The organism is Mycobacterium sp. PTI7, from assembly GCF_056679845.1.
In genome coordinates this window covers 5,457,658-5,514,613 of record NZ_CM155252.1, presented here as the reverse complement: position 1 = coordinate 5,514,613, position 56,956 = coordinate 5,457,658, and the positions used below count along the sequence as shown (strand labels likewise).

Genomic DNA, 56,956 nt, shown 5'->3' with positions numbered 1-56,956 from the left:
CGAGCGCGTCGATCGTCTTCTCGAAGTCCTCGGGCGTCGTGTAGAGCTTGTCGTTGATCTCGGCCTCGACGCCGTCCTCTTCACCGCCGACCACGCCGATCTCGATCTCCAGGATGATCTTGGCCTCGGCCGCGAGCTTCAGCAGCTCCTTGGCGATCTCGAGGTTCTCGTCGATCGGGACCGCCGAGCCGTCCCACATGTGCGACTGGAACAGCGGGTTCTGGCCGTTCTTCACCCGCTCGGCGGAGATGGCCAACAGCGGGCGGACGTAGGAGTCGAGCTTGTCCTTGGGGCAGTGGTCGGTGTGCAGCGCCACCGAGATCGGGTACTTGGCCGCGACGACGTGGGCGAACTCGGCCAGCGCGACGGCGCCGGTGACCATGTCCTTCACGCCGAGGCCCGATCCGAATTCCGCACCGCCGGTGGAGAACTGGATGATCCCGTCGCTGCCGGCGTCGGCGAAGCCCTTGATCGCGGCGTTGATGGACTCCGAGCCGACGCAGTTGATGGCCGGGAACGCGTAGGAGTTCTCCTTGGCTCGACCGAGCATCTCGGCGTAGACCTCGGGCGTGGCGATGGGCATGGCGTTGCTCCTCCTGGCGTTTCCGGCTCTTCAGACGTGTCAGAGCCAGTATCGCAAGAAGCTCGTCGCGGCGGCAGGCGGATGCGTCAGCGTGCCATCTGGGCGGCGACCGCCCGCACGTCCAGCAGCGACGACACGGCGACGATCCGCCCGTCCCGGAACTCGTAGAAGGCGTGTTCGGCGAACGTGATCGTCTCGCCCGTCGGCTCGAAACCCAGGAAGGTCCGTTCGGGCCGGCACCGGAACAGCAACCGGCACGCCACGACGTCGCCCTCGGCCACCACGCGGTCCGCGACGAAGCGCAGATCGGGGATCGTCCGCACGTCGTCCTCCAGCATCGCCCGGTAGCCAGTCAGTCCGAGCGGCCGGTCGTTGTGGGTCACGTCGTCGTCCACGAACTCGGCGAGCCCGTCCCACCGACGCTCGTTGAGGCAGTCGAGGTAGCGCTGGTAGACGATTCCGAGCACTAGACGGTGAGCACCATGCGGTAGCGCGCCTTGCCGGTGTCCATCGCCTCGTACGCGGCGGCCGCCTCGGCCAGCGGACGCTCCTCGATCATCGCCCGCACGCCGGTCTGCAGCGCGAAGTGCATGGTCTCCTCGACGTCGCGCGACGTGCCGGACGGATGTCCCGTCACCGACAGGCCGGAGTTGATCAGGTCCAGCGGGCTGATGGGCAGGTTGTCCGGCGTGACGCCGATGACGACGAGTTCGCCCTCGGGACCCAGCCCACCGATCGTCGCCGCCATGGCCGCGGAGTTGGCGGCGGTCGCGAGCACCACCCGGGCGCCGCCGAGGTCCCGCAGCGCCGCGGCCGGATCGGAAGCGTTCGAGTCGACGTAGTGGTGGGCGCCCAGCTTCTTGGCGTCCTCCTCCTTGCCCGGGCCGCGGGCGATCGCGACGGTCTCGAAGCCCATCGCCCGCGCGAACTGCACGCCGAGGTGGCCCAGGCCGCCGACGCCGAGGACCGCGACGAGGTCGCCGGCCTTGGCGCGGGTGTTGCGCAGCCCGTTGAAGGTCGTCACGCCGGCGCACCCCATGGGCGCGGCCTCGCTGAACGACAGTCCCTCGGGGATGCGGGCCAGCGCGGTCGCGGGCGCGGTCACCGATTCGGCGTAGCCGCCGGGGTACTGCCAGCCGGGGACCTGCATGCGCTCGCACTGCATGATGTATCCCTGCCGACACGGGACGCAGCGGTTGCAGTTGCCACCGAACCAGCCCACGGCCACGCGGTCGCCGACGGCGAAGTCCTCGACCCCGTCGCCCACCTCGGCGATGGTGCCCGCCACCTCGTGGCCCGGCGTCACCGGCCAGGACAGGTTCGGGAAGCCGCCGTTGACGAAGGCGTGGTCGGTGCCGCACACCCCGGAGGCGACGACGGCGATGCGCACGTGGTCACGCGGCGGGGACGTGGTCTCCACGTCGGTGAGGGTCAGCGCGGCGCCGGCGGACGGGACGTGGACTGCACGATGGGTGGCCATGTTTCGACAATAAGGGTGCGGACCCGCGCATGTATGCCTGCTAGCTGGAACAGCTCACCTGTGAGGGTGCACATCGTTGCGCCGGTATCTTGGTCTGCCATGACCACCACCACGCTCGCGCTGCTGCCGGACTACATGGATCCGCTGAACCTCATCGGATACTTCGGCACCTGGGCGCTCGTCGGTCTGCTGGTGGTGGTGTTCGTCGAGTCCGGCGTGCTGTTCCCGATCCTGCCCGGCGACTCGCTGCTGTTCGTGGCGGGCATGCTGGCGGCGGGCCATGCCGCCCAGGACGTGGCGGCGTCGGCCAACTTCGAGCTGTGGCAGTTGCTGGTGTTCATCCCGCTGGCGGCGATCCTGGGTGGTCAGGTGGGCTACTGGATCGGCCGCAGCATCGGCACCTCGATGTTCAAGCCCAACGCACGGTTCCTCAAGCAGAAGTACCTCGACGAGGCGCACCTGTTCTTCGAGCAGCGCGGCCCGTTCGCGATCGTCCTGGCGCGCTTCGTGCCGATCGTCCGCACGCTGGCGCCCATCACCGCGGGTGCGGCGAAGATGAACTACGGCGCATTCGCGTTCTGGAACATCCTCGGCGCCGTCGTGTGGGGTGTCGGGCTGACGCTGCTCGGGTTCTGGCTGGGCAGCTTCGAGATCGTCCAGAAGCTCCTCGAGCCGATCTTCATCCTGATCGTGCTGCTGTCGGTGCTGCCGATCTTCATCGAGTGGTTCAAGCGCCGCCGCGAAGCCCGCCGGCGGGGTGCGCTCCCCGGCGAGCCCGCGCCCGGCGAGGTCTAGAGCAGGTCCAACTCGGAGGCGAGTTCGCGCAGGGCGGGCCGCGGGTCCATCATCGGGTCGTCGCCGAGCACCTGCAGCACCACGTGGTCGGCGCCTGCGTCCAGGTGCGCCTTCACCGACGCGGCCGCGGCGGGCACCGACCCCATGCCGACGATCGCCTTCGCCAGCTTGTCGGAGCCGCCGTGCACCAGGTCGGACTCGTCGAAGCCCTGTCGCAGCCACGAGTTCCGGTAGTTGGGCAGCCCGCTGTAGACGTTGAGGTGCTGGTGCGCCCACTGCAGCTGCTCCTCGGGCGAGCCGCCGACGGTGACGGCCTGCTCGGACACGATCCACTTGTCCGGGCCGAGGATGTCGCGGGTGACGCGGGTCTGCTCGGGCAGCACCAGGTAGGGGTGGGCGCCGTCGGCGTGCGTGCCGGACAGCTCGATCATCTTGGGTCCGAGCGCGGCCAGGAGCCGTACCGGCCGGCCGGCGCCGGGCTCGATGACCTCGGGGACCGCCGCCATCTTCTCGAGGTAGTCGCGCATCGTGGCCAGCGGCTTGGCGTAGGTCTTGCCCATGCCGTGCTCGACGAGCGGGGCGTGGCTGACGCCGAGGCCGAGCATGAACCGGCGCGGGAACAGCGAACTGATGGTGCGGGCACCGGTCTCGGCGGCCGACGGGATGCGCACGTGAATGTTGGCGATGCCGGTGCCGACCACCAGGCGCTCGGTGGCGCTCAGGAACGCCAGCGACTGCGTCAGGCACTCCTTGCCGGTGACCTCGGGGATGAAAAGCGAACCGAATCCCAGAGTTTCGATCTCGCGGGCCACCTCGATGGCGTCGGGCATCGCCCAGGTCTCACTGGCCCACCACACACCGATGCGGCTGGGGAAGTCGATTTCGGGACGGCTCGAGTCGGTCATGCCCTCGACTCTAGGCACCCTACTTCCTGAAGCGACCGGCGAATCCCCGTAACGGCACGTCGGCACTGGTCAGCAGTCCCGGCGGCGCGGCCACCACGGACCTGATGACGTTGAGCGCCGGCAGCCCCGTGACCGTCATCCCGATCGAGGCGAAGCTCGACGGATCGGACAGGTCCACACCGGGTTTCGGGAAGATCATGTGCTTGTTGTAGATGCAGGGGTCGCCCTTGATCTGCGTGATGTAGCAGCCCTTGATGTCCCAGCTGGGATCGGTGTGCGGCGTCATCTGCCATTCGAGGTGCGTCTCGATGCGCGGCACGCCGTCGACCATGCCCTGGTACTTGAGGTAGTTGCCGCCGAGCGATCCCTTGGGCAGCGTGTACCAGCCGAGGTCGACGACCTTGGTGCAGGCGCCGAGTTCGTAGCTGAACGTCACCTCGTCGAGCGCGAGGTCGAAGCAGTCGGCCATCATCAGCACGCTGTCGGCGAAGACCCGGGTGTACTTCTCCAGCTTGCCGGGGATCGACGGGTCGTCGACGGGCAGTCCGTACCCCACCTCGATCCAGGTGTCCTTGCTGTGATGGCAGGACACGTCGACCGATTCGATGGTGGTGACGTTCTCGATCTCGGCGACGTCGGCCGAGCACGCGACCCCGAGGATCTGGTTGACGCCGGGGTTCATGCCGGTGCCGTAGAACGTGGAGCCGCCCACGGCGCACGCGTCGGCCAACAGCTGGGAGACCGGCTTCCCCGACGGGTGCGGGTGGTTGGTGTCGCGATGCCACCCGGTGATCCAGTCGGCGGTGGTGACGACGTCGATGCCCGCCTCGAGGACCCGGACGTAGAGGTCCTCGTCGGGGAACACGCCGTGGAAGGTCAGGACGTCGGGCTTCGCGGCGACGATCTCCTCGACGGACCCGGTGGCGACCACCCCGATCGGGTCGATGCCGACGAGTTCGCCTGCGTCGCGGCCGATCTTGTCGGCCGTATAGCAGTGCAACCCGACCAGTTCGAGATCGGGATGCGCGCCGATGCGCTTGATCATCTCGGACCCGACGTTGCCGGTGGCGACCTGGAAGACGCGGATCGGTGTGGAAGTCACTGCTGTGGAACTCCTCTGGTGTCGAGTGCGGCCAAATCCGCAGCGCTGCCGCCGCGGCCGTCGGGATAGAACTGCATGGCCCACGTGCGGATCGCGGTGAAGCCCTCGTACTCGGACGTCGCCAGGGCGGGCGGGTCGGAGTAGCGCTGATGACTCCAGATGTGGACGTCCTGGGCGAACTGCCGGATCACCTCGTCGCCGAACTCCGCGGCCTTCGTTTCGTGCCGGGGACTGTCCTTGCCGGGCGTGCGGCCGATGTACACGGAGAAGCGGACGTCGGACGTGCGCTCGTCGACCGGCGTGATCGCCGAGATGGTCCGGTTGTCGATCATCCCCCAGCTCTTGGTGACCGCGATGCCGAGTCCGCCGTTGATCGCCTCGACGCCGCTGTCGACGTCCTCGATCCGCTGCCCGTCGTCGCCCTCGAAGGTGATCGTGAAGTCCACGTAGGACACGGGTTCGGCGAAGTCGTGCCGGGTGAAGACGGGGACGATGGGCGTCTGGTGCACGAACTTGAAGTGGGCGAAGTCGACGCCGTTCTCGAGCACGTACTGCGGATGCAGTTCCAGCGCTTCGCGATACAGCCGCTGCTGCGGGTAGTAGTCGGCCGGGCTGCTGCCGTCGGCGAAGCTCGCGAAGACGTCGGGTGCGTCGAAGAACGGCTCGCGGCCCTCGAGGTCGTGCCAGACGTAGATGGCCTCGTTGCGTTCGGCCACCGGGTAGGTACGCATCCGCCGGCCGCGGTTTGGCCGGGACTCGTAGGGGATGCACGTGTTTCGACCCTCGGCGTTCCACTGCCAGCCGTGGAACGGGCACTGGATGACCTCGCCGACGACGTGGCCGCCGAAGCCGAGGTGCGCGCCGAGGTGTTCGCAGTAGGCGTTCATCACGGTCACCCGGCCGGACTCCGAGCGCCAGGCCACCATGTCCTCGCCGAAGTACGTCATGGCGTGGACGGCACCGACCGCGACCTGCTCGGACCAGGCGACCTGGAACCAGCCCGTCGGCTTCATCGAGAGTGGCGGTTGGGCCATGTGGACAAGAATCACAGAGGGCTCTACGATTCGTCAAGTGTCCGACGCGACGAGCATCCGTCGCCCGAACCGACGCGGTCAGGCCACGCGGGACGGGATGCTCGACGCCGCACTGCGGGCGTTGGCCACCGGCGACGTCGCGGCCGCCTCGGGCAACCGGATCGCCAAGGATGCCGGCGCGACGTGGGGCGCGGTGAAGTACCAGTTCGGCGACGTCGACGGGCTGTGGGCGGCGGTGCTGCGCCGCACCGCCGAGCGCCGCGGCATGCTCCCGTCGCAGGCCACCCCCGAAGCGCCACTGCGCGAACGGGTCTCGGCCATCATCGACCTCCTCTTCGACGGTCTGGATGCACCCGACTCGCGGGCCATCGAGACGCTGCGCGCCGCACTCCCCCGCGACGGCGCCGAACTCGAGCGGCTCTACCCCCGGACGGCGGCCGAACTGCAATCGTGGGGCCGCAGCTGGATCGAGGCGTGCCAGACCGCGTTCGCCGACGTCGACGTGGACCCCGGCCGGGTCCGCGAGGTCGCCTCGTTCATCCCCGGCGCGATGCGGGGCCTGGTGTCGGAGCGCCAGCTCGGCTCGTATTACGACCTGGACTTGGCGCGCACCGGCCTCACCAACGCGATCGTCGGCTACCTGCAGCGCTCACTCTGAGGCGTCCAGCGCACGGATCAGGCTGGCGGCGTCGAACGGGCCCTGGTGCCGCCTGCCGTTGACGAAGAACGTCGGCGTCGTGTTGAGGTCCATCAGCTCGGCGTCCTGCGCGTCGTCCATCACCCGGTGCAGCACCCGCGGCGAGTGCAGGTCCTCGTCGAACTTCCCGACGTCGCAGCCCACACCGTCGGCGTAGCGGTAGATGTGCTCCCACTCCAGGAAGTCCTGGAACTCGAACATCCGGGCGCCCATCTCGAAGTACTTGCCCTGCAATCCGGCTGCCTCCGCGGCCCGTGCGGCGTCCATCGCGTGGGGGTGCACCCGCTCCATCGGGAAGTGCCGCCACACGTAACGCAGCCGGTCGCCAAAGTGGGCCCGGACCTCGTCGATCGATCCGGTGGCCCGGCTGCAGAACGGGCATTCGTAGTCGCCGTACTCGACGAGTGTCAGCGATGCGTTCGGGTTGCCGCGCACGTGGTCGCGCGCTGGATCCACCTCGCGGATCAGCGTGGCGCCCACCGCCACCGGCGGGCTCAGCCGGTCGGTCACCCGGAACCACAGCCAGCCCAGCGTGAACGCGAGGACCGAGGCGGCGAGCACGCCGACGCGGGCCTGGTCCTGCTTGACCGGGTCGGTGATGGCGATGTCGACGATGAACAGCGAGATGGTGAACCCGATGCCCGACAGCGCCGCACCGCCCGCGACGCGGCGCAGCGTCAGCCCGGGAGCCAGCCGGCCGACGCCGGTCGCCCGGACCAGCGCCGTCGCGGCGGTGATGCCCACCAGCTTGCCCACCACCAGACCCGCGATCACGCCCCACGTCAGGGGCGACCGCACCGCGTCCGACACCGTGCCGGCGTCGAGGCGCACCCCGGCGTTCGCCAGCGCGAACAACGGCAGCACCAGGAACGACACGTACGGGCCGAAGCCCGTCTGCAGCCGCTCGTTGATCGAGATCGACTCGCGCAGACTGCGGGTGGCGGCGCGGGCGTACTCGGAGTTCGGGGACTGCCGGAAGGCGCGGATCACCTCCGCGGCCTCCTCGACCCGCTCGCGCTCCGGGGTGAACACCGGGATCAGCAGCGCCACGGCCACTCCCGCGAGCGTCGGGTGCACCCCGCCGGCGAACAGTGCCAGCCACAACCCGAGGCCCAGCACGAAGTAGGCGGGGCCGCGCCCGACGGGCAGCAGCCGGACCGCAGCGATCGCGGCGAGCAGCGCCACCGCGAGCAGCAGCGGCCAGATCCGCAGCTGATCGGAGTAGAACAGCGCGATCGCGAGCAGCGCGCCGACGTCGTCGACCACGGCCAGCGTGAGCAGGAACGTCCGCAGCCGGGACGGGTACTTGGGCCCGATGATCGCGAGCGCGCCGACGAGGAACGCGGTGTCGGTGGAGATCACGACACCCCAGGCGCGGGCGTCGTCGCCGCTGGGGTTCAGCAGCAGGAACACCACGGCGGGCAGGATCAGCCCGGCGACGGCCGCGAGCACCGGCACCGCCGCGCGTGACCGGTCGGTCAGTTCCCCGATCGTGAACTGGCTCTTGACCTCCAGCCCGACGATGAAGAAGAAGAACGTCATCAGGCCGTCGTTGACGAGGTGCTTGATGGTCAACTCGGCGTGCGCGTCGCCCACGACGAGACCGACGTGCATGTCCCAGAAGTCGGTGTAGCTCTGCGACCACGGCGAGTTCGCCCATGCGATCGCGAGCACGGTGAACAGCAGCAGCAGTGCGGCCGCGGTGTTCTCGCCGCTGCGCGCCGCCGTCGGATCCCGGCCGAACCGGCTCGGCCGCGACTGCGCCTTCTCGCTCACGTCCGAGCGTGCCCCGCGAAGACGTCCAGCAGGTCGGGCCGGTCGACGGCGCTGGGGGTCAGCACGTCGGATGGTGTGGCGCCGAGCAGGATCCGCTTGATCGGGATCTCGAGCCGCTTGCCGGTCATGGTGCGCGGGATCCCCGGGACGGCGATGACGTCGTCGGGCACGTGCCGTGGCGACGCGCCCGTCTTGATGGCGGCGACGATCTTCGCCCGCAGGTCGTCGTCGAACTCGACACCGTCGGCGAGCGCCACGAACAGCGGCATCCAGTAGCCACCGTCGTCGAGTTCGCAGCCGACCACCAGGCAGTCGGTGACCTCGGCGAGACCCTCGACGGCGTTGTAGATCTCGGCGCTGCCCATCCGGACGCCCATCCGGTTCAGCGTGGCGTCCGACCGGCCGTGCACCACGACGGACCTGCGGTCGGTGATGGTGAGCCAGTCACCGTGACACCAGACGCCGTCGTACTTGTCGAAGTAGGCGTCGTGGTACTTCGCGCCACCCTCGTCGTTCCAGAAGAACACCGGCATCGACGGCATCGGCTTGGTGATGACCAGCTCGCCCGCCTCCTCGGTGACCGACGTGCCGCCGTCGGCCCAGGCCTCGATGGCCGCGCCCAGGCACAGCACGTTGAGTTCGCCCGCCCGGATCGGCACCAGCGGGCAGCCGCCGATGAAGGCGGTGACGACGTCGGTGCCGCCGCTCGCCGACACGATGGGGATGCGCCGCCCCAGGCCCTCCTGGATCCAGCGGTAACCCGATGCGGGCAGCGGAGATCCGGTGGAGCCGACGGCTCGGACCGCCTCCAGCGCGAACTCCTCGCCGGGCCGCAGGTCCTCCTTGGCGCACGCCAGCCAGTAGCCCGCACCCGCGCCCAGCACCGTGGTGCCGGTGTCGGCGGCCACCTGCCAGAGGTGGTCGGTCCGGCCGTAGGTGGGACTGCCGTCGTAGGTCACGATCGTCGACCCGACGAGCAGGCCGCCGAGCAACAGGTTCCACATCATCCAGCTGGTGCTCGACTGCCAGAAGAAGCGGTCCTCGGGACCAAGGTCGAGGTGCAGCGCGAGGTACTTGAGATGCTCGAGGACGACGCCGCCGTGCCCGTGCACGATGCCCTTCGGCGTGCCGGTGGTGCCCGAGGAGAACAGCACCCACAGCGGCTGCGCGAACGGCACCGGCGTGATCTCCAGCGGCGCATCGAGTTCCAGCACCGCCGACCACGGCGTGACGTCCTCAGTGGGCGCGGTGCCGAGCCGCGGCACCACGACCGTCGCCTTCAGCGTCGGCAGCTGGCTGCGGATCTCGGCGAGTTCGGCGCTGCGGTCGATCCGCTTGCCGTTGTAGAACGATCCGTCGCTGGCGACGAGGACGCTGGGCTCGAGCTGACTGAGCCGCGCGGTGACGCCACCGACGGCGAGGTCCTGGTTGCAGACCGCCCACGTCGCGCCGACCGCGGCCGCGCCGAGGAACGCCACGACGGCCTCGCCGACGTTGGGCATGTATCCGACGACGCGGTCACCGGGCCGCACCCCGTGCGAGCGCAGGAACGCGGCGAACGACGCCGTCTCCCGTCGCAAGCGGTCCCACGACCACTCGACGGTGGCGTCCTCGCCGGCCACCACCATCGCGGGCCGGTCGGCGGTCTCGTGCCGGAACACCTCGGTGACGTAGTTGAGCGTGACGTCCGGAAACCACTGCGCGCCCGGCATGCTCGCATCGGCCAGCGCGGTGCCGGGCTGCTGCTCGGAGCGAACGTCGAAGAAGTGCCACACCGCGTCCCAGAACCATCCCGGGTCGCGCACCGACTCCGCCCACAGCGCGTCGTAGCCGTCGAACTCGCCGCGTCCGGTCTCGGCCAGCCACCCGATGAAGCGGGTCAGATTCGCGGCGTCGATCCCGGCCTGGTCCGGTTCCCAACTACCCGTCAGCTCATCGGCGAGGGTCATCTACTCCTCTTCCTCCTTCGAGGGTTCGTCCGCAGGCTCGTCGCTCAAGGTGTGCGCGGCCTCCATCAGCATCCAGCCGGCCAACTGCACCGACAGGTCGCGTTCGGGGATCGCCGAGGAGTTCACCGCACCCTCGACGGATTCGGCGTCCTTCCCGGCGGCGGTGGGCACCACGGCGGCGCGGTCCCAGAACGCGCCGAACAGGGGCAGCCCGTCGACGGTCTGGCGGTAGTCCCACGCCGAGCGGGCGGACTTCAGCACCAGGTCCTTTGCGATCGACCGGGTCTCGGTGTCCTCGGGCGAACGCTCCGGCAGCGTCGTCGCCACCAGCGCGAGGTAGCGCGCGGTGACGCCGTTGAAGAGGCCGCCGTCACCACCGCCCGCACCCTGGATGACGCCGTCGGGCGCCATGCCGTCGCGCACCGCGGCGACGAGCCGCCGCACCCGCGGGGCGTGGCGGTCGTCGGCGGTGCGTGCGGCGAGTTCGGTCTCGAGGCCGAGGACGACGCCCTGGCAGTACGTGTACTGCGCGCGCACCAGCGAGCCCGCCTTGACGCCGTCGAACACCAGGTGCGACTCGGGGTCGATCAGCGTCTCGTCGATCCAGTCGGCCATCTGCTGGGCGCGACGCAGCCGGTCGTCGTAGCGCGCGAGGAAGATGCCCGCGGGCCCGTTGGCCGGGGCGTTGAAGAACTGGTCCTGCTTGCGCCACGGGATGCCGCCGCCATCCTCGGGCACCCAGGAGTTGAGGAACTGGTCGGCCAGCGTCGACAGCGCCTTCGGCCGCTCGACGCCCGCCAGCCGGCCCGCGCGCTCCAGCGCGAGCGCCAGCCACGCCATGTCGTCGTAGTAGTCGTTGGTCCACTTGAGCGTGTTCCGCAGGCGGTGGCCACGGATCTGGCGCTCGATGCGCTGCACCCGCTCGGCCTGGGGGTCGCGTACGTGCGCGTCGACGAGGCAGTCCAGGAGGTGCGCCTGCCACCAGTAGTGCCACGTGCCGAACGTCCGGTACTTGCGCTCCGACGGCCAGGCGACGACGCCGAGCTGCGTGCCCGGCAGCTGCCACAGTTTCCGCAGGTGCCGCGTCGTGACGGCGGTTTCCGCGCTGGCGGCGCGGTTGGCCCAGAGCTGATCCATACCCCCGATCCTGCCCTACCAGGCCTGGCCGAGGTCGGCGTGTCGGGCGATCCACGCGTGCATCGCGATGCCCGCCGCCACCGCCGCGTTGATGCTGCGGGTCGATCCGAACTGCGCGATGGACACCGTCGCCGCGGCTCCGCGGCGCGCGTCGTCGGTGATCCCGGGGCCCTCCTGCCCGAACACCAGCAGACAATCCCGCGGCAGCGTCGTGTGTTCCAGCGGTACCGCCCCGGGCACGTTGTCGACGGCGATCACGGCGAGGCCCGCGCCTGCCGCGAACTCGAGCAGGTCGGCGGTGGTCTCGTGGTGGGCGAGCCGCTGGTAGCGGTCGGTCACCATCGCGCCGCGCCGGTTCCAGCGGCGGCGGCCCACGATGTGCACGGTGTCGACGGCGAACGCGTTCGCGGTCCGCACCACGGTGCCGATGTTGGCGTCGTTGCCGAAGTTCTCGATCGCGACGTGCAGCGGGTGCCGCCGGGTGTCGATGTCGGCGACGATCGCCCGTCGGGTCCAGTACCGGTAGGCGTCCACGACGTTGCGGGTATCGCCCTCGCGCAACAGGTCCGGGTCGTAGCGCGGATCGTCGGGCAGGTCACCCGGCCGTTCCGATGTCCACGGCCCGACGCCCGGCGCGGTGCCCCACTCGGTGGGTCCGGGCTCAGACACTGGGCGTCGTCCACAGCGCCGCATGGGTGCCCATGACCGAGACCGTGGCGTAGAGCAGCGCGGAGTTGATCTCGCCCTGGGTGCACAGCGACGCGCGCACCGCGACGGCCTCGAGCGACGCCTCGGGCAGCACCAGCAGCGACGACCCGTAGATCGAGCAGGCGTACGACAGCCCCCGGCCCGGCAGCGTGGGTGCCACGGTGACCATCAGCGGGCCACCGCGGCGGGCGGAGTCCTCGCGGTAACGCGCTGCGAGGCCGTTGATTTCGAGCCCGAGCAGCATGTAGCCGTTGCCCTGGAACGCCGTCGGATCGCCGAGCGCGGTGGGGTCCAGCTTCCCGCCGTCGGCGCGGAAGGCGTCGACGGTGGAGGTCTGCAGGATCAGGCCGGTGTCGTTGTCATTGGTGGGCGTCAGCCCCACGGGGAACGACGCCGGATACGCGACGGTGGTGCCCGCGATCCGGTCCTGCGGGGAGTAGGCGTAGACGCCGCGCACCTGGGCCTGGTCGCGCATCGGGCCCAGGCACACCGTGCCGCGCAACGAGTCCGGGGTGGCCGTCGCCGGCTGGATGTCCAGTGTCGTCAAGTCGGCGCACCCGCCGACGGCGTTGGACTCGACGGGGTGGGCGAGCGCGCCGTACAGCCCGAGCCGGATGCTGTCCGGCTTCGCGCGGGGCGCGGCGGGATCCGAGGGTGCGGCGTCGACGTCGACGAGGACGTAGTCACCCTCGAAGCGCAGGTTGGCCACCGACAGGTTCCAGCCGAGCACGGCCTGGGAGGCCCCCAGCGTCGCCGACTCCGCGCCGTACGGGCCGGACTCCTCGGCGCTGCCGGAGCAGGCGGCCAGCAGGACGACCACCAGTAGAGCTGCGAGTGCGCGCCTCACGTCCGCCCGCGGCCGCGACCGACTACCTTGGTCAACGCGCGCACCGCATTTCGCGGCACCATGCGCCCGCCGGTGGTCAGCACCTTGTACTGCAGCCCCGGCACGATCACGACCTTGCCCTTGGCGACGTCGGCCAGGCAGTCGCGCACCACGTCGCCCACCTCGAGCCACAGGATGGACGGGGTGCCGTCCATGTCGATGCCCGCGCGCTCGTGGAACTCGGTGCGCACGAAGCCCGGGCACAGCGCATGGACGCCGACGCCGGTGCCGTCGAGGCCGTTGGCGAGCCCCTCGGAGAACGCGACCACCCATGCCTTGGACGCCGAGTAGGTCGAGCCGCGGCCCGGCAGCAGACCGGCCACGCTCGCGACGTTGATGACGGTGCCCTCGCCGGCGGCCAGCATGGGCGGCAGTGCGGCGTGCGTCAGCGCCATCACGGCGGTGACGTTGACGTCGAGCTGGCCCTGCAGGACGGCGAGGTCCGCGGTCCAGAACTCACCCGAGGTGCCGAAGCCGGCGTTGTTCACCAGGGTCCGCACGCCCGTCGAGAGCCGCTCCGCGACCCGTGCCCGGTCCTCGGCGACGGCGAGGTCGGCGACGAGTACCTCGACCTGGGCGCCCGCCTCGTCCCGCAGTTCGGCGGCGAGGGCCTCGAGGCGGTCGACGTCACGCGCCACGAGCACGAGGTCATGGCCGTCGAGGGCGTAGCGGCGCGCGAATCCCGCGCCCAATCCGGACGTCGGTCCGGTGATCATCGTGACGGGGCGGGACATGCCCGACAGGGTAGCGGCTAGCGCTGGTGGTGAGCCGACTGGCGGCCGTTGCGCGCGGGCGGGCGCTGCTGGGTGTAGCGACCCACGTCGGCACGTGAGGGCGGCTGGTCGGCGCGGCCCGCGGGCAGTTCGGCGGGACGGGCCGGCGCGAACGGGCGGCTGGCGGCGGCGCCGCGGCGCGCACCCGGGCCGGCGACGGGGCTCTGGCCGGGCTGCGGCACGGGCGGGAGCACGCGGAGCAGGTCGTTGAACTGGCGGACCGTGAGCAGACCCTCGTCCCACTGGGCGCGGGTGCTGCCGACCGGCATCGCGACGAGCGTCCAGTTCTGCTCGTTCCACATGATCTCGGCGCAGTCCGGTGCGGCGTGCGCGAACGTGACCATGCGCCGGTCGCAGGCGCGGCGGGCGGCGTCGAGGTTGGTGGAGTAGACCATCCGCGGGCCGATGGCGCCGAGCAGCCACACGTCGCTCTCGCGCGGTTCCTTGATGTCCTTGAGGCGCACGTCGACGACGACGTTGGTGCCGACCTTGCGGTGCAGCGCGATGACGGTCGCGACGTCCTCGAGATCGAAGATGAAGACGGCCTCGCCGCGGATCTGGCCGAGGACGACGTTCTTGGCGGTCACGTCGCCGACCGTGGACATCACGCCGCGCTTCCAGCGCTTCACGATGTCCGAGGATTCGGGCTCGTAGTCGAAGCCGTGCGACTTGGCCCAGGACTTGCGGCGACGGCCCAACCCACGACGACGGTCACTGTCGACGTACAGCAGTACGGCCGCACCCACGAAACAGAGTGCGGACAGCGTGAACCAGAGAGGAACCATTGCCACCAGACTACTTGCTCCGGCCGTCGATGCCAGAACGGATACGGGTCACAACCCCGTCACGGGCGGTGCGGCCACCCGGACGGTGCGGCCACCGATACTGAGGTGGTGAGCGATCTCGCCGAAAAGGCCTATCTCGTCGTCGGCGCCAGCGGTGCGCTCGGATCCCGGGTCGCGCGGTCGCTGGCCGACCGCGGCGCCTCGGTGACGGTCACCGGCCGGTCGGAGGACGCGCTGGCGGGGCTGGGCATCGACGGCGCGCACGTGGTGGTCGCGGACCTGCGCGAACCGGACGCCGGGCGCACGGTCGTCGAGGCCGCGGCCGAACGGCACGGCCACCTCGACGGCGTGGTGATCGCGGCCGGGGTGGTGGCGTTCGGCCCGCTCGCCGACATCGACGACGACACCATCGACGACCTCGTGCTCGTCGACTTCCTGGCGCCCGTGCGGATCATCCGGGCCGCCCTGCCCGTGCTGCCCGCCGGCGGGGTGATCCTCGGCATCAGCGCGGTGGTCGCCGAGAAGCCCATGGCCAACATGGCCGTGTACTCCGCGGCGAAGGCCGCCACCGCCGCGCTGTTCACGGCCGTGCGCGGCGAGGCGCGGCGCCGCAAGGTGCGCATCGTCGACGTCCGGCCGCCGCACACGGAGACCGGGCTCGCCGGCCGCGCGATCGCTGGCGATCCGCCGAAGCTGCCGACCGGCCTCGATCCCGACGCCGTCGCCGCGCGCATCGTCGAGGCGCTGCTCGGCGACGAGACCGACGTTCCCAGCACCGCGTTCTAGCGGCGGGTCCCGACAACGCTGGTGCAGATCTCGGCGCGGCGCTCACCGCGCAGTCCGCGAACAGACGCAAACTCCCCTCCTTCACCAGGAAGGAGGGGAGTTCACGTCTTGTCGCGGGGGGAAGGTCAGCCCAGGATCAGGCCTTCACCGTCCGGGCTCACGTTGACCGGCACGACGTCGCCGTCGTGGACCTCGCCGGCCAGCAGCAGCCGGGCCAGCTGGTCGCCGATGGCCTGCTGCACCAGCCGGCGCAGCGGGCGGGCGCCGTAGAGCGGGTCGAAACCGCGCTCGCCGAGCCACTTCTTGGCCGGTAGCGACACCTCGAGGGCCAACCGGCGCTGGGCCAGCCGCTTCTGCAGCTGGTCGAGCTGGATGTCGACGATGCGCACCAGCTCCTCGGGGTTGAGCCCGTCGAAGATCAGCACGTCGTCGAGACGGTTGATGAACTCCGGCTTGAACGCCGATCGCACCGCCGCCATCACCTGCTCCTCGCTGCCGCCCGACCCGAGGTTGGACGTCAGGATGAGGATGGTGTTGCGGAAGTCGACCGTGCGGCCCTGACCATCGGTCAGCCGGCCCTCGTCGAGCACCTGCAGCAGCACGTCGAACACGTCCGGGTGCGCCTTCTCGACCTCGTCGAACAGCACCACCGAGTACGGCCGGCGGCGTACCAGCTCGGTGAGCTGACCGCCCTGGTCATAGCCGATGTAGCCGGGAGGCGCACCGACCAGCCGTGCGACGGAGTGCTTCTCGCCGTACTCGCTCATGTCGATGCGGACCATCGCCCGCTCGTCGTCGAACAGGAAGTCCGCGAGCGCCTTGGCCAGCTCGGTCTTGCCGACGCCGGTCGGGCCGAGGAACAGGAACGAGCCCGTCGGGCGGTTCGGGTCCGCGACGCCGGCCCGGCTCCTGCGCACCGCGTCGGAGACGGCGGCGACGGCCTTGCGCTGGCCGATGACGCGCTTGCCCAGCTCCTCCTCCATGCGGAGCAGCTTGGCGGTTTCGCCCTCGAGCAGCCGTCCGGCCGGGATGCCGGTCCACGCCTGCACCACCTCGGCGATGTCGTCGGGGCCGACCTCCTCCTTCAGCATGACGTTCTCCTGCGCCTGCGCCTGGGGCAGCGCAGCGTCGAGTTGCTTCTCGATCTGCGGGATCCGGCCGTACCGGAGTTCGGCGGCCTTGGCGAGGTCGCCGTCGCGCTCGGCGCGCTCGGACTCGCCGCGCAGGTTGTCGAGCTGCTCCTTGAGGTCGCGGACGACGTCGATGGCGCTCTTCTCGTTCTGCCACCTGGTGGTCAGTTCCGAGAGCTGCTCCTTCTTGTCGGCCAGCTCGGCGCGCAGCTTCTCCAGCCGATCCTTCGACGCGGCGTCCTCCTCCTTGGCCAGGGCCATCTCCTCGATCTCGAGGCGACGGACCAGACGTTCGACCTCGTCGATCTCGACGGGGCGGGAGTCGATCTCCATGCGCAGCCGGGAGCCGGCCTCGTCGACGAGGTCGATGGCCTTGTCCGGCAGGAAGCGGCTGGTGATGTAGCGATCGGACAGCGTGGCGGCGGCGACCAGCGCGGAGTCGGTGATGCGCACGCCGTGGTGCACCTCGTAGCGGTCCTTGAGACCGCGCAGGATGCCGACGGTGTCCTCGACGGACGGCTCGCCGACCAGCACCTGCTGGAAGCGGCGCTCCAGGGCGGCGTCCTTCTCGATGTACTTGCGGTACTCCTCGAGCGTGGTGGCGCCGACCATCCGCAGTTCGCCGCGGGCCAGCATCGGCTTGATCATGTTGCCCGCGTCCATCGCGCCCTCGCCGGTGGCGCCGGCGCCCACGATGGTGTGCAGCTCGTCGATGAACGTGATGACCTGACCGGCCGAGTTCTTGATGTCGTCGAGGACGGCCTTGAGCCGCTCCTCGAATTCACCGCGGTACTTGGCGCCGGCCACCATCGAGCCCATGTCGAGCGAGACGACGGTCTTGTCGCGCAGGCTCTCCGGCACGTCGCCGGCGATGATGCGCTGGGCCAGGCCCTCGACGATCGCGGTCTTGCCGACGCCGGGTTCGCCGATCAGCACGGGGTTGTTCTTGGTGCGACGGCTCAGCACCTGGACGACGCGACGAATCTCGTTGTCGCGCCCGATGACCGGGTCGAGCTTGCCCTCGCGGGCACGTGCGGTCAGGTCGGTGGAGTACTTCTCCAGCGCCTGATAGGTGGCCTCCGGGTCGGGGCTGGTGACGCGGGCACTGCCGCGGACCTTGGTGAACGCCTCGCGCATCGCCTGCGGGGATGCGCCCGCGTTCGTCAGGAGCTTCGCGACGTCGCTGTCACCGGTGGCGAGTCCGACGAGCAGGTGCTCGGTGGAGACGTACTCGTCGTCCATCTCGGTGGCCAGGTGCTGGGCGGCGGTGATCGCGGCGAGCGATTCGCGGGACAGCTGCGGCGTCGAGTTGGCGCCGCTCGCGCTGGGCAGCCGCTCGACGAGGCGCTGGACCTCGGCGCGGACCGTTGCGGGTTCGACTCCGACCGCCTCGAGCAGCGGCGCGGCGATGCCGTCGTTCTGCGTCAGCAACGCCATCAACAAGTGGGCGGGCCGGATCTCCGGATTGCCTGCAGCGGTTGCCGCCTGCAACGCCGAGGTCAGCGCCGCCTGGGTCTTCGTGGTCGGGTTGAACGAGTCCACGACACCTCCATCTCTCAACTGGGGGAAAATGCTTCTCGCCTTGCACAACGCAGTCAAGGTTGAGTCTGTTCCGCTCAACTCTAACCAATTTCAGCGCGACGCGACGCCGACCCGTGGGATGCAGGAGGCTGAACCCGTGTACCACCCACCGCCACCTCGACGTCGTGCCCCGATCCTTGCGCTGATCGCCGGGCTGGTGGTGCTGGTCGTGGCCGCCCTCGCGGTGGTCGTCGTGGTCGCGCGGCCGGACGCCGTCACCGGCACCGCGGTGCGCGACCCCGCCGAAAGGCTCACCGACGAGGAGCAGATCACGGCGTCCGTGAACGCCTTCGAGCAGGCCTGGAACGACGGCGACTTCGCGGCGTTCCAGCCCGTCCTCTGCGCGGGCGCCCAGGCCAGCGACGAGTTCACCGAGAGCGAGTTCCTCGAGGCCCGCGATCTGGGCGGCGTGCTGGACCTGACGGTGGAGTCGGTCGACGTCGACGGTGACGCGGCCGTCGCCGACGTCGCCAACGACGGCGAGAACAACCAGGACATCGCGCTGGTCCGCGAGGGCGGCGCGTGGAAGTGGTGCGAGTTCTAGTTGTAATCCCAGTACTGCAGCCAGGTGACGAGCGCGAAGACGGCCAGCGCGGCGGCGTAGCCGGTGAGCACGATTCCGACGCCGCGCAGCGTGACGCCGAGGGCGGCACCGTCCACCGGGTCCAGCCACCGCCGCATCCGCCGCACCGCGAACGGCATGAGCACCCACTGCAGCAGCGAGACGCTGAGCACCTGACTGAGCCAGATGGTCAGCCACGGCCCGGCACCGAGGCCCTCGAACAGCGGGCCGACGAACCGGGACAGCAGCATCACCGTCGGGTAGAGCACCAGGAGGACGAGCATCGCCGACTTCCAGCCGGGGGTCAGCTTGGTCTGGCCGTCCTCGACGCGGATCGTGGTGCCGAACGGCGTGGTCTGCGTGAACGTCGCGAAGTCCTTCACCAGCGTCGACCTCAGCGTCTGCAAAGCGTCCCGCCGCTGCCCGGACTCCAGGTATGTCGACAGCTGGCGGTCGGTGCGAAAGCGGATGACGGACAGGCGTTCTCCGCTGCGATCCACGGGGAACACCGCGGTCCCCTCGTACCCGGGGAAGCCGGCGCTGATCGTCACGAGTTCCGACTGCGCGGCGACGAACTCCGCGTCGCGGCCGGGCGCGACGGAGTGCCGGAAGGCGGCCACCCCCGCTGGTGTCGACTGGCCGTCGACGAGGAGCAGGTCCGACGCGGCCCGACGGATCCCCCGCGCCGCACCGGCGTCGGCCAACGCGCGGCGCGCGGGGTCGTCCAGCCAGCCGTGCAGCTGGTCCTCCGTGGCGAAGCTGGTCGCCACCGCGTGCTGCAGGTCGCCCTCGTCGCGCAGCGATCCGACGCAGTCGACGAAGCCCGTGCGGGTCGCGGCCTCCGCGCGGACCTCGCCGATCCACGCATCCAACTCGTCGGGGTGGACGGGGCCGTGCAGCACCGTCACGGCAATCGCGACCACGTCAATCTCCCTCGTCCTGGAGTGGATTCCGGCACAGGCGCAAGCACGGTCACGCTACCTTTCACCTCGATGCTCACCGAACTGATTCCGCTCGCCCTGGTGGTGGCGCTGTCGCCGCTGTCGATCATCCCGGCGGTGCTGGTGCTGCACACACCCCGGCCGAAGCCGACGGGACTCGCGTTCCTGCTCGGCTGGGTGGTCGGACTGGCCCTCCTGGTGGCGGCGTTCATCGAGGTGTCCGGACTGATGGGCGGACTCGACGAGAAGCCCCGGTGGGCGTCCTGGGTCCGGGTGGTCGTCGGCGTCGCACTCCTCGCGTTCGGCGCGTACCGCTGGGTGACCCGCGCGCGCTCCGAGCACAGCCCGAAGTGGATGAGCAGCCTGACGGGCATCGCGCCGGGCCGCGCCGTCGTGACGGCCGCCGTCCTCACGGTGGTCAATCCGAAGGTGTTGTTCATCTGTGCCGCAGCGGGTGTGGCCATCGGCACCGAGGGATTGGGCCGGCCGGGAGTGTGGCTCGCCGCGGCGGTGTTCGTCGCGGTCGCGGCGTCGACGGTGGCGCTCCCGATCCTCGCCTACGCGGTCTCGGGCGACAGGATGCGCGAGCCGTTGACGCGGCTCAAGGAGTGGATGGAACGCCGGCATGCGGCGCTGGTCGCCGGCATCTTGATCGTGATCGGATTGATGGTGTTGTACAAGGGGATTCACGGCCTGTAGCCGTCACAGGTCGGGCAGGCCCAACTCGTCGGCGTCGGCGGTGAGGTAGCGGGTGACGGTGGGCGCCAGCAGCCGTGCGACGTCATCGGCGGGCAGTGTCGCGAGCGGCGGCACCTTGATCACGTACCGCATGAGGGCCGTGCCGACGAGGCTGGTCGCGGCCAGCATGGCGCGCAGGCGGGCCTGCTCGTCGCCGCCGATGACCCCGGACACCGCGGTCAGGACGTAGCCGCGCATGAACGTGCGGAAGGCGTCGTTGGCGTCGGGGTTGGACGTGGCGGACTGCAGGATCGCCGCCATGGTGGACGCCGTCTCGGGCGCCTCCCAGATCTGGAGGTACTGGGCGACGAGGCGCTCGCCGATGGTGCCGTCGCGGCCCGCCATCGCCGTCGCGAGCAACGTCGGGTCGATGATCAGGCGCAGCGACTCCTTGAACAGGTCGGCCTTGGACCCGAACAGGTAGAGCACCATCGACGGGTCGACGTGCGCATCCTTGGCGATCGCCCGCAGCGTCGTCTTCTCGTAACCGTCCCGGCCGAAACGCTCCTTCGCCGCTGCCAGCACCGCGTCGCGCGACACGGGTTCGCCCTGCCGCCGCCCTCGCCTGTTCGGCGTCTTCGCTGGTGGAGACACCCTGGGACCCTAACATTTCATCAACCGTTGAAAACTTGACAGTGCCGGGGTTACGCTCGCGCCATCGAATTCAACGTCCGGTGAAAAGAGGACCGATCATGACCATCGACGCACCGCACCGGCACGGCCGGCAGTCCCACGACACCCCGGCGGTCGCACGTGCCGCCGGTGTCGTCGTGGCCCTCACCCTCGCGATCGCGCTCCTGGCGGTCGCCTTCGCGCTCCCCGCGGTGAAGTCCGCGCCGCGGGACGTGCCCATCGGCGTCGCCGGGCCCGCGCCGGCGCTCACCCAGATCACCGACCGCATCGGCGGCGCCGCGCAAGGTGCGTTCGCCGTCACGGTCTACTCCGGCGAGGGCGAGTTGCGGCAGGCCATCCTCGACCGAAAGGCATACGGCGGCATCGCCGTCGGCCCACAGGGCCCCGTGCTGCTCGTCGCCACCGGCGGCAGCCCGGCCATCGCCACGACGCTCGAGCAGCTGGGCGCGGGCATGTCGAAGGCGACCGGAATGGCCCTGCGCACCGACGATCTCGCGCCGCTGCCCACCGGCGATCCGCGCGGTGTCGGCGTGGCGGCGTCCGCACTCCCGATCACGCTGGCCGGCATCGTCCCCGCCATCGTCCTGACGCTGGTGCTGGGCGGCGCCGGATGGGCACGGCTGGCCACCGCGCTGGTGTTCGCCCCCGTGGCGGGCGTCAGCATCGCGGCGCTGCTGAGATTCGTCTTCGGCTCCGTGGAGCAGGACTTCTGGGGCGTCGCGGGCGCACTGTCGCTGGGCATCGCCGCGGCACTCCTGCTGATCCTCGGCCTGGGATCGCTGTTCGGCCGCGTCGGCCTCGGCGTCGGCGCGGGCCTGGCCGTCCTGGTCGGCAACCCGCTGTCGGGGCTGGCGAGCGCGCCCGAGATGCTGCCCACCCCGTGGGGGACCGTCGGTCAGCTGCTGCCGCAGGGCGCCACCGCGACGCTGCTGCGCTCGGCGGCGTACTTCTCCGGCGCGGGCGGCACGGCGGCGATCGTGGTGCTGACCTGCTGGTCGGCGGCGGGAGCCGCGATGGTGGCCGTCGCCGCGCTGCGACACGCGAAGGCACCAGCGCACCTCACTTAGACTCGGGCGGCGTGGGACTCGACGACCGTGACGCGCTGCTGACGCTGCGTGGAGCGCTCGACCTGGACGGCCGCGCCGACGGGGTGATCGGCGACTTCTACAGCCGCTGGTTCGCCACCGACTTCTCCGCGCGCGACCTCTTCCCGCCCGATCTGCACCACCAGCGGAGGGTCTTCGCCCGGGCGCTGTCGTGGGTGCTCGGCGAGATGGCCGAGCAGCGGGCGCAGGAGCCGGTGGCGTTCCTCGCCCAGCTCGGCCGCGACCACCGCAAGTACGGCGTCACCCAGCGGCACTACGACACGCTGGGTCCAGCCCTGCTCGCCGCCTTCCGGACCCGCTTCGCCGACCGCTGGGACGGAGCACTCGGCGACACCGCACGCGACGTCGTCGACCTGATGGTCGGCGTCATGCACGGCGCGGCCGACGCGGAGAAGGGTCCGCCGTACCGGGACGCCACCGTCGTCGACCACATCCGGGCCACACGAGACGTGTCGATCATCCGGCTCCGGCTGGACCGGCCGATGTTCTACCACCCGGGCCAGTACGTGACGGTCCAGGTGCCGCAGTGGCCGCGGCGCTGGCGCTTCCTGTCCCCCTCGATCCCCGCCGACCGTGACGGCGACATCGAGTTCCACGTCCGCTCGGTGCCGGGCGGGATGGTCAGCACCGCGATCGTCGGCGAGACCGCGGTGGGCGACCGGTGGCGGATGTCGAACCCGCACGGCGGACTGCACGTCGACCGCGACGGCGGGGACGTACTGATGGTCGCGGGCAGCAGTGGGTTGACGCCGCTACGGACGATCATCATGGACCTGCAGCGCTTCGCGGAGAACCCGCGCGTGCACCTCTTCTACGGCGCCACCTACCCCTGCGATCTGTACGACCTGCACACGCTGTGGCAGGTCGTCTCGATGAACCCGTGGCTGTCGGTGACGCCGGTATCGGAGTTCGCCACGAATCCGCCCTGGGCCGCCGACTACCCCGTCGAGCCGCCGCCACGGGGACTGCACGTCCGCCAGACCGGCGTCCTCGCCGACGTCGTGACCCGCTACGGCAGCTGGAGCGACCGGCAGATCCTGATCAGTGGTGGCCCCGCGATGATCGAGGCGACGAAGGCCGCGCTCGTCGCCAAGGGCGCCGACGCGGAGCGCATCCAGCACGATCCCCCGGCCGCCTGACCGTGACAGAATTCGAGGATGCCTGAGTTCGAGTCCGTCACGCTGACCGATCCGTCGTCGTCGCTGACCGCCACGTTCGTGCCGGGCGCCGGCATGATCAGCACGTCCCTCGCCGACGACGGCGCCGAGTTCCTCGGTCAGCGTCGCGGGCTCGATGCCTACGTCACGGACGGCAAGACGATGGGCATCCCCATCCTCTACCCGTGGGCGAACCGGTTGAGCGCCAAGGACTACGAGGTCGACGGCACCCCGGTCATGCTCGTCGAGGGGATCGGCGGGGTGCGCACCGACGAGCACGACGCCCCGATCCACGGCGTGCTGGCCGCCTACCGGGGGTGGGTCGTCACCGAGCGCTCGGCCAACGGCCTGACGGCGACGCTCGACTTCGGTGCCGATCCGACGTTGCTCGCATCGTTCCCGTTCCCGCACGTGCTGACCCAGCAGGTGACGCTGGGCGGCCGCACGCTGACGATCGAGACCACCGTCGCCGCCACCACCGACGTCCCCGTGCCGCTGTGCTTCGGCTACCACCCGTACCTGACGATTCCAGGCGTGCCGCGCGACGACTGGACGATCACCACGCCGACGATGCGACACCTGCCGGTGGACGACCACGGGCTGCCGACCGGCGCCCACGAGTCGTGGTCCGGCGGTGCGCGGCCGCTTCGGGGAACCACCTACGACGACGGTTTCGACGAGGTGCCCGAGGGTGCGGTGTTCAGCCTCACCGGCGGGGACCGTCGCGTCGACGTGACGTACGAGATCGGTTATCCGGCAGCGCAATTGTTCGCACCGCCCGGTGACGCGCTCGTCGGCATCGAGCCGATGGCGGCCCCCACCGACGCACTGCGCCGGGGAGGCTACCGGTCGGCGGTCGAGGGATCGCCCGCGACGGCGCGGTTCTCGATCACCGTCACCTAGCGCGGGGACCCTTGCGGGGCTGCCACACGACCAGCGCGGTGCTCTTGGGCACCACCGCCAGGTCCCGGCGCTGCGAGGACCGCAGGCGGTCGAGTTCGTCGGCCATCTCCGACATCCGGGACTGCAGCGCCTCGACCTGATTGGTCAGCTCGATGATGCGCTTGATCCCCGCGAGGTTGACGCCCTCGTCCTGCGACAGTCGCTGCACCTCGCGGAGCAGATCGACGTCGTGCTGCGAATACCGCCGCCCACCACCGGAACTGCGCTGCGGGCTGACCAGCCCGAGCCGGTCGTAGGTGCGCAGCGTCTGCGCGTGCATGCCGGCCAGTTCCGCGGCCACCGAGATGAGGAAGGTGCGTGCGTCGTTGTGAGCGCTCATCACGAACCCGCCCATCCGGCCCGCGGATCGAAGCCACTGGCCCGCTCCGCCGTCGCATACGCCTCGAGCGCCTCGAGCGCCTCGCCCTCGAGGCTCGGCGGCACCGCGACCTTGACGGTGACCAGCAGGTCGCCGTGGCCGCCGCTGCGCTTCGGCACGCCCCTGCCGCGAACGCGGAGGATGCGGCCGTCCGAGGTGCCCTTCGGCACCCGAACCCCGACCTTACCCTCGAGCGTGGGTACGGAAAGCGTTGTGCCCAGCGCCAACTCGTGGAAGCTGACGGGAACCGTCACCACCAGGTCGTCGCCGTCCCGCCCGAACACCTTGTCGGGCCGCACGTGCACGGTGACGTAGAGGTCACCGGACGGCGCACCGCGCAGACCAGCCTCGCCCTGGCCGGCCAGCCGGATGCGCTGACCGTCCTCGACTCCCGGTGGAATCCGGACGTTGATGGTGCGGGTGCGGGTGATCTTGCCCTCGCCGTGGCACTCGTCGCACGGGTCGTCGATGATCGATCCGGTCCCGCGGCACTCGGTGCACGGCTCGGAGAAGCCGAAGGCGCCCTGGTTGCGGCTGATCACGCCGGCACCGTTGCACGACGGGCAGACCCGCGGGCTGGTGCCGGGACGTGCGCCGCTGCCGTGGCAGTTGGTGCAGGGCGCGGGGCTGGTGAGCCGCAGCGGCATCGCCACGCCCCGGGTGGCCTCGAGGAACGACAGTTCCGTCTCGGTCTCCAGGTCGTTGCCCCGCCGTGGCCGGCTCGGTCGCGCCTGCTGCGCGCCGCGGCCGAAGAGCCCGCCGAACAGGTCGCCGATGTTGGCGCCGCCGGTCTGACCGGCCGCACCGAACAGGTCGCCGAGGTTGACCTCGCCGTCGGTGCCGTAGCCGGTGCCGAATCCGCCGAAGTTCCCGTCGCCCGGGGTGAACCGGCGATTGAAGCCGCCACCCGCGAACAGCCGACGGGTCTCGTCGTACTCCTTGCGCTTGGCGGGGTCGGTCAGCACGTCGCGTGCCTCGCCGACCTCCTTGTACAGTTCGTCGGCCGCGGCATCGCCGGGCTTGCGGTCCGGATGATTCTCCGCGAGAAGCTTCTTCGCCACCCGCTTGATCTCCGCGGTGTCGGCATCGGAGGAGACGCCGAGCACCTTGTAGAAGTCCTTCTCAACCCACTCGCGCTGGGCCATTCCGCGTCACCTCCTTAACCTGCTGCATCAGTTGTGTACCTACTCTTGATCATGAGGCCTCGAGGCCCCGTACGGGTGTTGCTCGGCGATTCGGCGGCGAGAGTGTCGCGCCGCCGACCGGTGGTGGCGGATGGGGACGACGCCGAATCGGGTCGCCACCATCCGCCACCGGTGACATCGTGTCGGCTCAGCCGGCTTCCGATGCCGCGTCCGTGGATTCGGTGTCCTCCACCGAGTCCACCACGCCCACCATCGCGTGGCGCAGCACCTGATCGCCGAGCTTGTAGCCCTGGCGCATCACCGTGCCGAGCACCGGATTCGAGCCGTCACCCTCGTGCTGGACCGCCTCGTGCAGCGACGGATCGAACGGATCCCCCACCGCGCCGAAGGCGACCAGCCCGATGCCGTTGAGGGCACCGGAGAGCTTGTCCGCCAGAGACTTCAGCGGACCGGACTCCAGATCACCGTGGCTGCGGGCGCGCTCGAGGTCGTCGATCACGGGCAGCAACTGCATCACGGCAGTGGCCTTGCCCCGGTCGGCGGCGGCCTGCTTCTCGCGGTCCGAGCGCTTGCGGTAGTTGTCGTACTCCGCCTTGACGCGCTGCAACGTGGCCTTCAGCTCCGCGGCCTCGTCCGTCTCCGGTGCGGCGGGGACGTCCGCCTCCGGCTCCGACCCACCAGGGGTCGGGCCGGCGGCGGCGTCGCGCACCTCACCGGTTTCGGGATCGATTCGCCGCTTGTCGGTGATGGTCACCGGCTCGTCGTGCGGATCTCGCCCTTCATCAGCGGAACGGGTCACTTGTTCTCCCGATTGTCATCGTCCTCGACGACCTCGGCGTCGACGACGTTGTCGTCAGCGGGACCGGATGCGGAACCGTCGGCGCCCTGCTCGGCCTGCGTGGCCTCGTAGATCGCCTGCCCCAGAGCCTGGGACTCGACGCCCAGCTTCTCCATGGCGGTCTTGATGGCACCGATGTCGGAGCCCTCGAGCGCCGACTTGGCTTCCGCCACAGCGGCATCCACCTTGGTCAGCGTCTCGTCGGGAACCTTCGAGCCGCCCTCGGCCTCACGCTGCTCCTTGACGAACTTCTCCGTCTGGTAGACCAGCGACTCCGCCTGGTTGCGAACGTCGGCCTCTTCGCGACGCTTGCGGTCCTCCTCGGCATGCGCCTCGGCGTCCTTGATCATGCGATCGATGTCGTCCTGGGAAAGGCCGGAGCCCTCCTGGATCTTGATCGTGTTCTCCTTGCCGGTGCCCTTGTCCTTCGCCGTGACGTGGACGATGCCGTTCACGTCGATGTCGAAGGTGACCTCGATCTGCGGGACGCCACGCGGCGCCGGCGGGATGCCGGTCAGCTCGAAGCTACCGAGCATCTTGTTGGCCGAAGCGATCTCGCGCTCACCCTGGAAGACCTGGATCTGCACCGACGGCTGATTGTCGTCGGCCGTGGTGAAGGTCTCCGACCGCTTGGTCGGGATGGTGGTGTTGCGCTCGATGAGCTTGGTCATCACGCCACCCTTGGTCTCGATGCCCAGGCTCAGCGGGGTCACGTCGAGCAGCAGCACGTCCTTGACCTCACCGGCGAGCACACCGGCCTGCAGTGCGGCGCCGACCGCGACGACCTCGTCGGGGTTGACGCCCTTGTTGGGCTCCTTGCCGCCGGTCAGTTCCTTGACCAGCTCGGTGACCGCAGGCATGCGGGTGGAACCACCGACGAGCACCACGTGGTCGATCGCGCCGACCGAGATGCCCGCGTCGGCGATGACCGACTGGAAGGGCTTGCGGGTGCGGTCCAGCAGATCTTGGGTGATGCGCTGGAACTCTGCGCGCGTGAGCTGCTCGTCGAGGAACAGCGGGTTCTTGTCCGCGTCGACCGTGATGTACGGCAGGTTGATCGACGTGCTCTGACCGGAGCTGAGTTCGATCTTGGCCTTCTCGGCTGCCTCACGGAGCCGCTGCATGGCCATCTTGTCCTTGCCCAGGTCGATGCCCGCGCTGGCGCGGAACTTGTCGACCAGCCAGTCGACGATGCGCTGGTCCCAGTCGTCGCCACCGAGGTGGTTGTCACCCGAGGTCGCGCGGACCTCGACGACGCCGCCGCCGATGTCGAGCAGCGAGACGTCGAACGTGCCGCCACCGAGGTCGAAGACGAGGATCGTCTGGTCCTTGTCGCCCTTGTCCAGGCCGTACGCCAGAGCAGCCGCGGTGGGCTCGTTGACGATGCGCTGCACCTCGAGGCCGGCGATCTGGCCGGCTTCCTTGGTGGCCTGACGCTGGGCGTCGTTGAAGTAGGCGGGGACGGTGATCACCGCGTCGGTGATGTCCTCACCGAGGTATGCCTCGGCGTCGCGCTTGAGCTTCATGAGCACGCGCGCGCTGATCTCCTGCGGCGTGTAGTTCTTGCCGTCGATCTCCACGGACCAGTCGGTGCCGATCTCACGCTTCACCGAGCGGATGGTCCGGTCGACGTTGGTCACCGCCTGGTTCTTGGCGGGCTGTCCGACGAGTACCTCGCCGTTGCGCGCGAACGCCACGACCGACGGGGTGGTGCGTGAACCCTCCGAGTTCGCCACGACGACCGGGTCGCCGCCCTCGAGTACCGAGACGACGGAGTTGGTGGTCCCGAGGTCGATTCCGACCGCACGAGCCATAGTGTGTGCCTCCTGTTGTGATTCCCTAACAGCGTTAGTTCATGGGTCTGAGTGGACCACACTCAATCCTGGCCTCGCGGCTGTCGCCTGTCAACCAGAGTTGAGCCTGTCGCGCTCAGGTGTCAGTGGTGACAACCGGGGTGCCGACGGATTCATTCCCGGGCGGCCGGGGCTCTTATTCAGGTGCAGCGAGGCGCCGGCGCCAATACCGTGCACGCCATGGTTCAGTCGAGCGCCACTGGCGACCTCCTCGTCTTCGCGGGGCCGACCGGCGACCACAACGACCGCGGCATGGCGGGAGCGCCGATCATGGGCCGCGCACTAGGACGACGGCTCGGCCTGACCCCCACGGTGATCGGCACGCCGGCGCCGGCCACCTCGGCGGGCTGGCGTGCGGCACTTCCGCTCGCACTCCCCGGACTACGCGAGTTGCAGAGCGCTCACCTCGCCATCCTCGAGAGCGGCCGGGTTCCGGTGTCGGCGCTCTCGCGCTGCGCCGCGTCGCTGGCGACGCTGCCGACGATCGCCGCACGACATCCGGACGCGGTCGTGGTCTGGTTCGACGCGCACGCCGACCTCAACACCCCGGACGCAACGGCCACCGGCTATCTCGGCGGTCTCGTGCTCAGCGCGGCCATCGGCTGGTGGGACAGCGGGCTGGGGTCGGGGTTGCGACCCGAACGCGTCATCCTGGGCGGCTCGCGCGACCTCGATCCACCCGAGCAGGCCCTGGTCGACGCGGGCACCATCGCACTGGCGGCCGGGCCATCACTGCACGCGACCCTCGATCGCCTCGTCGGCGATCGTCCCGTCTACTTCCACCTCGATTGCGACGTCCTCGAACCCGGCACGGTGCCCACCGACTATCGCGTTCCCGGTGGACTCGCACTCGACGACCTGGCGGACGTGTCAGATCGGTTGTGCCGCAACGAGATCGTCGGCATCGAGATCGCAGAGTTCGAGGCACCGGCCGACCCGACGGACCTCACCGAGTACGCCCGGCCGCTCGTCGACGCGCTGGAGCCACTGCTGGCGGGGCTTACCACCGGGGTGTGACATGTCGGGTTGTGAATCGTGTTGTGCGGACGGGTTGTCCACAGTCAGCGATTCATCCCCAGATCGGGTTTCGAGGGCCCTGCGCGAGCGGTACGGCGGGCAGAATAGAACACGTGTTCGATGAATGGAACGGTATGGGCGACACCGCGCTGCTGGCCGCCATGACCACCGACCTGCGCGCCGAGAGGATGGCATCAGCGCGGCGGATCATCGCCGCGGGCACCCTCGGGTTGCGCCGCGACCCCGGCCCCGACGCCACCACCGCCCTGTGGACCGTCGACGACCTCGACGTCACCATCGCCGAAGTCTCCGCAGCCCTCGGCATCAGCCGCCACCGCGCCCGCACCGACATGACCCTGGGCACCTGCCTCATCCAACGCCTGCCGGGTTTGGCGGCGGTGTTCCTCGCCGGCGACGTCGACCGCCGCGTCATCGCCACCATCGACGACCGCACCCTCCTCATCCAAGACCTGAAGGTGCTCGCCGCGATCGACGCCCGCATCGCCGCCGCCGCACCGCACTGGAACCACCTCTCCGAGCAGAAGCTCACCGAAATCCTCGACTGGCTCGTCACCGACCTCGACGCCGACGCCCAACGCCTCACCCGCAAGCGTCGCGACGACCACCACGTCACCATCCACCCCGACCAGCACGGCACCTCAGATCTCACCGGCCGGGTCTCCGCCGAGATCGGCACCTACTTCGACCAACGCCTCACCGCCGTCGCCACCACCGTCTGCAGTGGTGATCCCCGCAGCCTCGACCGCCGCCGCACCGATGCCATCACCGCCCTCTGCGACGGCCTCACCCACCTCGACTGCCAGTGCGGCACCGACACCTGCACCGCCACCGGCAGCGCTAGCAGTGGTGGTGGGAATGGTGGGCACCAGATCGTCATCCACGTCCTCGCCAACCAAGCCACCCTCGACGGCACCACCGACACCCCCGCCTACCTCCCCGGCCACGGACCCCTGCCCGCCGACCACACCCGCGACCTCGCCGCCTCCCCCCACACAAAGGTGCGTCCCGTCCCCACCGCTGAGGAGATGACCGCCGAGAAGGGCTACCGGCCCTCCCGCGGCCTGGCCGACTTCCTGCTCTGCCGCGACCTCACCTGCCGCTGGCCCGGCTGCTCCCACCCCGCTGAGCGTTGCGACGACGACCACACCATCCCCTGGCCCTGGGGACCGACCCACCCGTCCAACAACAAGAAGTTCTGCCGCCACCACCACCTCATGAAGACCTTCTGGATCGGCCCCGGCGGCTGGAGCGACACCCAGCACCCCGACGGCACCATCACCTTCACCAGCCCCACCGGACTGACCTACACCACCACCCCACTCGGGGCGACGCTCTTCCCCCAACTCGCCGCACCCACCGCCACCCCACCGATCACCACCCCGCCGCCGCCGGAGAGTCCCCGCGACCTCAAGGGCCTGCGCATGCCGAAACGCCCCCGCACCCGAGCCCAAGAACACCAACGCCGCATCACCACCGAACGCGACACCAACATCGCCCACCGACTCGCCAACCCACCACCCTTCTAACCCGAACCCACGCGGCACTGCCACGTGCGCACCGGTCGACGGGCTCAGCCCGGGAGGTCGGTGTACGCGAGGGTGAAGTCGTCGCCCGAGACGGTGAACCCCTTACCGGTCTGGTCGTCGCGGCAGGACACGCCCGATTCCCCTGCGTTGCAGGTGAATCCGTTGGCCTGCAGCACGGAACCGTCGGGCAGTGCCTTCGGAGTTCCGCCCGACTCCCAGATCGTCCGGTCGAGCGACAGGAACCCGGCGTCGGCGCCCTCCATGACCGCGATGACGTTCGGCCGCGACGGATCTCCGCCGGGGTCGGGAGCCTGCGCGGGCGGCATGCCCTCGAACCGCAACGGTCCCTCGCCCGGATTGATCGCACAGGCGGCACGACTGCCATTGGACGGATAGTCGGCAATGACGCACGTCCACTCCGACGACGGCGTCACGAAGCCCCACTGCGGGTAGCGGGAATCGGGCGACGCGTACTGCGCCGGGTCCGCGATTGACGGCGACGAGGACGGCACCTCGGTCGACCCACCGCACCCACTCGCGGTCAGCACCGCACCCACCACCGCACCCATTGCCGCGACCGCCCGAAATCCACCCATGGCACCGGTTGTACTCCCCCGCTCACGTCAGCTGGTGCAACGCCTCCACGCACAGGTCCCACGCGCGGGTCCCCACGGTGATCGGGTCGAAGTGATCGCCGTCGAACGTCCGCAGCTCAGACCGGTCACCCGCCTGCACGGCCGCCGCGATGAACCGCTCGGACTGGTCGATCGGCACGTTGGCGTCGCGTGTCCCGTGCACCGCGACGGTCGGGACGCCCAGCGGCAGCCGCGCGATGGGCGACGCCTGCGCGTACGCCTCCTGGCGCTGAGACGGCGATCCACCCAGGAACGCGTCGACCGCACCGTCACCCAGACTGTCCTCGGAGCCGCGGACGAGGTCGAGCACGCCGGCCTGCAGCACGGCACCGGTGAGCGTCACCGCACCGCCCCGTCGAGCGGCCAACCAGCCCGCCAGCTGTCCGCCCGCCGAATGCCCCAGTCCGACAACGCGATCGAGGTCCAGCCCGGCGGATCGGGCGCGCAATTCGTCGACGGCAGCGGCGACGTCGTCGCCGGTCTGCGGCCAACCGCCACCGGTCCCCACGCGGCGGTACTCGACGTTCAGCGCGGCGAAACCGCGGCTCGCCAGGTCGGCCGCCAGCGGTCGGCCCAGTTCGGCGCCGTACTGCGACGTCCAGTAGCCGCCGTGCACGACCACCACCACCGGCGCCGAGGGCACGCCGTCGGGCAGGGTCAGTTCCGCGTATTGGGCCGCGTCGTCACCGTAGGAGAAGCGCATCGACCCATCCTCCCCGCGTGCCGGCGGCGTAGCGGTGGCACACCCCGCGGCCACGCCCGCGAGGCCACCGAGGACGGCGAGCGCATGCCGCCGGGTGAGAGGAACCATGCCGCCATGCTCCCTCGTGCAACACGGGTTCATAACAACGCCAGTCACGCGTTTCTCACCGGTAACACCGTGGGTACCGTGAAGACCACGGCCATAGGAGACGACTGTGCAGGTAACGAACGCGATCGCGGCAGGTGTCCTCGCCGTGGCCGCACTGATGGCGGGATGCTCGTCGACCACCGACGGCGATCCGCGGTCGGACGCCGGCAGTCCCACCGAGCCGGCGTTCCCCACGTCCAGGCCGTCGCTGTCGAGTCCCACACCGCCACCCCCGCCCAGCCCGCCGCCGACGGCCCCCGCACCGCCCCGGGCCGCCGAGGTCCTGCCCGCACAGCAGGGCGGCTACGTGTTCGTCGAGACCAAGTCCGGCAAGACGCGCTGCCAGCTCAACGAGGCCGAGGTCGACTGCGAGGCACAGTTCGCCAACCCCCCGACCGTCGGCGGCAGCCCCGCCAACGGCGTCCGCCTGACCGCGGACGGCACGGAGGAGTGGGTGGTCGGCAACCTGGGTGACATCCCCGTCGTCACACTCGACTACCGGTCGTACTCGGCCGTCGGCTGGACCATCGACGCCAGCGAGGCGGGAACCAAGTTCGTCAACGACGCGACGGGTCGCGGGATGTTCGTCGCGATCGAGAACGTCGACGTCTTCTAGTGGCCGACGTCTCCTGTCCGTAACCCGTAGCGGGTTTGAACACCGCGGATCTCAGGGAAGCCACGTCGACGTGCATCACGACGTCCTCATCATCGGCTCCGGGTCCGGCAACTCGGTCATCAACGACTCGTTCGCCGACCTGAGCGTCGGGATCGTCGAGGAGCGTCGTGCCGGCGGGACGTGCCTGAACTTCGGGTGCATCCCGTCGAAGATGCTGGTCTACGCCGCGGACGTTCACGACACGGTGGCTGCGGCTGACCGGTACGACGTGGACGCGAAGATGGGCGGCCTGCGGTGGGCGGATCTCCGGGACCGCGTGTTCGGCGTGACCGACGTGCATTCCGACGCGGGACGCAAGGGCCGCGAGGACAGCGACAACGTCACCTACTACGCGGGTCACGCCGAGTTCACCGGACCGCGCAGAGTCCGCATCACGGGTGAGGACGGTCAGACGTCGGACGTCACCGCCGACCAGATCGTGCTCGCCAACGGCGGTCGGCCGATCGTCCCGCCCGTCGTCGAGGACGCCGGCCTGCCCTACGAGACGTCCGACACGATCATGCGCATCGCGGAGCGCCCCGAGCACCTCGCGATCCTGGGCGGCGGCTACATCGCGGCCGAACTGGCGCACGTGTTCGCCGCCGCGGGCAGCCGCATCACGATCATCGAGAAGTCCGACCGGCTGCTCGGCGGTCCGCAGGACGACGAACTGCGCCACACCTACACCGACCTGGTGCGCGACCAGTACGACCTGCGCCTGGGTACGAAGCTGGTCGCGATCGACGGCAAGCCGGGCGCGCTTCACCTGACGCTCGACGACGGCAGCACGGTCCAGGCCGACGTGCTGCTGGTCGCCGCGGGACGCCGCCCGAACAGCGACCGCCTCGGCATCGAGACGTCGGGGGTCGACGTGCACGACGACGGCCGGGTGGTGGTCGACGAGTTCGGCCGCACCACCGCCGACGGCGTCTTCGCGCTCGGCGACGTGTGCACCCCGATCCCGCTCAAGCACGTCGCCAACCGCGAGGCGGAGGTCGTGTCGTACAACCTGCGCCACCCCGACCAGCTCCGCGCGTTCGACCACGACCTCGTCCCCTCCGCGGTGTTCACCGACCCGCAGATGGCGTCCGTCGGCCTGACCGAGCAGAAGTGCCGCGAGTCCCACCCCGATTATCTGGTGGGGCGCAGGCAGTACGGCGAGACCGCCTACGGCTGGGCGCTGCGCGACGACACCGGCTTCTGCAAGGTGCTCGTCGACGGTGACTCGCACCGCATCCTCGGCGCGCACGTGCTGGGCCCGCAGGCCGCCACGCTCATCCAGATCTTCGTCGTCGCCATGAAGTTCGGCATCCGCGCGGACGATCTTGCCCACCAACCGTTCTGGATACATCCGGCGCTCACCGAGGTCGTCGAGAATGCCCTGCTCAGTGTCAAGGAGGCTGCATGACCACCACCGCCAGCGATCCCGATCCCACCGTCTTCGTCCTGTTCGGCGCGACGGGAGACCTCGCCAAGCGCAAGCTCTTCCCCGGCCTGTACCGCCTCGCCGCGGCGGGCCGCATGCCCGAGGACTTCGCGATCATCGGGTCGGGACGGCACTCCCCGGGTTCCGACGACGAGTTCCGCGAGAAGATCGGCGACGGCCTCAAGGACGGCATCGACGACCTCGACGAGAAGGTCCTGCAGGACCTGTTGAGCCGGTTGAGCTTTCAGACGTCCGACGCCGACGACGGCAGCGACCTCGCCGAGGCCGTCAACGCGAAGCGCTCGGAACTCGGCGACGACGTCAAGACGCTCGTCTACCTGTCCGTCCCGCCCAAGGCGATGCTCGGCATGATCGGGATGCTCGGCCGCGAGAAGCTCACCGAGGGTGCACGTCTGGTGGTCGAGAAGCCCTTCGGCACCGACCTCGAGTCGTCGCGGAAACTCGACGCCGCCCTCAAGGAGGTCGTCAGCGAGGATCAGGTCTACCGGATCGACCACTTCCTCGGCAAGGAGGCCGTGCAGAACATCCTGGCGCTGCGGTTCGCCAACGGCCTCATCGAACCCGCGTGGAACCGCGACCATCTCGTCTCGGTCGAGATCGACGTCCCCGAGACGCTGACCATCGAGGGACGCGGCAACTTCTACGAGTCCACCGGCTGCTTCCGCGACATGATCACCACGCACCTGTGCCAGGTACTCGGCTTCGTCGCGATGGAGGCACCGGTCCACCTCGACGCCACGTCGCTGCGCAACGAGAAGTCGAAGGTGTTCCAGGCGATGCGGCCGCTGGACCCCAAGCGCGTCGTGTTCGGGCAGTACGAGGGATACCTCGACGAGGAGGGCGTCGACGACGACTCCACGGTCGAGACCTACGTCGCGCTCGAGGCGTTCGTCGACACCGAACGCTGGCAGGGCGTGCCGTTCTACCTGCGCACGGGCAAGGCGCTCGAGGCGACCAGGCGCACCGTCACGCTGACGTTCCGCAGCCCGCCTGCCGGCCGGTTCGGATCCCAGCAGCACGAACCCAACCAACTGGTCCTCGAACTCAACGACTCCCCGGCGTTCGAGGTCGACATGCTGGCCAAGCGACCCGGCCCCACCCTGGAGCTGATGACGTCGACGCTGCGCTACGACATCGGCGACGACGACCCCGACGACACCCCTCTCGAGGCGTACGAGCGCCTGCTGCTCGACGTGATGCGCGGCGACCAGACCCTGTTCACGCGGTCCGACGAGGTGGACCGGCTGTGGGAGATCTGCCAGCCGGTGCTGGACGATTCGCCGAAGCCACTGCCGTATCCGCAGGGCTCCTGGGGTCCCGACGAGGCGCTGCGCCTCCCCGGTGAGCGGGGATGGCGGCTGCCCGATGGCAGGTGACTGGCCTGCCATCTCCGATCACGGTCTGATCGGCGACCTCCGCACCAGCGCACTGGTCGGAACCGACGGCACCATCGACTGGTTCTGCGCGCCACGCTTCGACTCCCCCAGCGTGTTCGGCGCCATCCTCGATCCCGACGAGGGCGGCGCGTGGCGCCTCGCGCCGACGTGCGAGGTGTCGCGCACCCAGCAGTTCTACTTCCCCGACACCGCCGTGCTCATCACCCGCTTCCTCACCGCGGACGGCGTCGCGGAGGTGCACGACTTCATGCCCGTCCTCGGCGCGGGCGACCCCGAACACCGGCAGCGCCTGGTGCGCCGCGTCAGCGGCGTTCGCGGGACGATCACGATCCGCACGACGGTCGACGCGCGGCCCGACTACGCCCGGCAACGGTGCCGCGCCGAGGAGGCCGGCGACGGCGTCCTGATCACCGGTGACGGTGTGCGCCTGGGCCTGGTCGCGTCGGCCGACCTGACCATCGAGGACGGCGCCGACAACACCACGGTGAGCGCCGAGGTGGAACTCCACGAGGGCGACACCGCACTGTTCGTCCTCGAGATGCTGGGTGACGGCGACGAGCCGTCGTGCAACGCCATGGACATGACCGACGCGCTGCTCGACGCCACCACCACGTTCTGGCGGCGGTGGCTGGGCAAGTCGCGCTACACGGGTCGCTGGCGCGAGATGGTGCATCGTTCGGCGATCACGCTGAAGCTGCTCACCCACGAGCCGACCGGCGCCATCATCGCCGCGCCGACCACCAGCCTGCCGGAATTCGTTGGCGGCAGCCGCAACTGGGACTACCGCTACGTGTGGGTGCGCGACGCCGGCTTCGTGCTCTACGCGCTGCTGCGGCTGGGCTTCACCGACGAGGCGCGGGCGTTCATCGGATGGCTGTCCGAGCGGATCGGCCGCGAGCGCCTCGAAGACCACGGCCTGGGTCCGCTGCGCGTGCTCTACGACATCGACGGCAACGTGCCCCAGGACGAGGTCGAACTGGACCACCTGCGCGGCTACCGCGACTCGCGTCCGGTCCGGGTCGGCAACGCCGCGGTCGAACAGCTGCAGCTCGACATCTACGGCGAGCTGATCGACTCGGTGTACCTGTTCAACAAGTACGGGCCCGGCATCAGCGACGACGCGTGGCACGACGTCACCGACATCGTCGACTGGGTGATGCACAACTGGGAGCGCGACGACGCGGGCATGTGGGAGGTGCGCGGCGAGGTCCGGCCGTACACGACGTCGCGGCTGATGTGCTGGGTGGCGCTGGAGCGCACCATCCGCGTCGCGCGCCAGCGCGGCCTGCCCGGGCCGATCGCCGAGTGGTCGAAGGTCCGTGACGACATCTACGAGCGGATCATGTCGGAGTGCTGGGACGACGAACAGAAGTCGTTCACCCAGACCGCCGGCGGTTCCGAACTCGACGCCGGGGTACTCCTGATGCCGATGGTCAAGTTCCTCTCCCCCGCCGACCCGAAGTTCCTCTCCACGCTCGACGCCATCGAGAAGAACCTCGTCACCGACACCCTGGTGTTCCGGTACACGCCGGAGTCCGACGGTCTGGACGGCGAGGAGGGCACCTTCTCGCTGTGCTCGTTCTGGTACGTCGAGGCGCTCACCCGCGCCGGCCGCCTCGAGGACGCCCAGTTGGCGTTGGAGAAGATGTTCACGTACTCCAATCACATCGGCCTGTACGCCGAGCAGGTCAGCGCCACCGGCGACCAGGTCGGCAACTTTCCGCAGGCCTTCACGCACTTCGCACTCATCAGCGCCGCGATCAACCTCGATCGCGCACTCGACAGGGGATGACAATGTCAGTTGCTCAAGCCGAACGCGCCGGGCTCGTCGCCGCCATGCGAGAGGTCGGACCCGATGCGCCGACGCTGTGCGGGGATTGGACCGCGCGTGACCTCGCCGCCCACCTCGTCATCCGCGAACGACGGCTCGACGCCGCGCCGGGGATCCTGATCCCCAAGTTCGCCGGCTACACCGAGCGCGTCCAGGGCCAGGTGGCCGCCGAGAACGACTGGAACGTCCTGCTGGACAAAGTGGCGTCCGGCCCGCCGACGCTCTCGCCGTTCAAGCTGCTCGACCCGCTCGTCAACGTGTCCGAGATGTTCATCCACCACGAGGACGTGCGCCGCGGCGCCGCCGGCTGGACGCCCCGCGTGCTGGACGAGGACACCACGACCGCATTGACCCGGCAGGTGTCGCTGATGTCCCGCCTGCTGCTGGCCAAGATTCCTGCGCTGGTCACCCTGCGCACCACCGCAGGCAAGACGCTCGCCACCGCCGGCAGCGGCCCGTCGGTGGTCGTGACGGGGGATCCCGGCGAGCTGCTGCTGTTCCTGTCGGGTCGCGACGAGGTTCAGGTGGAGGTCACCGGCGACGATGACGCGGTGCGGGCGGTCCGCGAGGGTCGCGGCGGGCTGTAGGCAGAGGAACTAAGGAATAGGCTCAGCGACATGGACTTCCGGGTATTCGTCGAACCGCAGCAGGGTGCCACCTACGCCGCTCAACTGGCCGTCGCCCAGGCCGCCGAGTCACTCGGCTACTCCGCCTTCTTCCGCTCGGACCACTACCTCGCGATGAGCGGTGACGGGCTCCCCGGACCCACCGACTCGTGGGTCACGCTCGGCGGCATCGCCCGCGAGACGTCGACCATCCGGCTGGGCACGATGGTCACCTCGGCGACCTTCCGCCACCCCGGCGTGCTGGCCATCTCGGTCGCGCAGGTCGACGAGATGAGCGGTGGCCGTGTCGAAGTGGGCCTCGGAGCCGGCTGGTTCGAGGCCGAGCACCAGGCGTACGCCATCCCGTTCCCGCCGCTCGGCGAGCGCTTCGACCGGCTGGGCGAGCAGCTCGAGATCCTCACCGGCATGTGGAGCACACCCCCGGGCGAGACCTACGACTTCACCGGCACGCACTACACCGTGAAGGACTCGCCCGGGCTGCCGAAGCCCGCGCAGTCGCCGTACCCGCCGATCGTCATCGGCGGTGGCGGACCGAAGCGCACGCCCGCGCTGACCGCGAAGTACGCAACCGAGTTCAACATCCCGTTCGTGGACCTGGACACCCTCGTCACCCAGTACGGCCGGGTGGCCGCGGCCGTGGCCGACGCGGGCCGCGCCGCCGACTCGCTGACCTACTCGGCGGCGTTCGTGCTGTGCGCGGGCCGCGACGACGCCGAGGTGGCGCGTCGCGCCGCGACGATCGGCCGCGAGGTCGACGAGCTGCGGGAGAACTCACCGCTGGCCGGCACCGCGGCCCAGATCGTGGACCGGCTCGCACCGTTCATCGAGGCCGGCGTGCAGCGGGTGTACCTGCAGACCCTCGACATGTCCGACCTCGACCACCTCGACTACTTCGCCTCCGAGGTCGTCCGCCAGCTCGCCTGACCGGACACCGCGGCAGCCCCCGCGGCTACTATCAGCGCCGTGGCCGGGGAACCTGCGTGGCACGAACGCACGTCGACGCTGCTCGGCGCCAGCGCGGGCGCCGTCGTGGTGCTGGGCCTGCTCTACTTCCTCATCTCGTCGCTGATGACGGGCTCCGAGGATCCCGACCCGGCGGGGCAGTACTTCCTCGAACCGAGCAGGACCACGTCACGCTTCTCGACGCCGGGTTCGACCACGGCGACCGAGACCATCACCAGCACCAGCCCGCCGGTCACGACCGACATCACCGATCCGAACGCGCCGTCGTCGACCACCTCGGGGACCGACACCACGTCGAGCGACACGACGTCCAGCGACACCACGACGTCGCGCGCACCGCGGAGCACGACCGACGACGACCGCCCGACCTCGCGGCGACCGCGCTTCAACGAGACCAGGACGCTGGGCCCGCGTCCCTAGCCCGTTCGAGCGGTCACACGCCCTAACATCGGTGGGCATGACGCGCAGCGGACCTCCAGGCGACGACTACTCGGACGGCGACCCCACCGTCTACGGACCGAACTACGGCGAGTACGGCTATCAGGGCAGCAACGACGCGACGCGGCAGTTCGAGCCCGAGCCGCCGCTGCCGCCCGAGACCCCCTGGTACCGCAAGCCCGCCGCGCTGGTGGGCCTCGGCGCGCTGATCGCGCTGCTGGTCGCCGCGATCGCCTACGTGGCGATCAACATGGCGTCCGACGACTCTGCGCCGTCCGATGCCACCACCACGTCGGAGACGTCGAGCACCTCGGCGGCCGTGGTCCCCGAGCCCACCGGCACCGTGACCGTCACGCAGTCGCCGACGAACACCGGCGAGACCACCACGGCCCCGACCACGACCACCACCACCGAGTCGACGACGACCACCACCACCACGACCACCCCGCCGACCACCACGACCACGACCACGGTTCCACCGAGCACGAGCACCAGCACGGTGACCGAGACGCAGACCCAGACGGTCACCCAGACGACCGCTCCGGCGCCCGCGACCCCCTAGCGATTCCCGGCAGGTCCTCTGGCCGCGTAGTCCGCGACGAGCGCCTCGGCGCTGCGGACCGCGGCGCGGCACGCCCGCGTCGTGAACGGGTCGTTGAGCGGATGGTCGGCGCGCCTGCGCCACCGCTGGGCCGCGGCGAACGCCGCCCGGGGTCCGTCGTACGGTGTATCCGGTTGCAGGCCGAGGCGGCTCGCGGCGTCGGTGCCCGAGCCGCCGATGATGCGCCGCAGCGACGCCATCTCCTCGTCGTTCAAGGTGGTCTCGCGGGACCGCAGCGCGCTGAGCAGGCGCAGTTCCTCGAACGCGTGCGTGTCGGCGAGCAGCGGGTCGATGTCGGCCAGGATGTACGGCGTCGCATAGATCGGGTACGCCTCGACGAAGCGCCGCAGCGACACCAGCGCGGTGTGCGCCTTGAGCAGGTCCGAGCGCTGTGCGAACTGCTGGTCGACGACGTCGCGCAGCGCGATCAGCCCGCTGCGCTCCAGCAGCTCGTCGGCCAGCGCGACCGAGTCGGTGATGCCGGCCCGCAGGACGGCGATCGAGATCCGGATGCCGAACATCCCGAACCTGTCCAGCAGCGCCGAGCGCGTGGCGGCGTCGACCGGCAGGCTGGCGTCGTCGCGCACGAAGCGGTCGACCGACAGCATCGCCTTGCTCAGTTCGGCGGCGTCGACCCCGGCGAGCTTCTCCAGAGCCACGAACTCGCTCTGCCGCAGCGTGCGGGCCGTCAGCGCGAGCAGCCCGGACACCGGCACCACGGCCTGGCAGATGCCGGTCTTGTCCATCTCCGCGGTGAACCGGGTCGCCACGTCCTTCGCCGACAGCATCGCGTCGATGCGCCCGGCGCCGATCTCGTCGGCCCGCGAGGCGACGCCGATGACGCCGAGCGCCCCCGACGAACCGCCGACCAGCGTGCCGATCTGCTTGAGCAGCGCGATGTCCGCGGCGTTGAGCGTGCGCAGCAGGAACACCACCGCGTCCACCCGCGGGACGCCGTCCTCGGGCACCAGCAGCCGCAGCGTGCGTTCGGAGACGTCGCGGTTCAGCGACGAGGTGCCCGGCGTGTCGATGATGGTCGTGTCGATGAGTTCGGCGGCGGGCCACTCGACGTCGAGGTCGACGACGTCGTTCGGGTCGAGCGTGGTGAAGTCGAACGTCAGGCCGCGGTGCTTCGCGGGCTCCCACGCCTCGCGGGCGATGGGCACATTGGTGCGCCGCCCGCCGCGGTGGTTGGCCGTGACCTTCGGCGTGGGCCCGTTGCGGAACCACGTGACGATGCGGGTGGCCTCGGTGGCGTCGGTGGGCGCGATGTCCTCGCCGACGAGTGCGTTGACCAGGGTCGACTTGCCCGACTTCAGCGTGCCGGCGAGCGCGACGCGGATCGGCTGGTTCAGTCGCCGCCCGATCCAGTCGAGTTCGTGGTGGACGTCCTGGCGGTGCTGGTAGGCCGGGTCGGACAGGTAGGCCTGGATGGTTCCGCCCAGGATGGCGCGCACCCGGTCACTCGTGCTCATTCCGTGCTACCCGACGTCATCGGCTCACCAGCTTAGGCGGGTCAGGTCTTGGCGGGCTCGCCGCTGGTCGCGATGCTCGTGGCGTGCGCGATCACCTGGCGCAGGATGTTCTGCTGGCGCTCCAGTTCGGCGATTCGGGTGTTGCGCTCGTTCTCCTCGAGCTTGGCCGACGCGAGGGTGGCCTGCAGCGACTCCTGCAGCGAGCGGGTGGTCTGGTTGGCGATCTCGCGGTAGTGGTCGCGCAGCTGGCGCTGGACGCCCTTCAGTCGGTCCCGGGACTCCTTGCTCACGACGAACGACACGTCGTCGACGAAGCGGCGCAGATTCGTCTTGGCCTCGTTGCGCACGCGCAGCATGCGGTTCTCCATGTCCTCCTTGTAGGCCTTGCGGCCCAGCAGCAGACCCGCGCCGAGAGACAGCGGGTTGAACATGCCGAGCCCGGCGAACGAGGTGAGCATGCCGAACATCAGCACGCCGCCGTAGGAGCCGCGCATGCCGGTGACCACCTTGTGGCCGGCCTTGATCGGCTTGGCCTCCAGGCTGGACAGCGACTTGAATTCGCCGAAGCCGGCGCCCATCTCGCGGGCGTCGACGTGCGGCATCTCGACCGCGCCGAGCCCCGCCTCCTCGAACGTGCGCGCCACCTCCTGGGCGAGCGCCTCGGCGCGCTGGTAGGCCCAGACGAAGTTGTCGCCGACGGCCGTGGCGATCGCGTTCTCCAGCTCGCCGCCGATCTCGGCCCAGTGGTGGGTGGGATCGCAGCCGTCGATCTGCTTCTCGGTGTACTGGGTGATCGCGCGGAAGCGGGCGCGCAGGTCGTGGTCGACGTCGGCGGTCAGGTCGGAGATGCCGTCGTTGAGCACCTGCTGCCACAGCGCCGTGTGCGCCAGCGCGTCCTGGGCGTCCTGCTTGCGCCGCTCGAGGTCCTCGGTGAGCCGCTCGCGTTCGCCGGGGTCGTTGATCGACGACAGCTCGGTTTCCACGGCCAGCATCAGATGCTCTGCGGCGGAACGCACCTCGGCGAGCACCTGGTCGCGGATGCGGTCGTTCTCCCGCGTCAGCACCCGCTCGCTGAGGAACTTCACCACGGCGGGGAAGTTGGACTCCTCGTTGAGTTCCTTGTCGTTCAGCTGGATCGCGTGGCTGCGCAGCACCGACGAGACCGGGATGATCGGCGTCGCGACCCCGGCGCGCCGCAGGTGGTTCTCGTTGGCGGCGACGATCTCGCGCCAGTGCGGGTACAGGTCGACCTTGGTCGCGAGAATCGTTGCCAGCGGGCAGATCTCGAGCGCCTGCCGGATGAACGTCATCTCCGGCTCGGTGAACTCCTGGCTGGTGTCACTGATCATCAGCATCGCATCGGCGTCCGGGAGCAGCCCCAGCGTCGCCGACAGGTGCGGTTGGCCGTGACCGCCGACGCCGGGGGTGTCGACGAAGGCGAGACCGTTCTTCAGCAGGGGGCTGGGGGCGGTCACCTCGACGCGCAGCACCTCGCGGCCGCGGGCCTGCGGGGCACGGCGCAGGTCGGTCTGGACCTCCGACGGTGGGATCTCGACGACCTCGGGTTCCTCGCCGTCACCGCGCGACACGATGATGCGGGCGGACGCCTGCTCGCCGTAGGACACCACGGTCGCGAGCGCGGTCGTCTCGTCGTCGCCGACGCGGGCGACCGGAACGTTGAGCAGTGAGTTGAGCAGGTGACTCTTGCCCTGCTTGAGCTGGCCGGCGATGACGACCCGGATCTGGGGGTCGCTGATCCGCTCCTTGGCCTGCTGCAGCCGTGCGACCAGGTCGCCGCGGTCCTTGGCCGTGGCGATCGTGATGCTGTGGTCGATGAGTTCGACGATCACCTTGACCTTGCGGGGGTCGTTCGGTTGCGTCATGACCTCATCCTTCCTGGTCTGTCACGAACGGTGGACGCGCGAACTGGCGGGGACCGGTGTCGGTCCCCGCCAGCTCTGGTGCGCGATCAGAAGGCGTCGAACTCCGTCGCGTTGTGCGAGGCGACGTCCGTGTCGTTGTGCGACGCGATGTCGGTCGAGTTGCCCGAGCCGACGGCGCTGGTGAAGCTGTGGTCGTCCACCGTGGTGTCGGTGTCGGTGTGGGTGGACACCGAGTTGTCGACGTGGGTGTTCGTGTTCACCGAGCTGTCGCTGGAGTTGTCGCTGCCGAGGTCGCCGCCCGCGGTGGTCTGGTTGCCACCGACGCTACTGCTCGTGCTGTGGGTGCTGGTGTCGTTGATGATGATCGACCCGCCACCACCGCCGCCGCCGGCGTTGGCCTCGTTGCCGCCGTTGCCGATCCCGATGCCGAGCAGGCTGCCGCCGCCGCTGGAGCTGGCGCCGCCGCCGTGGCCGCCGGACATGTCGTTGTCCTTGATGACGGTGCCCTCGTTGCCGGTGATGACGTCGCCGCCGGCGTGGGTCGAGCTGTCGCGGACCTCGGTGTCGTTGCCCTCGCCGATCGTGACCGGGGAGTTGTCGTCGGCCGAGATGATGCCGGTGTTGGCGTTGTTGGCGTCGCCGACCACGTTGCCGTCGCCCCGGACGCTGGTGGTGTCGATGTCGCCGGCGGTGCCGGTGTTGACGACGGCGCCGTCGGTGGCGGTGTTCGAGGTCTTGTCGCCGAGGGTGATGTCGCCGAAGCCGAGGTTGAACGCGCCGTTCTGGGCGTTCGCGCCGGCGGCCTGGTCGGGGCTCGCGATGTCGTTGTTGCTCGCGAGGTCCGTGCTGTTGCCGCTCAGCAGGCCGGTCTGCGGGGCGAAGGTGGTCTGCGGCGAGAACGGCGAGGCGATGCTGTGGTAGTCGGCGACCGCGCGCTGCAGGCCGTAGACCGGGTCACCGCCGCCGAGTGCCAGTCCGGCGGGGGCCGCGGTGGCTGCGACGGAGGCGAACTGCGCGGCGCTCACGTTCGGCAGGCCGGCGGCACGCATCGCGCCGTCCGGGTCGGCGATGAAGGACGCCGCGGTGGCCGGGCTGCGGAAGAGGTCGAGGATGTAGTCGATCAGGTTGGTCATCGAAGTGCCTTTCGGTTGGTGTTCTCGGTCTGGCTGTCTGGTCGTCGGCGTGCCGGCGAACTGATGACCAATTTATGGACCGCGGCGGCACCCGGGAACGGGGCCGAAACCCCTGCCTCCACGATGCCATGGTGGGGTGCCCTAGGGGCCTGCGTTAGGGGGTTAGGGGTTTCGCCGGGGGATGTCTCGAGGAGGTCTCTGAACTGGACCGATACGACAACAGCGCGGCCATTTCTGGCCGCGCTGTCGGTCGTTCGGGGGCGGGAATCAGTCGAAGACGTCGAATCCCGGGGTGTCGGCATGGGGGTCCTGCCCGGGCTGGTGCACGTCGTCGAACCCGCCGAGGTCGCTCGCCGGCAACGCGTCGGCGGCGATGCCGTCGTCGATCAGGGGCGCGTCGAACGCCCACGCGTCGTCGTCAACGGTGGCCAGTGCGTGCAGTCCGTCGTCGCCGGTGTCCACCAGCGTGGACACGATGCCGTCCTGACGGCCCACCAGGTCGGTGATCACCGAGTCGCCCATGCCCTGCACCGGCAGATGGTCGTCGAAGGCGTCGAACGCCGCCGTGGCCGCGCCACTGGACCACACGTTGCCGCCGTCGCCGAACACGTCGACCCCCGTGGCGGGCGCGGCCGAGATCGACTCGGTCACCACGGGGATGAGGCCGTTGACGTCGGCACTCGTCACGCCGGTGAGATGTGCGTCCGCGATGGCCTGGGCGGGGTCCGCGGCGTACTGGGCCGCGACGTCGGGATCGCGCACCACCGACATCACGAAGTCGAGCAGCGAGTTCGCCACGGCAGGTGTCTCCTTGTCGATCCATGGGCACGAGGGTTCGACGGAAATGTTATCGCCGCAGGCCGGACCGGTAATCGGTGCCGAACCCACCCCGCCGGGGCCGCCATTAGGGGACGCGGCATTAGGGGGTGCGCGCCGATAGGGGGAATGCCACCCCAGCCCCAACCCGGCGGCTATGGTGAGTGCTGGTCGTCATCGCTTCGAGCGATTCTCCCTCGATTCCGCATAGAGGTCTTCCCAGATGAGCGCACTCGGATTGTCGGTCGGATCCACCAACCTGGTGGCCGCCGTGGTCGGCAGGCCGCCGGTGGTGCGACGGTCGGTTCTGGCCCTGTTCCCCGACCGTGCCCCCGAGGTCGGTGACCAGTTCGGTCCCGAGCAGCCCTCGCTCGTCCTCACCGGCTTCGTCGAGCGCGTCGGCGACCCCGTCCCGATGGTCGCCTCCGACGGATCGTCGCACCGCGGCGAACTCGTCCTCGTCGAGGCGCTCGACGCCCTCGCGCGCCTCGCCGGCGGCGGCGCTCCGGTCACCATCACCGTGCCCGCGCACTGGGGGCCGGGCGTCGTGGGCGCATTGCGAAATGCGTTGCGCAGCAAGCCCGCTCTGTCCCCGAACGGCATCCCGCCCGCCCTCATCCCGGACGCGGGCGCCGCCCTGTCCGCGCTGCGCGTGACGCCGGGACTGCCGGACGACGGCGTGGTGGTGCTCACCGACTTCGGCGGCAGCGGCACCAGCCTGACCCTGGCCGACGCACGCGCGGGCATGACGATCATCGGCGAGACCGTGCGCTACCCCGAGTTCTCCGGCGACCTCGTCGACCAGTCGCTGCTCAACCACGTCATCGCCGGCGTCGCGGACTCGGGGAACTCCGATCCCGCCGGGACCGCCGCCGTGGGCTCGCTGACCCGTCTGCGCGACGAGTGCAGGCAGGCCAAGGAGCGGCTGTCGGCCGAGACCGCCGCGGTGATCCCGGTGGCGCTGCCCGGCTTCGACTCCGACGTCCGCGTGACCCGCCCGGAACTCGAGCGCCTCGTCGACCAGCCGCTGTCCGGACTGCTCACCCTCATCGAGGAGTCGTTGCAGCGGTACCGGATTCCGCTCGCCGCCGTGACCGCAGTCGCGACCATCGGCGGCGGCGCGTCGATCCCCCTCGTCACGCAGCGGCTGTCCGAACGTCTGCGCGCGCCCGTCGTCACGACGCCGCAGCCCGGCGTCGTCAGCGCCGCAGGCGCCGCGGTGGTCGCGTCGGGCGTGTTCACCGACGCGGATCCCGACGCGACCGGTCTCGCGCCCGTCGCGGGCGGCGACGACGCCGCGACGGGACTGGCACCCACCATGGGGTGGGCCGCCGGTGCGGCGGGTGCGGCCGGAGTGCTCGGGGCCGCCGGACTGGCGGGCGCCGCCGGAGCGTCGGCGGCACCGCCCACGCAGGCTGCGCCCAGCGCTGCGGACACCTCGGCCGCCGACTCGCTGGCGTGGTCGCAGGACGAGCCGGGAAGCGGCGAGCCGCTGCCCTACGAGGGCGGCGAGTACGACTACGGCACGCCCACCGACGCACGTCCGGACATGGCCTTCGCCGCCGACCCGACCGAGGACGAGCCCGAGGCCGGACCCCTGCCCTGGTACAAGCGGCCACCGCTGCTGTTCGGTGCGGCCGCCGCGGCCGCGCTGCTCGCCGTGGGCGGGCTCGCCGTCACGCTGACGGGCACCTCGACCGACTCGACGCCGGTCACCGAGAACGTGACGATCACCAGGACCGGCGAGAACGGCCTCGTCACCACCACCGTGGTGCCGTCGTCGGAGGTGTCGAACATCCCGCCCGGCCCGCTGACCACGTCACCGCCCACGTCGTCCTCGGCGGCTCCGTCGTCGAGCACGACCACCACCACGTCGCCGACCACCACGACCACCACCACCACGACGACGACCACCACCACGACCACCACGACGACGACGACAACGCCGCCGACCACCACCACGCAGCCCACGACGACGCAACCGACCACGACGCAACCGCCGACGACCACCCAGCCGCCGCCGACCACGACGCAGGCCGTCATCACCACGACGGTCGCGCCGCCGCCGCCGGACACCCCGGACGCCGGACCCCCGGCGACCGCGACGGCGCCGCCGTCGGTGTCGACGCCCGCTTCGGTTCCCGTCGCCGCGAACGTCCCGGCGCCCGAGGTGATCCCGCAGGTCGAGGTTCCCGTACTCCCCATAGTCCCGTGACCTGGGTCCCGTGACCACCGTGGACGTCGCCGCGATGCTGGCGTCGTCACCCAGCGAGCCCCGGCGCGTCCTGGTGTCGGGCGGGATCGGATCGGGCAAGACCACGCAGCTGACGGCCGTCCGTGACGTGCTGCGCGCAGCGGGGGTGACGGTCCTCGCGCGGCCCCCGCGAGCAGGAGATCCGCCGGATGCCGCGGTGGTCGTCGACGACGCCCACCTGCTGGCCGACGCCGACCTGCGGGGCCTGACCGACCTGGCGATCGACGGCGCCACCACGGTGATCGTCGCCGCCGAACCGTGGACGCATCTCGTCGGGCTGCGCGAGCTGTCCACCGTCATCGCCCGGCAGTCACCCGTCGTGTCACTCGACCCGCTGACCCCGGCCGAGATCGCTCGCGCCGCAACGGAGATCCTCGGCTCGACACCGCCCGCCGAGATGATCCGGTCGGTGGCGACGGCGACCGCCGGCCTGCCGTTCCTGGTGCACGCCGCCGTCCCCGCGGCGGCATCTCCGGACGGCGAGTCGCCCGGTGCCGCGATCTCGTCGGCCACCCGGACCGCGCTCGTCGACCGACTGCGCCGCGTCGATCAGCCGGTGCTCGACGCGCTGATGATCTCGTCGCTCAGCCCGGAGCTGGGGCCAGACGACGTGGCGGGGGCTCTCGCGCTCGCCGACGACCGCGCCGGCGACCTCGTCGATCGTGCCCGGGCGACGGGGTTGATCGCGCCGTCGCTCAGCCCGACCTTCCTGCGCACGCTGCATCGCTGTCTCGCCCAGATCAACGGCGCCACACGCCATCACGACCTCGAGGTGCGGCTGCTGCGGGCGCAACTCGACACCGCGACGTTGACGACGGATCTCGCGTTGCGGCTCGCCGAGCACGGGCTGCGCGACCCGCTGCTCGCCGAGGCGCTGACGGACCTCGCCGAGCGGCACCGTGACCACCCGGCGCGGGCGGTCCGGCTGTACCGGGCCGCGACCGAGGTGGGGGCCGCCACGCGCACCGCGCGGCTCGCCGACGCACTGGCCGCCACCGGCGACTGCGCGACCGCCGGTCGGCTGGCCGACGACCTGCTCGCCTCCGACGATCCGGACGAGCGGGCCGCGGCCGTGCGCATCGCGGGCAGTGTCGCGGCCCACGACGGCGCGACCGCGCAGGCCGCCGAGTTGTTCCGTTGGCTGGGAACGCATCCCGACGCCGCAGTCGCCGCCGCCGGGGTGGTCGTGACGGTCGGCACCGGTGACGCGGCGGCCGCCCGAACCCTGGCCGCGGCCGAGGCCGCCGGCCCGCCGACGTCGGTGGCCCGAGCCGCTCGCGGCCTGTCCGAGGGGCTGCTCGCGACGCTGGACCAGCCGTTCGCCGCCGTGATCGCCACGATGTCGCAGTCGGTGTCCGACGGCCGCGGATGGTCCGGCGTCGCACCCGACACCGCCGCCGCCCTCGTCGCGCTCACCGCCATGCACGGCGGTGACCCGGGCCGGGCCCGCAGCGTCCTCACCCGTGCACTCGCCGCCCCAGGGGAGGATGCCGCCTTCACCGCGCACCGCCACCGGCTGCTGCTCGGGTGGCTCAGGATGCAGGACGGACAGCTCAGCACCGCGAGCGCCGACGTCGCCGCCGTCACCGGATCCACCACCGCGCTGCACCGCCGCGACGAACTGTGGGCGGCCGCGCTGCAGACCGCCATCGCCCGCCGCAACGGCGACAGCGGAGCCGTGCAGAAGCACTGGTACGCCGCGATGGAGGTGCTCGACGAGTTCTCCGTCGACCTGTACTCCCTGCTGCCGATCGGCGAACTCTGGGTGGCCGCCGCGCGCATCCAGCAGGTGGAGCGGCTGAATCCGGTGCTGCAGCGCGCCTTCGACGTGCTCGGCGCGCTCGGTGATCCGCCGCTGTGGTCGGTCCCGCTGCGGTGGGCCGGCGTGCACGCGGGCATCCTCGCCAACGCGCCGGACGCCGTCGCACCCCACGGTGCGGCGCTGACCGCCGCCGCGGGCGGCAGCCCGGTCGCGCGCGCGATGGCCGTCGCGGGCCGCACCTGGCTGCGGGTGCTGGCCAACCACGTCGACGTCGACGAGGTGACGGCGGCCGCCCGCGGACTCACCCGGTTCGGACTCGGCTGGGACGCGACGCGGCTCGCCAGCCAGGCCGCGCTGCAGACGCCCGACGGACGGATCTCGGCGGCGATGCTGCAATTGGCCCGCGACCTCAAGGTGTCGGCAACCGTGCAGGACGCCGCCGACCGCCCGGCCGCGGCGACACCGACCGCCGCGCCCGCACCCAGCGGCGGTGCGTCGTCGTCGATGCCGAACTGGTCGCGGCTGTCCGACCGCGAGCGCGAGGTCGCCGAACTCGTCCTGCAGGGGATGCCGTACCGCGACATCGGTAGCCAGTTGCTGATCTCGGCGAAGACCGTCGAACACCACGTCGCGCGGATCCGGCGGCGGCTCGGCGCGGAGTCGCGGTCGGAGCTGATGTCGATGCTGCGCGCCATCCTCGGCACCCCGGACTGACCGCGGGCCGGAGCGGGTGTGATGCTGCCCACTTCCGCTGGTGGCGGGCCCCCACCGCACTCCCAGGTTCGGGTTCGATTCAGTGACCCCGGGGCCACCACCTCGATAACCAAGTTCACCAGCGGATACCGGGTCGCGCACCCGCCGCCGAGCAACCATCGCGACGCGGACCTGCCGACCGGCTAGTTAGGCCAACCTTCATAGCGTCGTTTATGCACTGGATGCAACTATGAGCAGGCATCTAGCATTAAGTTACCGGCCAGTATTCAGTCCGGCGGTGGCTTGGATCTCGGGAGGCACCTGGTGGACGAGCACACCCTGGTTTTGATCACGATGGGTATCGGCGTGTTGGCGACCATCGTCGTCGGCCTGCTTGCCGTCAAACGCGTCCTGTGGCTGACGAAACTCATCCGCAGCGGCCAGCCCACCCTCGACGAGGGCGGCCGCAAGAACGACCTCAAGGACCGCATCACCACACAGTTCAAGGAGGTCTTCGCCCAGACCCGCCTGCTGCGCTGGTCGATCCCCGGCATCGCCCACTTCTTCACCATGTGGGGCTTCTTCGTCCTCGGCAGCGTGTACCTAGAAGCGTTCGGCGTGCTGTTCAACCCGAGCTTCGCCATCCCGATCGTCGGGCACTGGAACGTGCTGGGCTTCCTGCAGGACTTCTTCGCGCTCGCCGTGCTGTTCGGCATCATCGCCTTCGCGATCATCCGCCTGCGCTCCGAACCCAAGGAGTACGGCCGCGATTCGCGGTTCTACGGCTCCCACACCGGTGGCGCCTGGCTGATCCTCTTCATGATCTTCAACGTCATCTGGACGTACGCCCTCTTCCGCGGCGCCGCCGTGGCCACCGAGAACCTGCCCTACGGCTGGGGCGCCTTCTTCTCGCACGGCATGGGCGCGATCCTGTCGCCGCTCGGCGAGACGCCCAACCTCATCATCGAGCGCGTCGCGCTGCTGCTGCACATCGGCGTCATGCTGGTCTTCCTGCTGATCGTGCTGCACTCCAAGCACCTGCACATCGGCCTGGCCCCGATCAACGTCACGTTCAAGCGCCTGCCCGACGGCATGGGCCCGCTGCTGCCGATGGAGTCGAACGGCAAGTACATCGACTTCGAGGATCCCGACGAGGATGCGGTGTTCGGTCGCGGAAAGATCGAGGACTTCACCTGGAAGGGCTACCTCGACATGACCACGTGTACCGAGTGTGGTCGCTGCCAGTCGCAGTGTCCCGCCTGGAACACCGGAAAGCCGTTGTCGCCCAAGCTCGTCATCATGAACCTGCGCGACCACCTGTTCGCGAAGGCGCCGTACATCCTCGGCGACAAGGAGTCCCCGCTCGAGAACACGCCCGAGGGCGGTCTCGGCGAGAACCTCAAGGGCGAGAAGAAGCACGACGAGCACGCCCACGTGCCCGAGTCCGGCTTCGAGCGCGTCCTCGGCTCCGGCCCCGACCAGGCCACCCGTCCGCTCGTCGGCACCCTCGAGGAGGGTGGCGTCATCGACCCCGACGTGCTGTGGTCGTGCACCACCTGCGGCGCCTGCGTCGAGCAGTGCCCCGTCGACATCGAGCACATCGACCACATCGTCGACATGCGCCGCTACCAGGTCATGGTCGCCTCGGAGTTCCCCGCCGAACTCAGCGGCCTGTTCAAGAACCTCGAGACCAAGGGCAACCCGTGGGGCCAGAGCGCCCGCGACCGCACCGCCTGGATCAACGAGGTCGACTTCGACGTGCCGGTGTACGGCGAGGACGTCGACTCGTTCGACGGCTTCGAGTACCTCTTCTACGTCGGCTGCGCCGGCGCCTTCGAGGACCGCGCCAAGAAGACCACCAAGGCCGTCGCCGAGTTGCTCGCCGCCGCCGACGTGAAGTTCCTGGTGCTGGGCTCCGCGGAGAGCTGCAACGGCGACTCCGCCCGCCGGTCGGGCAACGAGTTCCTGTTCCAGCAGCTCGCGCAGCAGAACAAGGCGACCATCGACGAGCTGTTCGAGGGCGTCGAGACCGTCGACCGCAAGATCGTCGTGACCTGCCCGCACTGCTTCAACACCATCGGCCGCGAGTACCAGCAGCTCGGCAGCAACTACACCGTGCTGCACCACACGCAGCTGCTCAACCGGCTGGTGCGCGACAAGAAGCTGGTGCCCGTCAGCCCGGTCAGCCAGGACGTCACCTACCACGACCCCTGCTACCTGGGCCGCCACAACAAGGAGTACGAGGCTCCGCGTGAGCTGATCGGCGCCTCGGGTGCCAAGCTCACCGAGATGCCCCGCCACGCCGACCGCGGCCTCTGCTGCGGCGCGGGTGGAGCGCGGATGTGGATGGAAGAGCACATCGGCAAGCGCGTCAACCACGAACGCGTGGAGGAGGCGCTCAACACCGACGCCACCAAGATCGCCACGGGCTGCCCCTTCTGCCGCGTGATGATGACCGACGGCGTGGGCGACCGCGCGGAGGCCATCGGCAAGAAGGAGGTCGAGGTCCTCGACGTCGCCCAGCTGCTGCTGGGTGCGCTCGACAAGGACGCGATCTCGCTGCCCGAGAAGGGCGCCGGGGCCAAGTGGTACGCCGAGCGTGCCGACGAGCGGGCCGCCAAGGCCGCCGCGTCCGCGCCCGCCGAGATCAAGGCCTCCGAGATCGAGGACGAGCCCGAAGACGTTCCTGCCGCCGAGGCGACGCCGCTGTCGGAGTCCGAGGTCGGGACGTCGGCCGATACGGTCGCCGCCGCACCCGCCAAGGGTGGACTCGGGCTGGCCGGTGGCATCAAGAAGCCGGGCGCCAAGGCTGGGGCCGCCGCTCCCGCTCCCGCCGAGACGGCCGCACCCGCCAAGGGCGGACTCGGACTGGCCGGTGGCATCAAGAAGCCGGGCGCCAAGGCTGGGGCTTCCGCTCCGGCCGCGGCTCCCGCGGACGCTCCTGCCGAGACCGCGGCACCCGCCAAGGGTGGACTCGGCCTGGCGGGTGGCATCAAGAAGCCCGGCGCCAAGAAGGCCGCGGCACCCGCTGCTGCGCCGTCATCATCCGTTGACGCCCCCGCGGACGCACCGGCCGAGGCCGCACCGTCCGCACCCGCGGTCCCGCCGGCCAAGGGCGGACTCGGATTGGCGGGCGGCATCAAGAAGCCGGGCGCGAAGAAGGCCGCGGCTCCCGCTGCGTCCGCTCCGGCCCCGGCCGCTCCCGCCGAAGCGACCGCGCCTGCGGAGGCGACTCCCGCCGCCGCCGAACCCGAGGAGGCTGCGACACCCAAGCCCGCCGCCGCCAAGGGCGGACTGGGCCTGGCCGGCGGCATCAAGAAGCCCGGCGCCAAGAAGCCGGCCGCACCCGCTGCCGCCCCGACGCCCGAGCCCACACCCGAGCCCGAGACCGCTGCGACCCCCGAGCCCGAGCAGGCACCGGAACCCGCGCAGCCGCAGGTCGAGGTCAAGGGCCTCGGGCTGGCTCCGGGCATCCGCAAGCCAGGGAAGAAGTAGCCGCAGCGGGCTAAATGAGTGGACGCCGATGAGACGATCGAGAACGTGAGTACACAACAGCTTCCGTGGCAGACGGGCCAGCCACGGCAGCGCACGTTCACGCAGTCGTCCAAGTTGCAGGATGTCTTGTACGAGATCCGTGGTCCGGTGCACGACCACGCCGCCCGGCTCGAGGCCGAGGGGCACCGGATCCTCAAGCTGAACATCGGCAACCCGGCGCCGTTCGGCTTCGAGGCGCCCGACGTGATCATGCGCGACATGATCCAGGCGCTGCCGAACGCGCAGGGGTACTCGGACTCCAAGGGCATCCAGGCGGCCCGTCGTGCGGTGTTCACGCGCTACGAGCTGGTCGACGGCTTCCCGCGGTTCGACGTCGACGACGTGTTCCTCGGGAACGGCGTCTCCGAGCTGATCACGATGACGCTGCAGGCGCTGTTGGACAACGGCGATCAGGTCCTCATCCCGGCTCCCGACTACCCGCTGTGGACGGCGTCGACGTCGCTCGCCGGCGGCACCCCGGTGCACTACATGTGCGACGAGACGCAGGGGTGGCAGCCCGACATCGCCGACCTCGAGTCGAAGATCACCGAGCGCACCAAGGCGCTGGTGGTCATCAACCCGAACAACCCCACCGGCGCGGTGTACGGCCGCGAGATCCTCGAGCAGATGGTGGCGCTCGCTCGCAAGCATCAGCTGCTGCTGCTCGCCGACGAGATCTACGACAAGATCCTCTACGACGACGCCAAGCACATCAGCCTCGCGACGCTCGCACCCGACCTGCTGACGCTGACCTTCAACGGGTTGTCGAAGGCCTACCGCGTCGCGGGCTACCGGTCGGGCTGGCTGGTCATCACCGGCCCCAAGGAGCACGCGTCGAGCTTCCTCGAGGGCATCAGCCTGCTCGCCAACATGCGACTGTGCCCGAACGTGCCTGCGCAGCACGCCATTCAGGTGGCCCTCGGCGGCCATCAGAGCATCGACGACCTGGTGCTGCCCGGCGGGCGGCTGCTCGAGCAGCGTGACGTCGCGTGGAACAAGCTCAACGAGATTCCCGGGGTGTCGTGCGTGAAGCCGCAGGGCGCCCTCTACGCGTTCCCGCGGCTGGACCCCGAGGTGCACGAGATCCACGACGACGAGCAACTCGTCCTGGACCTCCTGCTGCAGGAGAAGATCCTGGTCACCCAGGGCACTGGCTTCAATTGGGCTGCGCCCGACCACCTCCGCATCGTGACGCTGCCGTGGGCCCGCGACCTGGCCAACGCCATCGACCGGCTCGGCAACTTCCTGGCGTCCTACCGCCAGTAGGGGTCAGGCCGCCAGCGGGTCCAGCAATCCGAGCGCCGACAGTGTCGACGCGTGCTCACCCGTGACCTCGCTGATCCGGCGCGCGAAATTGCCCCACCGCTCCTGATGTCCGAACCTGTTCTGCAGCACTCGGACGTAACCGGTCAGCGTGTCGACATCGGCGACCGCGGCGAGGTAGCAGCACGTCTGCTCATAGTGGTGAAGGTAGTTGTGCGTCACCGCATATCGCACGAGCGATGAGGTGCATTCGTACTGCTCGAGGACGACCAGCACGTCCTCGAGGGCGTCGCACAGTGCGGCGGCGAAACCGATCAGGTCGGTATTCCGATCGAAGCGAACCTCGTAGGGGAGGTCGGGCACGATCGACTCCCAGCGACGGTCCAGGAGTGGCACCGGGCGTGGGCCCTTCCACGCTGCGTCGACCTCCTTCGAGCCGACCCCGACGTTGATGAAGGAACCGTGCGATCGAGTGACGCCGTTGTGCCAGTTCTCCTGAAACCCCACGACGTCGTACATCTCGCCTCGCTCGCGCCGGAACTCGAGTCCGTCCCTGGTGAAACCCAGCCTTCGCAGGAACGGCTCGACACCCTCGGTCAGCACGAAGTCGAACTCCCTCTGCAGCGGCGACGGCTTGTCCTCGTTCCGGGTAGAACCCATCGTCTTGCTCCTTCACTCGTACGGAATCGTTGACCAAAGGCTAGGTCGGACAGTCGAGTTGGATCAGATCCATCCACAGTCGCGTTTTCATCCACAGGCTCCACGTTTTCGATGGCTGTCGAACACATGTTCGACTAAAGTTGGGGCATGACCGCAGCCCGCCCCTTCCTCTTCGCCGACGCGGCGCGGGACCGGGTACGCGCGGACCTCGACATCATCGACGCCGCCCTCGACCGACTCCGCGACACCTCAACCGACATGGTGGGCAACGCCTTCCGCGTCGAGATGGCCGAACGCGTCGAACACCAACACCGCACCACCCGCGCCCTGACCTATCGCATCTTCGCCGAGATGGCCGACCCACCCGACGGCGACGACCACCTCCCCGGCGGACCAGGAGTCCGCCTCCGCGACGCCCTCGCCACCCGACTGCGCCTCGTCCCGCGAGAGATCACCCGCCGCTTCACCCTCGCCGCCCGCATCAATCCCAGCCGAACGATCACCGGCGCCACCATCGCCCCCGAACTCCCCGCCCTCGCCGACGCCGTCGCCTCCGGCGCCCTCGGCGAGGACCACATCACCGCCGTCTGCAAGGCCCTCGACAAACTCCCCCCGATCGCCCCCGACGAGAAGGCCACCATCGAAGCCACCCTCGTCGACCACGCCCGCACCCAGGACGCCGACTTCGTCGCCGCCGTCGGCACCCGCATCGCCGACACCATCAATCCCGACGGCACTTTTGACGACGCCCACCGCGCCCGACAGCGCGGCTTGACCATCCACGCACAAGGCCCCGACGGCATGAGCAGATGCAGCGGCAACCTCGACCCCGAAACACGCGCACTGCTGGAAACCCTCGACGCCGCAGTACGACCCGGCCACCACCTCCCCGGCACCGGCACCGACGTCGTCGACGCCGCGACCGACACCCGCACCGCCCCCCAACGCATGCACGACGCCCTGAAACTAGGCATGCGCGCCGGCATCGCATCCGGAACGCTCGGCACCCACCGCGGCATACCCGTCACCGTCATCGCCACCACCACCGCCGCCGACCTCGACCAAGCCGCCCGCG

The 56,956-nt window shown here is 70.1% G+C and carries 50 protein-coding genes (2 of these 50 running past the window's edge); 23 read left to right on the top strand and 27 right to left on the bottom strand.

What is annotated here, in order from left to right; translation table 11 throughout:
- From fbaA to AC1MEY_RS26450, 3 genes are all read right to left on the bottom strand, one after another.
- On the bottom strand, positions 1–583 hold the 5' portion of the coding sequence (fbaA, locus tag AC1MEY_RS26460) for a class II fructose-bisphosphate aldolase (RefSeq protein WP_480228305.1). The gene continues 455 nt to the left of window position 1, outside the view; the window shows 583 of its 1,038 coding nt (coding positions 1–583); its start codon is at positions 581–583; its stop codon lies off the left edge, out of view.
- Positions 584–669: 86 nt separating this feature from the next.
- Positions 670–1,050: an ester cyclase gene (locus AC1MEY_RS26455; protein ID WP_480228304.1), complete on the bottom strand. Its 381-nt coding sequence runs from the start codon at positions 1,048–1,050 to the stop codon at positions 670–672.
- Complete coding sequence (locus AC1MEY_RS26450) at positions 1,050–2,063, bottom strand: alcohol dehydrogenase catalytic domain-containing protein (RefSeq protein WP_480228303.1); 1,014 nt, start codon at positions 2,061–2,063, stop codon at positions 1,050–1,052. Before AC1MEY_RS26450 ends, AC1MEY_RS26455 begins: the two co-directional genes overlap by 1 nt.
- A 99-nt stretch (positions 2,064–2,162) precedes the next feature.
- Between AC1MEY_RS26450 and AC1MEY_RS26445 the strand changes: the two genes are divergently transcribed.
- Positions 2,163–2,858: a VTT domain-containing protein gene (locus AC1MEY_RS26445; protein WP_480228302.1), complete on the top strand. Its 696-nt coding sequence runs from the start codon at positions 2,163–2,165 to the stop codon at positions 2,856–2,858.
- Here AC1MEY_RS26445 and AC1MEY_RS26440 read toward each other — a convergent pair.
- The 3 genes from AC1MEY_RS26440 to AC1MEY_RS26430 are packed head-to-tail and all read right to left on the bottom strand — an operon-like array spanning position 2,855 to position 5,899.
- Positions 2,855–3,763: an LLM class F420-dependent oxidoreductase gene (locus AC1MEY_RS26440; RefSeq protein WP_480228301.1), complete on the bottom strand. Its 909-nt coding sequence runs from the start codon at positions 3,761–3,763 to the stop codon at positions 2,855–2,857. The two genes, AC1MEY_RS26445 and AC1MEY_RS26440, sit on opposite strands and share 4 nt — an antisense overlap.
- A 19-nt stretch (positions 3,764–3,782) precedes the next feature.
- On the bottom strand, positions 3,783–4,808 hold the full coding sequence (locus tag AC1MEY_RS26435; protein ID WP_480231682.1) for an NAD(P)H-dependent amine dehydrogenase family protein: 1,026 nt from the start codon (positions 4,806–4,808) through the stop codon (positions 3,783–3,785).
- A gap of 53 nt (positions 4,809–4,861) precedes the next feature.
- A complete protein-coding gene (locus AC1MEY_RS26430; RefSeq protein WP_480228300.1) occupies positions 4,862–5,899 on the bottom strand; it encodes a Rieske 2Fe-2S domain-containing protein in 1,038 nt (345 codons plus the stop codon).
- Between the two features lie 97 nt (positions 5,900–5,996).
- Between AC1MEY_RS26430 and AC1MEY_RS26425 the strand changes: the two genes are divergently transcribed.
- Entirely contained in the window at positions 5,997–6,557 is a 561-nt protein-coding gene (locus AC1MEY_RS26425) for a TetR/AcrR family transcriptional regulator (RefSeq protein ID WP_480231681.1), read from the top strand.
- On the opposite strand, the gene nhaA is transcribed toward AC1MEY_RS26425, so the two are convergent.
- The 7 genes from nhaA to ttfA are packed head-to-tail and all read right to left on the bottom strand — an operon-like array spanning position 6,549 to position 14,610.
- Positions 6,549–8,372 carry a Na+/H+ antiporter NhaA gene (gene nhaA, locus AC1MEY_RS26420; protein WP_480228299.1) on the bottom strand — a complete coding sequence of 608 codons (1,824 nt, stop codon included), beginning with the start codon at positions 8,370–8,372 and terminating at the stop codon, positions 6,549–6,551. The two genes, AC1MEY_RS26425 and nhaA, sit on opposite strands and share 9 nt — an antisense overlap.
- The gene (locus AC1MEY_RS26415) at positions 8,369–10,321 is read right to left on the bottom strand and encodes an acetoacetate--CoA ligase (protein ID WP_480228298.1); all 1,953 of its coding nucleotides are present in this window, start codon (positions 10,319–10,321) and stop codon (positions 8,369–8,371) included. The genes nhaA and AC1MEY_RS26415 overlap by 4 nt, the downstream gene beginning before the upstream one ends.
- Positions 10,322–11,458, bottom strand: a complete 1,137-nt coding sequence (locus AC1MEY_RS26410) for a glycoside hydrolase family 76 protein (RefSeq protein WP_480228297.1) — start codon at positions 11,456–11,458, stop codon at positions 10,322–10,324.
- 15 nt (positions 11,459–11,473) lie between these two features.
- The gene (locus tag AC1MEY_RS26405; RefSeq protein WP_480228296.1) at positions 11,474–12,151 is read right to left on the bottom strand and encodes a TrmH family RNA methyltransferase; all 678 of its coding nucleotides are present in this window, start codon (positions 12,149–12,151) and stop codon (positions 11,474–11,476) included.
- Entirely contained in the window at positions 12,120–13,013 is an 894-nt protein-coding gene (locus AC1MEY_RS26400; protein ID WP_480228295.1) for a hypothetical protein, read from the bottom strand. The genes AC1MEY_RS26405 and AC1MEY_RS26400 overlap by 32 nt, the downstream gene beginning before the upstream one ends.
- A complete protein-coding gene (locus AC1MEY_RS26395; protein WP_480228294.1) occupies positions 13,010–13,786 on the bottom strand; it encodes an SDR family NAD(P)-dependent oxidoreductase in 777 nt (258 codons plus the stop codon). Before AC1MEY_RS26395 ends, AC1MEY_RS26400 begins: the two co-directional genes overlap by 4 nt.
- A gap of 17 nt (positions 13,787–13,803) precedes the next feature.
- Positions 13,804–14,610: a trehalose monomycolate transport factor TtfA gene (gene ttfA / locus AC1MEY_RS26390; protein WP_480228293.1), complete on the bottom strand. Its 807-nt coding sequence runs from the start codon at positions 14,608–14,610 to the stop codon at positions 13,804–13,806.
- 108 nt (positions 14,611–14,718) lie between these two features.
- Between ttfA and AC1MEY_RS26385 the strand changes: the two genes are divergently transcribed.
- On the top strand, positions 14,719–15,396 hold the full coding sequence (locus tag AC1MEY_RS26385) for an SDR family NAD(P)-dependent oxidoreductase (RefSeq protein ID WP_480228292.1): 678 nt from the start codon (positions 14,719–14,721) through the stop codon (positions 15,394–15,396).
- A gap of 125 nt (positions 15,397–15,521) precedes the next feature.
- Here the strand turns inward: AC1MEY_RS26385 and clpB are convergent, their stop codons facing one another.
- Complete coding sequence (gene clpB, locus AC1MEY_RS26380) at positions 15,522–18,068, bottom strand: ATP-dependent chaperone ClpB (RefSeq protein WP_480228291.1); 2,547 nt, start codon at positions 18,066–18,068, stop codon at positions 15,522–15,524.
- Between the two features lie 136 nt (positions 18,069–18,204).
- Between clpB and AC1MEY_RS26375 the strand changes: the two genes are divergently transcribed.
- Positions 18,205–18,651, top strand: coding sequence for an Rv0361 family membrane protein (locus AC1MEY_RS26375; protein WP_480228290.1), 447 nt, complete (start codon positions 18,205–18,207; stop codon positions 18,649–18,651).
- Here AC1MEY_RS26375 and AC1MEY_RS26370 read toward each other — a convergent pair.
- Positions 18,648–19,592 carry an antibiotic biosynthesis monooxygenase gene (locus tag AC1MEY_RS26370; RefSeq protein WP_480228289.1) on the bottom strand — a complete coding sequence of 315 codons (945 nt, stop codon included), beginning with the start codon at positions 19,590–19,592 and terminating at the stop codon, positions 18,648–18,650. The two genes, AC1MEY_RS26375 and AC1MEY_RS26370, sit on opposite strands and share 4 nt — an antisense overlap.
- Positions 19,593–19,661: 69 nt before the next feature.
- Here AC1MEY_RS26370 and AC1MEY_RS26365 point away from each other — a divergent pair, with 69 nt between their 5' ends.
- On the top strand, positions 19,662–20,309 hold the full coding sequence (locus tag AC1MEY_RS26365) for a GAP family protein (protein ID WP_480228288.1): 648 nt from the start codon (positions 19,662–19,664) through the stop codon (positions 20,307–20,309).
- 3 nt (positions 20,310–20,312) lie between these two features.
- Here the strand turns inward: AC1MEY_RS26365 and AC1MEY_RS26360 are convergent, their stop codons facing one another.
- Positions 20,313–20,942, bottom strand: coding sequence for a TetR/AcrR family transcriptional regulator (locus tag AC1MEY_RS26360; RefSeq protein WP_480228287.1), 630 nt, complete (start codon positions 20,940–20,942; stop codon positions 20,313–20,315).
- Between the two features lie 98 nt (positions 20,943–21,040).
- Between AC1MEY_RS26360 and AC1MEY_RS26355 the strand changes: the two genes are divergently transcribed.
- From AC1MEY_RS26355 to AC1MEY_RS26345, 3 genes are read left to right on the top strand one after another with little or no spacing between them, the layout of a single operon-like run.
- Positions 21,041–22,048, top strand: coding sequence for an ABC transporter permease (locus AC1MEY_RS26355; protein ID WP_480228286.1), 1,008 nt, complete (start codon positions 21,041–21,043; stop codon positions 22,046–22,048).
- An 11-nt stretch (positions 22,049–22,059) separates the two neighbouring features.
- Positions 22,060–23,226 (top strand): FAD-binding oxidoreductase, encoded by a 1,167-nt coding sequence (locus tag AC1MEY_RS26350; protein ID WP_480228285.1) that lies wholly within the window; start codon positions 22,060–22,062, stop codon positions 23,224–23,226.
- A gap of 18 nt (positions 23,227–23,244) precedes the next feature.
- Positions 23,245–24,147, top strand: coding sequence for an aldose 1-epimerase (locus tag AC1MEY_RS26345; RefSeq protein ID WP_480228284.1), 903 nt, complete (start codon positions 23,245–23,247; stop codon positions 24,145–24,147).
- On the opposite strand, the gene AC1MEY_RS26340 is transcribed toward AC1MEY_RS26345, so the two are convergent.
- The 4 genes from AC1MEY_RS26340 to dnaK form a co-directional block, all read right to left on the bottom strand.
- The gene (locus AC1MEY_RS26340) at positions 24,140–24,526 is read right to left on the bottom strand and encodes a heat shock protein transcriptional repressor HspR (protein WP_480228283.1); all 387 of its coding nucleotides are present in this window, start codon (positions 24,524–24,526) and stop codon (positions 24,140–24,142) included. The genes AC1MEY_RS26345 and AC1MEY_RS26340 overlap by 8 nt on opposite strands.
- Positions 24,526–25,710 (bottom strand): molecular chaperone DnaJ, encoded by a 1,185-nt coding sequence (gene dnaJ / locus AC1MEY_RS26335; RefSeq protein ID WP_480228282.1) that lies wholly within the window; start codon positions 25,708–25,710, stop codon positions 24,526–24,528. The genes AC1MEY_RS26340 and dnaJ overlap by 1 nt, the downstream gene beginning before the upstream one ends.
- Before the next feature lie 187 nt (positions 25,711–25,897).
- Positions 25,898–26,464: a nucleotide exchange factor GrpE gene (gene grpE / locus AC1MEY_RS26330; protein ID WP_480228281.1), complete on the bottom strand. Its 567-nt coding sequence runs from the start codon at positions 26,462–26,464 to the stop codon at positions 25,898–25,900.
- Positions 26,465–26,505: 41 nt separating this feature from the next.
- A complete protein-coding gene (gene dnaK, locus AC1MEY_RS26325; RefSeq protein WP_480228280.1) occupies positions 26,506–28,362 on the bottom strand; it encodes a molecular chaperone DnaK in 1,857 nt (618 codons plus the stop codon).
- Positions 28,363–28,581: 219 nt separating this feature from the next.
- Between dnaK and AC1MEY_RS26320 the strand changes: the two genes are divergently transcribed.
- On the top strand, positions 28,582–29,418 hold the full coding sequence (locus AC1MEY_RS26320) for an arginase family protein (RefSeq protein WP_480228279.1): 837 nt from the start codon (positions 28,582–28,584) through the stop codon (positions 29,416–29,418).
- Between the two features lie 113 nt (positions 29,419–29,531).
- Positions 29,532–30,965 carry an HNH endonuclease signature motif containing protein gene (locus tag AC1MEY_RS26315; protein WP_480228278.1) on the top strand — a complete coding sequence of 478 codons (1,434 nt, stop codon included), beginning with the start codon at positions 29,532–29,534 and terminating at the stop codon, positions 30,963–30,965.
- Between the two features lie 44 nt (positions 30,966–31,009).
- Here the strand turns inward: AC1MEY_RS26315 and AC1MEY_RS26310 are convergent, their stop codons facing one another.
- Both AC1MEY_RS26310 and AC1MEY_RS26305 read right to left on the bottom strand, forming a co-directional pair.
- On the bottom strand, positions 31,010–31,561 hold the full coding sequence (locus AC1MEY_RS26310) for a hypothetical protein (RefSeq protein ID WP_480228277.1): 552 nt from the start codon (positions 31,559–31,561) through the stop codon (positions 31,010–31,012).
- Positions 31,562–31,583: 22 nt separating this feature from the next.
- Positions 31,584–32,411 (bottom strand): alpha/beta hydrolase family protein, encoded by an 828-nt coding sequence (locus AC1MEY_RS26305; RefSeq protein WP_480228276.1) that lies wholly within the window; start codon positions 32,409–32,411, stop codon positions 31,584–31,586.
- Between the two features lie 157 nt (positions 32,412–32,568).
- On the opposite strand from AC1MEY_RS26305, the gene AC1MEY_RS26300 reads away from it, so the two are divergent.
- The 8 genes from AC1MEY_RS26300 to AC1MEY_RS26265 all read left to right on the top strand — a co-directional run bounded on the left by AC1MEY_RS26300 (position 32,569) and on the right by AC1MEY_RS26265 (position 40,369).
- Positions 32,569–33,066, top strand: a complete 498-nt coding sequence (locus tag AC1MEY_RS26300; protein WP_480231680.1) for a hypothetical protein — start codon at positions 32,569–32,571, stop codon at positions 33,064–33,066.
- Between the two features lie 70 nt (positions 33,067–33,136).
- Positions 33,137–34,513, top strand: a complete 1,377-nt coding sequence (locus AC1MEY_RS26295) for a mycothione reductase (protein WP_480228275.1) — start codon at positions 33,137–33,139, stop codon at positions 34,511–34,513.
- Entirely contained in the window at positions 34,510–35,928 is a 1,419-nt protein-coding gene (gene zwf / locus AC1MEY_RS26290) for a glucose-6-phosphate dehydrogenase (protein WP_480228274.1), read from the top strand. The genes AC1MEY_RS26295 and zwf overlap by 4 nt, the downstream gene beginning before the upstream one ends.
- On the top strand, positions 35,918–37,741 hold the full coding sequence (locus AC1MEY_RS26285) for a glycoside hydrolase family 15 protein (protein WP_480228273.1): 1,824 nt from the start codon (positions 35,918–35,920) through the stop codon (positions 37,739–37,741). Before zwf ends, AC1MEY_RS26285 begins: the two co-directional genes overlap by 11 nt.
- A gap of 2 nt (positions 37,742–37,743) precedes the next feature.
- Positions 37,744–38,367, top strand: coding sequence for a TIGR03085 family metal-binding protein (locus tag AC1MEY_RS26280; RefSeq protein ID WP_480228272.1), 624 nt, complete (start codon positions 37,744–37,746; stop codon positions 38,365–38,367).
- Between the two features lie 30 nt (positions 38,368–38,397).
- The gene (locus AC1MEY_RS26275; RefSeq protein ID WP_480228271.1) at positions 38,398–39,330 is read left to right on the top strand and encodes an LLM class F420-dependent oxidoreductase; all 933 of its coding nucleotides are present in this window, start codon (positions 38,398–38,400) and stop codon (positions 39,328–39,330) included.
- A gap of 39 nt (positions 39,331–39,369) precedes the next feature.
- Positions 39,370–39,789: a hypothetical protein gene (locus AC1MEY_RS26270; RefSeq protein WP_480228270.1), complete on the top strand. Its 420-nt coding sequence runs from the start codon at positions 39,370–39,372 to the stop codon at positions 39,787–39,789.
- A gap of 37 nt (positions 39,790–39,826) precedes the next feature.
- A complete protein-coding gene (locus AC1MEY_RS26265) occupies positions 39,827–40,369 on the top strand; it encodes a hypothetical protein (protein WP_480228269.1) in 543 nt (180 codons plus the stop codon).
- Here the strand turns inward: AC1MEY_RS26265 and AC1MEY_RS26260 are convergent.
- The 4 genes from AC1MEY_RS26260 to AC1MEY_RS26245 form a co-directional block, all read right to left on the bottom strand.
- A complete protein-coding gene (locus AC1MEY_RS26260) occupies positions 40,366–41,883 on the bottom strand; it encodes a dynamin family protein (protein WP_480228268.1) in 1,518 nt (505 codons plus the stop codon). The genes AC1MEY_RS26265 and AC1MEY_RS26260 overlap by 4 nt on opposite strands.
- Positions 41,884–41,924: 41 nt before the next feature.
- A complete protein-coding gene (gene iniA, locus AC1MEY_RS26255) occupies positions 41,925–43,766 on the bottom strand; it encodes an isoniazid-induced dynamin-like GTPase IniA (RefSeq protein WP_480228267.1) in 1,842 nt (613 codons plus the stop codon).
- Between the two features lie 86 nt (positions 43,767–43,852).
- The gene (locus AC1MEY_RS26250; protein WP_480228266.1) at positions 43,853–44,899 is read right to left on the bottom strand and encodes an IniB N-terminal domain-containing protein; all 1,047 of its coding nucleotides are present in this window, start codon (positions 44,897–44,899) and stop codon (positions 43,853–43,855) included.
- Positions 44,900–45,166: 267 nt separating this feature from the next.
- Positions 45,167–45,697, bottom strand: coding sequence for an Rv0340 family IniB-related protein (locus AC1MEY_RS26245; protein ID WP_480228265.1), 531 nt, complete (start codon positions 45,695–45,697; stop codon positions 45,167–45,169).
- A gap of 241 nt (positions 45,698–45,938) precedes the next feature.
- Here AC1MEY_RS26245 and AC1MEY_RS26240 point away from each other — a divergent pair, with 241 nt between their 5' ends.
- From AC1MEY_RS26240 to AC1MEY_RS26225, 4 genes are all read left to right on the top strand, one after another.
- Complete coding sequence (locus AC1MEY_RS26240) at positions 45,939–47,930, top strand: Hsp70 family protein (protein WP_480228264.1); 1,992 nt, start codon at positions 45,939–45,941, stop codon at positions 47,928–47,930.
- Between the two features lie 34 nt (positions 47,931–47,964).
- Positions 47,965–50,445, top strand: coding sequence for an isoniazid response ATPase/transcriptional regulator IniR (gene iniR, locus AC1MEY_RS26235; protein WP_480231679.1), 2,481 nt, complete (start codon positions 47,965–47,967; stop codon positions 50,443–50,445).
- Between the two features lie 333 nt (positions 50,446–50,778).
- Positions 50,779–53,919, top strand: coding sequence for a heterodisulfide reductase-related iron-sulfur binding cluster (locus AC1MEY_RS26230; RefSeq protein WP_480231678.1), 3,141 nt, complete (start codon positions 50,779–50,781; stop codon positions 53,917–53,919).
- 18 nt (positions 53,920–53,937) lie between these two features.
- On the top strand, positions 53,938–55,224 hold the full coding sequence (locus tag AC1MEY_RS26225; RefSeq protein WP_480228263.1) for a pyridoxal phosphate-dependent aminotransferase: 1,287 nt from the start codon (positions 53,938–53,940) through the stop codon (positions 55,222–55,224).
- Between the two features lie 3 nt (positions 55,225–55,227).
- Here AC1MEY_RS26225 and AC1MEY_RS26220 read toward each other — a convergent pair whose 3' ends face one another.
- The gene (locus AC1MEY_RS26220; RefSeq protein WP_480228262.1) at positions 55,228–55,881 is read right to left on the bottom strand and encodes a DUF4304 domain-containing protein; all 654 of its coding nucleotides are present in this window, start codon (positions 55,879–55,881) and stop codon (positions 55,228–55,230) included.
- A 147-nt stretch (positions 55,882–56,028) separates the two neighbouring features.
- On the opposite strand from AC1MEY_RS26220, the gene AC1MEY_RS26215 reads away from it, so the two are divergent.
- A protein-coding gene (locus tag AC1MEY_RS26215; protein ID WP_480228261.1) for an HNH endonuclease signature motif containing protein crosses the window boundary here: on the top strand, positions 56,029–56,956 show its 5' portion. It continues 470 nt past the right edge of the window; the window shows 928 of its 1,398 coding nt (coding positions 1–928); its start codon is at positions 56,029–56,031; the stop codon falls past the right edge of the window.

Coding starts and splice junctions, on each gene's coding strand:
- AC1MEY_RS26450 (WP_480228303.1), bottom strand. CDS start 2,063: ATGGCCACCCATCGTGCAGTCCACGTCCCGTCCGCCGGCGCCGCGCTG.
- AC1MEY_RS26445 (WP_480228302.1), top strand. CDS start 2,163: ATGACCACCACCACGCTCGCGCTGCTGCCGGACTACATGGATCCGCTG.
- AC1MEY_RS26440 (WP_480228301.1), bottom strand. CDS start 3,763: ATGACCGACTCGAGCCGTCCCGAAATCGACTTCCCCAGCCGCATCGGT.
- AC1MEY_RS26435 (WP_480231682.1), bottom strand. CDS start 4,808: ATGATCAAGCGCATCGGCGCGCATCCCGATCTCGAACTGGTCGGGTTG.
- AC1MEY_RS26430 (WP_480228300.1), bottom strand. CDS start 5,899: ATGGCCCAACCGCCACTCTCGATGAAGCCGACGGGCTGGTTCCAGGTC.
- AC1MEY_RS26425 (WP_480231681.1), top strand. CDS start 5,997: ATGCTCGACGCCGCACTGCGGGCGTTGGCCACCGGCGACGTCGCGGCC.
- AC1MEY_RS26415 (WP_480228298.1), bottom strand. CDS start 10,321: ATGACCCTCGCCGATGAGCTGACGGGTAGTTGGGAACCGGACCAGGCC.
- AC1MEY_RS26410 (WP_480228297.1), bottom strand. CDS start 11,458: ATGGATCAGCTCTGGGCCAACCGCGCCGCCAGCGCGGAAACCGCCGTC.
- AC1MEY_RS26405 (WP_480228296.1), bottom strand. CDS start 12,151: ATGCGGCGCTGTGGACGACGCCCAGTGTCTGAGCCCGGACCCACCGAG.
- AC1MEY_RS26395 (WP_480228294.1), bottom strand. CDS start 13,786: ATGTCCCGCCCCGTCACGATGATCACCGGACCGACGTCCGGATTGGGC.
- ttfA (WP_480228293.1), bottom strand. CDS start 14,610: ATGGTTCCTCTCTGGTTCACGCTGTCCGCACTCTGTTTCGTGGGTGCG.
- AC1MEY_RS26365 (WP_480228288.1), top strand. CDS start 19,662: ATGCTCACCGAACTGATTCCGCTCGCCCTGGTGGTGGCGCTGTCGCCG.
- AC1MEY_RS26355 (WP_480228286.1), top strand. CDS start 21,041: ATGACCATCGACGCACCGCACCGGCACGGCCGGCAGTCCCACGACACC.
- AC1MEY_RS26345 (WP_480228284.1), top strand. CDS start 23,245: ATGCCTGAGTTCGAGTCCGTCACGCTGACCGATCCGTCGTCGTCGCTG.
- AC1MEY_RS26340 (WP_480228283.1), bottom strand. CDS start 24,526: ATGAGCGCTCACAACGACGCACGCACCTTCCTCATCTCGGTGGCCGCG.
- dnaJ (WP_480228282.1), bottom strand. CDS start 25,710: ATGGCCCAGCGCGAGTGGGTTGAGAAGGACTTCTACAAGGTGCTCGGC.
- dnaK (WP_480228280.1), bottom strand. CDS start 28,362: ATGGCTCGTGCGGTCGGAATCGACCTCGGGACCACCAACTCCGTCGTC.
- AC1MEY_RS26320 (WP_480228279.1), top strand. CDS start 28,582: ATGGTTCAGTCGAGCGCCACTGGCGACCTCCTCGTCTTCGCGGGGCCG.
- AC1MEY_RS26310 (WP_480228277.1), bottom strand. CDS start 31,561: ATGGGTGGATTTCGGGCGGTCGCGGCAATGGGTGCGGTGGTGGGTGCG.
- AC1MEY_RS26305 (WP_480228276.1), bottom strand. CDS start 32,411: ATGGTTCCTCTCACCCGGCGGCATGCGCTCGCCGTCCTCGGTGGCCTC.
- AC1MEY_RS26300 (WP_480231680.1), top strand. CDS start 32,569: ATGGCGGGATGCTCGTCGACCACCGACGGCGATCCGCGGTCGGACGCC.
- zwf (WP_480228274.1), top strand. CDS start 34,510: ATGACCACCACCGCCAGCGATCCCGATCCCACCGTCTTCGTCCTGTTC.
- AC1MEY_RS26285 (WP_480228273.1), top strand. CDS start 35,918: ATGGCAGGTGACTGGCCTGCCATCTCCGATCACGGTCTGATCGGCGAC.
- AC1MEY_RS26280 (WP_480228272.1), top strand. CDS start 37,744: ATGTCAGTTGCTCAAGCCGAACGCGCCGGGCTCGTCGCCGCCATGCGA.
- AC1MEY_RS26275 (WP_480228271.1), top strand. CDS start 38,398: ATGGACTTCCGGGTATTCGTCGAACCGCAGCAGGGTGCCACCTACGCC.
- AC1MEY_RS26265 (WP_480228269.1), top strand. CDS start 39,827: ATGACGCGCAGCGGACCTCCAGGCGACGACTACTCGGACGGCGACCCC.
- AC1MEY_RS26260 (WP_480228268.1), bottom strand. CDS start 41,883: ATGAGCACGAGTGACCGGGTGCGCGCCATCCTGGGCGGAACCATCCAG.
- iniA (WP_480228267.1), bottom strand. CDS start 43,766: ATGACGCAACCGAACGACCCCCGCAAGGTCAAGGTGATCGTCGAACTC.
- AC1MEY_RS26250 (WP_480228266.1), bottom strand. CDS start 44,899: ATGACCAACCTGATCGACTACATCCTCGACCTCTTCCGCAGCCCGGCC.
- AC1MEY_RS26240 (WP_480228264.1), top strand. CDS start 45,939: ATGAGCGCACTCGGATTGTCGGTCGGATCCACCAACCTGGTGGCCGCC.
- iniR (WP_480231679.1), top strand. CDS start 47,965: ATGCTGGCGTCGTCACCCAGCGAGCCCCGGCGCGTCCTGGTGTCGGGC.
- AC1MEY_RS26230 (WP_480231678.1), top strand. CDS start 50,779: ATGGGTATCGGCGTGTTGGCGACCATCGTCGTCGGCCTGCTTGCCGTC.
- AC1MEY_RS26220 (WP_480228262.1), bottom strand. CDS start 55,881: ATGGGTTCTACCCGGAACGAGGACAAGCCGTCGCCGCTGCAGAGGGAG.